This window comes from Micromonospora sp. MH33 (assembly GCF_003013775.1).
Taxonomy (GTDB): Bacteria; Actinomycetota; Actinomycetes; order Mycobacteriales; family Micromonosporaceae; genus Micromonospora; species Micromonospora fulviviridis.
Window position 1 is genome coordinate 1 of the sequence record NZ_MUYZ01000010.1, and the last position, 57,154, is coordinate 57,154.

The window sequence follows — 57,154 nt, forward strand, 5'->3', positions numbered from 1 at the left end:
GGCTCGGGGGCCGGTGGAGCCTGGTCGGTTGCGGTTCGTGGCGACCACCGATGGTGTGGGTGTCCCGCGTCCGCCGGCGGGGGTGGCGGACGCCGCGACCGTGAACGTCCCGGAAACAGCAGATCTGGCTGGGATGGACGAAGCTGCCCATGCGTCGCCGCATTCCCCCGGTCAGATGCCCTCGCCGGAGAGTTCCTCGTCCGAGGACCTCCCCGCGCAGGGCTCGACGATCGACTTCCGGCAGGCCGAGGAAGACTGGCGCAAGATCGAGTACCGCATGTCCCGCTACGACAAGCTGTGGAACAACCCCGAACTGAGAGCCGCCTACGAGGACTTCAAGAAACAGATGGAGCTCGAGCTCCGGATGAAGGCTAAGGGCCGGACCAACGACGAGATCAACGCCAAGGTCGACAAGCGGTTCGGCTCTGACCGGGTCGCCCCGTTCGCGCAGTTGATGGCGAACAATTACGCGTTCTCGGTCCCGGCCAAGTGGTGGTTCAACCACCAGCACGACAGCGACTTCGACGACCAGTTCCGGGAAGCCGCCCAGCAGTTCCGGTCGAAGCTCGCCCTCTGGGGCAAGATCGGCCCCGCCGTCGCCGAACGGATCACCGAGCAGAACGGCAACCGGATGCTCGAGGCGACGCCCGGTGGGCAGATCTTCGACAACATCATGCTCGGCACCGGTAGCTTCTTCAACTACCCGCCCGGCTTCAACCGGATGTGGGAACAGTTCTCCCACCAGCTCGTGGCAGTCACCGACGGGATGATCGACGCCCACGTGTACCGGGGGGTGATGGTACCGAGCGTCCTGCACAACACCGAGGCGAAGATCCTCTTCGAGAAGGTCGACCGGCGCGAGATCGAGGGCCTTCGGGTCGTCGCCTGGGAGTTTGTCGACGACAACACAATCGAGAAGGCGGGTGTGTACGTCGTCCGTTCCCAGGGGTCCTACGACGAGCGGGTTCCGAAGCTCGAGAAGGGCCAGACCTCGAAGACGTTCGACATGCGCCAGCAACAGCTCTACGAGCAGCTCACCTACCGCCGGGAGGAGTACAACCGGATCGGGCTACAGGACTCGCTTCCCGAGCTCCCGCCGATCGAACGGAAGGACAGCAAATACATCTTCGTGGTGTCGGACGCGAACCAACCCGATGTCGACGAGAGCCCGGAGAGCCTCACCAGAAAATTGTCGATGGCGCGGGAGAGCCAGACCGCCGACAACCCGTTGGCCCGACTGGACCAGATGCTGGCCGTACTCGAGTACGCGCAGAACAACCAGGCGACCTCGGATAGTGGATCTTCGTTCGTCGATCTCACCACCGGCCTCTCGCGGGCGAACACCGGCACGGCGGCTGGCAGCCTGTCCGGCTCGATCGCCAGCATTCTCGTGCCCCCGACCCGGCGCAACACCGCGCTGGACCAGACCGACGCCGAGCCCGGCCCGTTCCCGGAGGACCCGAATCCGAGCCCGCTCGGATCCGACTACTCGCCCAGGCTGGATGCCGTACCGGAGGAATGGCCCCCGCCGGCCGACCCCGGCAGTCCGGTCGACGCCGAGGGGCGGACGGCCACGATCGGAGGTGGCGGCGCCACGTCATCCGCGACGGCGGACGCGACGCCGACCGGAAGCACGCCGACGGTCGAACGGCCGCGGCTGACGAAAACACCCTTGCCGCACCCCCGGCCGAGGCCCAACACGACGAGCGTGTACCAGCTCGAGGCATCGTCCGGCGGCCCGAGCGCGGGTCAGGTCAGGGCTCCGTTGCGGTCGTACCAGCAGCTCAGAGTCGTCAGCACCAGCCCGGACAGCCGGCCCACCGAGGCGGACTTTCCCGCGCACGTTCCGGCACAACAGGTGGTCACCCACAGGCATCCACCGCTGCGGCTGTCCGACGACGGCACGCTCGCCATCAACGGCATCGCATCGGTCAGCGGCGCCCGCCCGGTGACCGAGGCGACGGAGTTCTACGCGACCGACGAGGTCATCGACGCGGCACGGCGCGGGCTGGCGAGGGCCGGGGCCAACGTCAGGCTGACGGTGGACAGTGCCGTCACCGTCACGGTCGACCACGGTGGCCGACCGGTGACGCTCCGCAAGGTGAGCGCGGACTTCGACAACCCCCCGCCGGACGTCTGCGTCGAGTTCGCGGGCGTCGTCCTCGGTGGCGTACCCGACGGGATGGTGTTCCGAGCCGAGGGCCAGACCCTCCTGGCGGAGACCGACGCCGGCAACGGGCGCGAGTTGCTGGGTGTGCATCATCTCGCCGAGGGGGTGGCTGCCGTCGCTGCCGGCGACCTCCCCCTCGCCGCCGTCGACCCGGCATGGGCGGCGGCCAGGATCGCGGCCGACCGACGGTTGACCGGCGGCGGCACACAACCCCCACTTCCTGGTGCCGCGTACGGTGCGGCGCTCCGGAACGATTGGGGGAGCCGCGCCGAGCACGCCAGACTCAGCCAGGTCGCGAGGCGGATCGGCATCAACGAACATGCCTGGCCCAGGATCGGCGAGGCCTACGCCACCAGCACCATCATGTCTCAGGGTGCCGACGGCGAAGCCTCGATGACGACTGACTTCGCCCGTGGCGGCACGGTCGCCAACGCCTACGGCTACCACTTCGCTGCGGTCGTCGCGCAGAGCGCCGACGGAAAGACCCAGATCACCTTGGAGAACTACGCCCGTGTCGGTGACCGCAGACGTGCCGTCGACGAGGCGATCGAACGAACACTGACCGCGTATCGCGGTCGGTTCGACACCGTCAAGGCGACGCTTGAGCAGGCGGTGGCGGATGCTGGCGGCGACCCCCGGGTCGTCGACGCGCTGCAACGCAGATTGGACCTGGCAGAGGCACTCGCCATCGTCGAGAAGTCGGGAACCGAGGCGGCCGGGTCTGATGCGGTGGCGTGGCAGTCCGCTCGCGCCGCGATGGCGAGGTTGATGGATCTGCCGCGGGCGAGCGACATGTGGCATTTCAAGATGTTCAGCCAGCGCCCCGGCGAGACCTTCCACGAGCAGACGGCGGTGCTCTACGACGCCGCCGCCGTGTCGGATCCGCTGACCAACCCACTCACCACCGTCGTCGTCGGCGGCTCCACCGTTCCCGAGCCGATGCGGATCAGCTTCGATGCAGGGTCCAAGACTCCGGGACCGGTCGAACTCAACAAGCTGCGCTCGGTCTCGCGGCAGACCAGCAAGATCGCGGTATGGCGGCACGACAACGGCCTTCCCATGCCCACTATCGGTGTCACCGGATACGGCAACGGCACCCGCCTGTGGCCTGGTAGCGCGGTGGCCACCGGGCGGGAACGGGCAAACAGCGTCAGCGACGTCCTCAGTCGGCACCTGGCCCAGGACCTGACCACGCTGCTCGACGGCGGGCAGGACGTGACGGCCGCCGACATCGTGCTCACCTCGGACTCTCAGGGTCGTGACCTGGGCGACACCGTCGCTGACCGGGTCACGGAGGCCGACGACCTCCGCCGGGCCGACGTCGTCGTCCATGTCCCGTCCCCGCATCCGGCGTCCGCCGGGTTGGCCGGCCGGGCGACGGGAGACGAGTTGCTGCCGGGTGGGTTGTCGCAGGCCGAGGCGTTGAGTCGGTTCCCGTGGCTGGGCGGGGTGAACCCGTACCGGGGCCGGGGGCAGCAGTTCGAGACGAACTGCGTGTTGGCGGCGATCGGCACCGACCTGTCGTTGGCTGCTGGGGTCGGGCACCAGGTGCCGCCGGAGAAGGCCAGCCCGGTGGCATGGCTGGAGCGGTACGCGGGCCGACCGCTGGTGGAGGCGGCCGACTACGCGGCGGTGATGGAGGTGATGGAAGCCGCGGCGCCGGGGGCCCGTGGTGTGATGGTGGTGACGGGTGAGGGCGACCGGATCTCACACGCGGTCAACGTGGTGCGGACCGACGACGGGAAGGTGGTGTTCCTCGACGGCCAGGAGGGTGGGCTGGCCCGAGGGCCCGCCCGACCGGGCCGGGTGCGGTTCGTGGCGACGACCGACGGGGTGGGTGTGCCGCGGGCGTCCTCGACGGCGGGAGACGACGCGACCGCGACGGTTCCGGCAGGGGAGGATCTGGCCGGTGCCGGCGCGGGAATCGCCCCAGCGCCTTCCACGGCGGCCGGCCCCGCCGATGGCGGCGACGTGGCGGCGACGCCGGCCGGCAGCACGCCAGAGGTCGACCGGCTGACCCGGGAACTGGCCGCCATCCGGGACAGGACCGCTGCCGTCGAGACCGACCTCGCCGCAGCCCGGAGCGAGCTGTCGTCGGCGCGGGAGGCCGTGGCGCGTCAGGTCGAGGCCCGCGCGGCCATGCCGCCGGCGCCCGCAGCACAGGCGCTGACTGACGGAAACGAGACGCAGGCGGCGGAGCGTGCGGCGTGGGAACGGCTCACCAGGGCACAGGACCGGGTGGCCGAGCTGGAACGGCAGCGCGGGACAGCGCAGAAGCTGCTGGAACGGGCGGTGCAGGCGGCGGACCGGACGCGGCAGGCGCTGGAGCAGGACGCCGCCAGCCGGGAGGCGGACTGGCGGACGGCGGCACAGCAGTGGACGGACGGCCTGCAGGCGTTGCAGGTCGGCCAGGCAGCGGCGGCGGACCGGGCAGCGGAGCGGAGCCGGCAGCGGAACGCGGCCCGGGTGGCTGCCGAGCAGCGCGCGGACCAGTGGGCCGGCGAACGGGAGGTGGCCCGGCAGGAGGCGGCCGCGCGGGCGGCCCAGCGCCTGGTGGCGGATCAGGAGGCACGCGAGCGGGCAGCGGCACGCGAACAGGCCCGGCGGGACGAGCAGGCCCGGTGGGACACGTGGCAGGGCGTACAGGGGGCACTGGCGGCCCGGAAGGCGGTCCGCGATGCCGCGCGGGCGGAGGCCGACCGGCAAGAGCAACGACGTCAGGAACAGGAGGCGCACGCCGCGGCGGAGGAGTCGCGTCGACAGGCGGCGGACCAGGACCCCGGGCAGCAGCACCTGGCGGCGGAGCGTGCGCAGCAACGGCAGGTGGCCGCCGCGGCAGCGCAGTGGCGCGCGCGGGAGCGCGAACTGGCCGAGGCCGCAGCGAGGACCTGGCAGGACCAGCAGCGCGCCGACGACCAGTTGGCCGAGCAGGCGCAGCGGCAGTGGGCGGAGGGCCGGCGGGAGGCCGAACTGGCGGAGACCGAACGGGTCCGGGCGGACGAGGACGCGCGGCGGCAGGAGGACGAGCGGCAGCGGGCCGACCTGCGTGCGGTCGAGGCGGAACGCGAGCGCGTCGAGGCGGAGCGGGAGCACGCCGACGACGCGGAGCGCCAGGCGGAGACGTGGCGTCAGGCCGAGCTGAGGGACGCGGTCGACGCGGCGGCGCGTACGGCGGAACGCGCCCGGTTGCAGCAGAACGTCGACCGCCACCAGGGGCAGGTCGACCGGGCCAGGAACGCGGCGTCCGCCGCGCGTACGGCCTGGGAGCGTGCGGTCGAGGAGCGGGACCGGGCCGACGCCGCTCGGACCGGGGCCACGGGGACGACCAGGGACGTCGAGCCGGCGACGCCGTGGTACTTCGCCGCCGGTGCCCTCGGTGAGCTGAGTGTCTCGGCGGTGCGGCACCTGACGCCGCAGCAGGTGGCGGAGACCGTCGCGCAGTTGATGGACGACCTGCCGTCCGGGTGGCCGACCAGGGCCGCCGACGACATCGAGTTGGGCCCGGACGACTGGCTGGACCTGGGTACCGCAGCCATCCATTCACGGGTGTCGGCGGCGCTGCACGCGCTGCTGACGGCACCGGATCCGGCGGACTCCCGCGCGGTCGAGGAACACCGGGAGCGCTGGGAGCAGGTGCTGTTCTCCGGGGTGACCCTCAGCGCCGGCGGGCGACTGGTGTGGATCCGTCCCGTGCCGTACGGTCCGCGACCGTCGCCCGCCGGGAGTTCCGGAGGCGCGCGGGTGTACGGGGTCTCGTTCGGCTCGACCAAGGTCGGCGACGGCACGTCCGTGTCCAGCGGACGGAAGACCGACGGTGGGCTGGAGGAGACCTTCGACCTCTCGACCGGGCACGCGTCCAGGTTGATCGCGAACCTCCCGTCTGTGTCGATCAAGAGCGAGCGCGAGCACGCGATGTCCCGGGAGACCCGGGTCATCTGGGGCCGGAAGATGTACGTGACCCAGTCGACGTCGTTCACCAGCGGAGTGTCCTTCCAGGTCTTCGTGAACGGCGTCGAGTGGGGACGGGCGTCGGTGCCGGCTGAGACCGGCCTCCTCGACATCTCCCTGCCCACCCTGTACGCCGACGGCAGCGCCGCGCCGAACCCGGCGGCCCCGCTCGCGCCGTCGCCACCCGAGCCACCGACACGGTCGACGTCGCAGGCCCGGGACGTGCTCAACGCGATCGACCTGACCCCACTCGTGACCGGCTGGCACCAGGCACTGACGGCTGCCCTGCCGGCCGACACCGCGGCGAGCATCGCCGCGAAGGTCACCCGCCAACTGCTCAACGAGCGCACGACGCGCAACCGTAGTCGCTGGGTGCTGTCGAACGGGGACATGACGGACACGATCGACGAGCGGCTCACGTTCCGCAGGTTCCGCGGCTACGTCGACACGAAGGCGGTCATGCGGGAGTTGCAGCTGGTGGGGATCACCGAGGGCGTCACGGTCCGGGACGACCTCGGGGTGATCGCGACCTCCGGCGAGGAGGTGTCGGACACCAGCGGCGCCGGCCTCGACGTGGACGCGGTGGTCCTCGGACTGACTAACGCGGCGGCCGACCCGGGTGGCCGGGAGGAGGCCGCCGACAAGACGGCCGGTGGCTTCTCGTTCGGCTTGGGCGGCGAGTCCGAACGCGAGTCCGCGCTGGAGGTGGGCGGCAAGGCACTGAACCACACGGTGCTGACCCGTAGGGAGGACCAGGCGCGTTACCGGGTGGTGTTCGACCTGACGTTGACCACGCACGGCGATGCTACGGTGGCGCCGGTGACCCGGCGGGTGGTGGCGGAGCTGGGCGTGCCGGTGAGCGAGGCGCAGCAGTTCGAGCGCAGCGTCTTCGGGACGGTCTTCACCCCGGAGTTCGGTGGGCCGGGCACGGGGCGGCCACGGGCGCTGATCACGCCGGCCGCCGCGACCCCGGCACCGGCTCCGACCCCGGCGGACGAGATCGCCGTCCGGTTGTCGCCGCCGGTGCTCTGGGCGCCGCAGGCGCGGCAGCCCTACGTGCCGCCCGCCGGCCCGGCGCCTCGCGAGCCGCTGGCGCTGGCGATGCGGCGCGGCCAGGGTCTGGGGATCGCGGCGAACATGCCCGGGTCGGAACAGGTCGCCGACCTGGTGGAGTCGGTGCTGCGACAGAAGTCGGGGCGCGCCGACATCGGCGCCGTGGCGCGCCGCACCGTCCTGGCGAAGGTGGGCCGGGCCGCGATGGAGGCCGATCCGACGCGGACGCAGGCCGGGAAGAAGTTCACCGTGCGGGTCGGCGGCGAGCGGTACCAGATCCTGGTGACCGAGCACCGGCGGGAACTGCTGGACAGTCCGGAATACCCGATGACGGTCAACGCCCGTGCGTTGACCGGAGCCACCACGTCGGCTTCCCGGTCGACCGAGGGCAGCGTCAGCGGCCGGTTGGGCGGTCGGGTGTCCAAGCCGGTGGGCACCGTCGAGCAGTCCGACCGGGACGGGCAGACGCCGGAGAGCGGGACGGAACTCCAGGGGAGGGTGTTCTTCCCACGACTCGGCGTGACGGCGGAGCACACCCGGTCGAAGGAGCACGAACTCAGCCAGGTGGTGCAGGAGTACCGCCGGACCGAGACCCTCGGAGACGTCGTCGACCATCGCTACCGTACGGCGTTCGAGGTGGTGATCCGTGCGCAGACGGAGAGCGGCTGGGGACCCCGCGAGACCTGGTTGGTCGGCGCCGGACACGGTGCCGAGGTGGCGACCCACATCGCGGTGCCGGTCGAGCACGTGCCGCGTGATCCGCGCACCGGCGAGGAGCGGACCGTCACGACGGCGCAGCTCGACGGCGCGGGCGTGACCCGCACGAGCCCGCGACCCGACTCCGCGTGGGCACCGGCCGGCCGGCCGCCGCACCTGCCGTTGGAGGTCCAGGGCAGCGCCGGCATGTTCGCGGCCTTCCGGTACGTGCCCGAGCTGCCCGCCACTGCGGCGCGGCTGTACCAGGAGGTGAACGGCCTGCCCGACGAGTGGTTCGACGAGCCGGTGAACTGGCCCGACGCGATCTTCGATCTCGGCGCCGGCTCGGAACTGGCCGCCGGGTTCCCGGAGGCGGTCGAGGAGCACGGGTGGGAGCTGCGACTGCCCGCCCACGACGGGTACCAGCAGACCGTCCGGATCCGGGAGCGGTTCTTCGCGGCGGGCCTGACGTACCAGTACAGCAGCGACGGCATCGACAGCGCGGACGGTGTCGAACTCGAGCAGTACCGGCAGTCGGCGATCAGCCATGCCGCCGGGACGAGCAACGCACTCAGCCTCGGCGGCAAGGCCGGAGTCGGGGGCCAGTATCTCAACCACGCGACCGCCGCGAAGAAGATCGGCCCGGACAGCGACAGCCCGGACAGCGACGGCCCGGACCGGGGCGGCTCGGACAAGGCCCACGAGCGCGGCCGTGTCGGGGGCGGCCTGTACGTCGAGGGCGGGGTGTCGTTCGGCGGCTCGGACGGTAGGGACTACGGCGCCATCGACATCACCCGGGCCACCTACAACGACGTCGTCCACGCCTATCACGGCCGGGTGGTCTTCGAGGTCACCGCCCTGCGTACCCGAGGCGGCGAGACCACGGCCACCGAACCCGTCTACCTGGACGCCGACGACGCGGTGGATCTCCTGTTGACCGATCGCGCGGCCGAGGATCTGGGGCTGTACCGTCCCCGGCCGCAGGCGGCCGGCCCGGCGCCGTCGCGGGAGATCATCGATCCTGAGCTGTTGCCCGCCGTGGGGCACCCCGAGCGGCTGCGGGCCAACGCGGTGCTGGACACGATCCTGCAACGGCTGCGGCAGCGTGGCCTGTTCGCCTCCGGCGAGGGTATCCCCGACCACCTACGACGCGCGCTGGTGAAGCGGTTCTCCTCCCGCCACCTGGAGACGCAGTACCTTCCCCTGTCCGGCGAGGGCGTGTACGGCTGGTTCCCGGTGCCCACGCCCTACCACACCACGCAGTACCTGTGGGTGCGGGTCAGCGCCACCCCGTCGGCCGCGCAGTCGAGCGACCGCCCCCGCGAGCAGGTCAGCCTCACCCTGCGGGGGGAGACGCACGACGCCCAGTCCAACACGGCAAGCTACGGAGCGTCGTGGGGCGGACTCGTCAACCTCTCCGGCCGGGCCGCGTTGAACGACGAGGGCAGCGTCCTCGGCGGGCACGGTGACTACGGGCAGGAGAGCGCGAAGTCCAGTGAACGCGGCACGCAGTCCGAGTCCAAGGACATCTTCCGGACCGGACCCAAGAAGTCGCACGAGGTCGAGTACCCGTTGGACTTCACCATCGACATGACGCTGACCACGGAGATGCCCCAGGCGGTCACGTACGTGCTCGACTCGGTGCGCAACGTGCTGTTCGGGGGCGCCTGGCTCGCCGGCCTCTGGCAGCCGAACCTGGAACGGTCGGTCCGCGACCTCTGGGACAACCTGCCCGGGATCGGCTGGCAGGAGCAGATCCAGGTCGCCGGGGACGTCCGGCTCGTCGTGCCGCGATACCTGACCCGGCCGACGGCCGAACAGCCGGGCAGTTGGCAGGCCTCGACCCCGCCCCCGACCCCGCCCCCGGCCTCGGCCGGTCGGCCGGTACCTCGGTGGGCGGAGCCCAGCGCCACCCGGCCCCGGTTGAACGACGTCCTGGTCGGTGACCGCAACGTCCATCCGTGGCGGCTGCACCGGGTGGCCCGGGAGTTCGAACGCTGGGCGGCGCTGACCACCCAGCCGCCACGGCTGCGGCAGGGCCTGGACCTGGGTGCCGACGGCGCCTGGCGGGTGCCGGGCGTGCCCGGGGGCAGCGACTTCGACCGCCTGATGGCGCACCACGCGTCCGAGATGATGCTGCGGTCGCGCCTCGAGCCGCTGCTCGAACACCGCTACCAGGTTCCGGGCACCGACGTCACCCTCGGGCTGGACCTCCGGCGGGCGGAGTTCTACGTCGACAAGGACGGCCGGCCGCTCGCCTTCGAGCAGAAGGCCCGGCGGTACCAGCAGAACGAGGCGGGCCCGATCAACAAGGGTGACTCCTCCTCGGGCTGGGAGTTCTCGTTCGGCCCGCAGACCGGCGAGCGTACCGGCGGCATCAAGAAGCTCGGCTGGAACGGGGACGGCTTCGGCGTCGGTCGCGAGGACGGCGAAGCCCACGCGGCCGAGATGAGCGAGGTGAACGAGCGCAACGTGGAGGCGAAGCGGGCGTTCCACCAGTACCGCTACGACGTCACGGCGGTCATCTACGGTCCGTACGGCACCCTGCTGGTCGACGTGGACAGGGGCCTCTACGTCATGCGCGAGCCGGCGCCGACGGTCCGTTGACCCGTCCCCGACCGACCCCGTCAGCAGGGCGGCCGACACGAGGAAGCCGGCCAGCGGGAACACCGCCAGCAGGACGACGGCGGTGAACATGAGACCTGAAGCGGTGCCGGCCGGCGACGCCGGCCGGCACCGCTTCAGGCCCTTCAGGACCGGGCGCGCAGGTCGATGTTCTGGTAGCCGTGGTGCAGCATGCTCGGGTTCAGCTGCAGGGTCGCCGTGTCGAGTTCGAACCGGTCCAGGTGCGGCAGCAGCTTGCCGACCGCCGAGCGGACCTCGGCGGTGGCCAGATGGGCACCCAGGCAGAAGTGGATGCCGTGGCCGAAGGAGAGGTTGCGTCCCTGCGGCCGATCGATCCTGAACTCGTCGGGATCGTCGAACTCGGCCGGATCGCGGTTGGCCGCCGCCATCTGCAGGACGACGATGGCACCCTTCGGGATGGTCGTCCCGGCGATCTCCACGTCCGCGAGCGCCTCACGGAACATGAACTGGATCGGGCTGGTCAGCCGGTTGGCCTCGTCGACGGCGCCGGGCAGCAGCGACGGGTCAGCCTTGAGCAGCGCGAGCTGGTCGGGGTTGTTGCACAGCTCCACGACGGTGCTGCCGATCAGGCTGGTGGTCGTCTCATTGCCCCCCACCATGACGGTGATCGCCATCATGAGCGCCTCGGCGGTGTTCAACGTCTCGTCGCTCATCAACTGCACCATCGCGCTGATGATGTCACCCTGCGGATCTTCCCGTCGCCGCTCGATGAGCGGCGCGACAAATAGACTGAACTCCTGGAAAACGCGCATTGCCATCGCAGCGCCCTCCGCCGTGCCGCGGGCATCCCCGATGGCCGCGTCGACGAAGTCGTCGGACCATTTCTTGACCTGGTCGCGCATCCCGTCACCGAGGCCCAGAAGGTCGACGATTATCTGTGTCGGAAGGGGGATCGCGAGCTGCCGCACGACATTGAACGAATCCGAATTGTCGATGCCCTCCAGGCATTCGTCGACGATGGCGTCGATTGCCGGGAACAATTGCGCGATCCGCGCCGGGGTGAACGCCCGGCTGACGATGCGGCGCATGCGGGAGTGGTCCGGCGGGTCGGCTCCGTTGATGGTGCGCGCCTGCGTCAGCTCCTGGACGTCGATCTCCGCTGGGAAGCCTGCCATGAGCGCCATGAGCTGCTGCAACTGCTCCGGGTTGTCGGCTGCCTCAACGGGGAACGCCGTGCCTTCACTGGCGTTTGGCCTCGAGGAGAAAAGGTGTGGACTCTTGATGATGTTTTTAACGTCCGCGTACCGGGAAACGACCCACATGTCTGACCCGGTGCGGTAGACCGGGGCTTCCTCGCGCAGTTTCGTGAGGACTGGAAGGAGCTGGTCCCGGGGCTGCATCTGAAATGGCTCGTAAGCGATTCGGTCCGGCGTGGAGATTGTCATGACCGGCGTCGCCCTCCCTGCTTCAGGCGGTTGAAGTTGTGCCCGAATCACGTTAATGCATGGTTTGCCGCATGGCAACCTGCGGGAATTCAAAACGCCGTTGCGGACGGTAAGCTGCGGCTTTACGCGACCTGCTCGTACTCGGTGAACAAGCCGCTGAACACCGGCCGACGGATATCCGGGAAACCTCACGGGCGACCGTGCGAATCCCGGCCCCTTCAGGCCGGGAGGGCGTCAAGGCTGGTCGGCGGGCAGGTCGGGCATGAGGTAGCCGACGCCGCGCAGGGTGCGCAGGTAGTTGGTGCCGCCCGGGATCGACGCGAGCCGGGACCGCAGCCGGTAGATCGCCGACTTGACCACGTCGCGCCCGCCGAGTAGGTCCGTCGTGCCCCAGACCGTGCGCAGCAGCTCCTGCCACGACTGCGGAACGCCCCGCCGGTTGGCGAGGTGGACCAGCAGCTTGAATTCGGTGAAGGGCAGGTCCAGCGGCCGCTGCGAGAGCGTCACCGTCTGGGCGCCCGGGTCGATGACCAGTTCGCCGATGCGGATGACGGCACCACGGTCGCGCCGTCGGCGTACCAGCGCCTGTGCCCTGAGTGCGACCTCTCGCGGGTGGAAGGGTTTGGTGACGTAGTCGTCGGCGCCGGTATTTCAACCCGGCGATCACGTCGTCGTGCTGGGCCAGCGCGGTCAACAGCATGATCGGTACCTCGGAACGGGCCCGGATCCGCTGGCACAGCGTCAGCCCGTCCATGCCGGGCATCATCACGTCGAGGATCACCAGGTCCACCTGGTGCTGTTTGAGCAGCTGCAGCGCGGTCGCCCCGTCATGCGCGGTCAGGACCTGGAAGTCCTGGGTCTGCAGGGCGAACTCGACGATGACCGCCATCTGCGGCTCGTCGTCGACCACCAGCGGGTCGGCCTGTCCGGACCGGTCACGACTGGGCAGGCCCAGCGCGTCGCCCTCGCCCGGGCCCTCGCGGTCGACCCGGTCCTGTTGCTGCTCGACGAGCCGCTGGCGGCGTTGGACGCCCGTACCCGCCTGGACACCCGCGCCGAACTGCACCGCCATCTCGCCGCGCACCCCGGCGCCACGCTGCTGGTCACCCACGACCCGCTCGACGCCCTGGTTCTGGCCGACCGGCTGGTCATCATCGAACACGGCCGCGTCGTGCAGGAGGGCGACGCCGCCACCATCACCGCCCGACCGCGCACGGACTACGTCGCCCGTCTCGTCGGGCTCAACCTCTACCGCGGCGCCGCCGACGGCCACACCGTCCACCTCGGCGGAGACTTCACGCTGACCGCCGCCGAGTCGCTGCACGGCGACGCGTTCGTCGCCTTCCCACCCTCGGCGGTCGCGCTGTACCCTCACCAGCCCGACGGCAGCCCGCGTAACACCTGGCCGGCCACCATCACCGGCCTGCAACGTCACGGCGACAACCTGCGCGTGCGACTCGCCGGCCCGATCGGGGTGGCCGCCGACGTCACCCCGGCCGCCGCCGCCCAGCTGAACCTGACCCCCGGACAGCCGGTGTGGGCGGCCGTGAAGGCCACCGAAACCCGTGCGTACCCCGCCGACGCGCCGCCGGCGCCGGCGCCGGCCGGGGAGGAGACCTGAGGGCCGTCGGCGGACGAGCCGCCGACGGCCAGCGACCCCGCGCGGGCCGTCTCAGAGCAGGGCGCTCAGCCGCCGCCTGCCCTCGACCGCGACCTCCTCGCTCGTGGCCAACGGCCGCCACGTGTGGGTACGTCGGGCCATCACCGGCAGGTCGACGGGGAAGAACTCGAAGACGCACAGGTCGTCGTAGCCGACCTCGCTGAGCGCCGTGAAGCAGTCCACCCAGGGAACCTGTCCGGTCCCCGGAATCCCTCGGTTGTTCTCCACGGCGTGGAAGTGCTTCAGCCGCGGCCCGGCGAGCCGGATCGCCTCCGCCATGTGCGACTCTTCGATGTTCATGTGGAAGGTGTCCAGCTGCACGCCGACGCTCGGCAGCCCGACCTCGTCGACCAGGGCGACGGCGTCAGCCGCCGTGTTGAGGAAGTAGCCGGAGTAGCGGCTGACCGGCTCGACGGTGAGCGTCACGCCCCGCTCGCCGGCGTACTCGCCCGCCTCCCGCAACGCCGAGACCGAGCGCTTCCACTCGTCGGCGGTGCGGCCGCGCCCGACGAAGTGGCCGTTGGCCGAGTGCAGCCCGCCGCAGATCTTGGGAGCCCCGACCCGGACCGCGATGTCGACGCAGCCGCGCAGGTGGCGTCGGCCCTTGGCCCGCACCTCGGCGTCGTCGCTCACCGTGGAGTTGTGAGCGTTCAGGGCCGTCCCCAGCACCACCGCGATTCCGTGCTCGGCGCTGGCTCGGCGCACGGCGTCGGCCGGGAACGTCTCCGGGTCCGCGACGTGCAGTTCCAGGGCGTCGAGTCCCCAGTCCCGGGCCCGCTCGAAGATCCACATTGCGTCGTCGTCGAGGTCGTGGACCAGCATCTGGCTGTGCGCGCCGAAACGCATACTTCTTCCTCTCGCTGTGGTGAAGGTGGGCGACCCGCTACCGGGCCGGCGTGGCGAGACCCGTCGTGTCCTCGCGTGGCGCGATCCGGCCGGCCGCGATCTCCTCGGCGAAGTGGCAGGCGACCGCATGCCCGCCGGTGACGACGCGCAGGTGCGGTGCCTCGGCGTCGCATCGGCCGGGTTGGGCGTACGGGCACCGGCTGCGGAACCGGCAACCGCTGGGCAGCCGGGTCAGCGACGGAGGATCGCTGCGCAGCAGGACGCGCTCGCGCGTGGGCGCGACCTCGGTTCGGCGTGCCTGCGGACTCGCGCTCAGCAGGGAGAGCGTGTACGGATGCAGCGGACGCGCGTACACGTCGTCCGCCGAGGCGAGCTCCACGATCTGCCCGAGGTACATCACCGCGACGCGGTCGGAGACGTACCTGACCACCGCCAGATCGTGTGAGATGAACACGTACGTCAGGCCGAGCTGGGCCTTCAGGTCCTGTAGCAGGTTGATGATCTTCGACTGGACGGAGACGTCGAGCGCGGACACGGACTCGTCGGCCACGATCAGCTTCGGCTCGACCACGAGAGCGCGGGCGATGCCGAGCCGCTGCCGCTGCCCGCCCGAGAACTCGTGCGGGTACTTCGTGGCGGCGCTCGCCGGCAGGCCCACCCGGTCGAGCACCTCCGCGACCCGGCGCTGCCGCTCACCGCGGCCGAGCCGGCTCTGCAGCGCGAGCCCCTCGGCGATGATGTCCTCGGCCCGCCAGCGGGGGTTCAGCGAGGCGTACGGGTCCTGGAAGATCATCTGCATGTCGGACCGGGCCTGCCGAAGCCTGCGTCCGCGCAGCCGGGCGATGTCCTCGCCGGCGAACCGCAACGACCCGCTGGTGGGCGGCTCGATCATGATGAGCGTCCGACCCAGGGTCGACTTTCCGCTGCCGGACTCACCGACCAGTCCCACGGTCTCCCCGCGCCGTACCTCGAGACTGATGCCGTCGACCGGGCGGATGCTCGCCCGCCCAGCGGCGGTCACCGCCCTGCCCACCCGGAACTCGCGGACGAGGTCCCGGGCCTCCAGCAGGAGTTCGCCGTCGACGCTCATGTCCTCGCCCCTTCCACGCTCTTCCTGCTCTCGGGCTCGGCCAGCCAGCAGGCGACCCGACCGGCGTCGACCAGCGGCGGCATCTCGGCGCACGCCTCGAAGGCGTGGGCGCAGCGCGGCCGGAACGGACAACCGTCGAGGTGCTCGCCGGCGGCGGGCAGCCCACCGGGGATCACCGGCAGCGGCTTCCCGCGCGTCGAGTCCAGCGACGGCGCGGAGGCCAGCAGTGCCTGGGAGTACGGGTGGCGCGGGCGCTCGAGGAGCTGCGCGGCGGGCCCCCGTTCGACGATGCGGCCCGCGTACATCACGCACACCTCGTCGGCCACCTCGCCGATCAGCCCCAGGTCGTGGGAGACCAGCACCAGCGCCATGTGGTGCTCCTGCTGCAGCCTGGCCAGCAGGTCGAGCACCTCCGCCTGGGTGGTCACGTCGAGCGCCGTCGTCGGCTCGTCGGCCAGCAGCACCGCCGGCTCGGCGGCGATCGCCATCGCGATCACCACCCGCTGCCGCATCCCGCCCGAGAGCTGGTGGGGGTAGCTGTCCGCCACCCGCTTCGGGTCCGGGAAGCCGACCGACCGCAGCGCCTCCAGGGTCCGCTCCCGCGCGGCCCGCCGGGACAGCCCGAAGTGCCGGCGTACGACCTGCCCGACCTGGTAGGAGACCCGGTAGACGGGATTCAGGGCGGTCATCGGATCCTGGAAGACGAAGCCGACGTGCCGGCCCCGCAGGTCCTCCAGCTCCCGCTCGGGCAGTTGGGTCACGGCCTGCCCGTTGATCCTGACGACGGACGACGCACCGATCGTCGCGCCGGGCGGCAGCAGCCGGACCAGGGACATCAGCGAGATGCTCTTCCCGCATCCGGACTCGCCGACGATCCCGAGCGTACGGCCGGCCGAGACGCTGAAGCTCACGTCGTGGACGAGTGTCAGGCCGTTCCGCATGCTGACGGACAGTCGCTCGACCTCCACGGCCGGCCGCGTACCTGCTTCCAGGGTCTCCGCCGTCACACCGCACCTCCCGCCGTACGCTCCGGGGCCGCCGTGGGCGCGGCCGCCCGCCCCGCGGCCCTGCGCCGCGGGTCGAGGTGCCGGTCCAGCGCGTCGCCGAGCAGGCTGAAGGCCAGTACGGTGACGATCACGACCAGGCAGCTGATGATCAGGAAACCGGGGTTGTCCAGGCCCAGGTTCTGTGCCTCGGCGATCATGCTTCCCCAGGACGGGGTGGGCGGGACCACCCCGAGGCCCAGATAGCTGAGCCCCGACTCGAGCAGCATCGCGGCGGCGAGGGTCAGGGACACCTGGACCAGGAGCGGGCCGATGACGTTCGGCAGGACTACCCGGAACAGCAGCCATCCCGGGCCCGCACCGAGCCCCCGGCTCGCGGTGACGAAGTCCCGCTGCCGTACGGACAGCACCTGCCCGTAGGTGATGCGGGCGAAGTTGGGCATGAACAGGATTCCCATGGTGAGGATAAGGGTCAGCATGCCCGGGCCGAAGAGCGCTACCACGAGCAGCGCCAGCACTATCGGCGGGAAGGCGAGCAGCACCTCCATCGACCGCATCGACAGCCCGCTGACGAACCCGCGGAAGAACCCCCCGACCAGGCCGACAGTGGTGCCGGCCACGGCGGCGGCGGCTGTCGCCCCGACCGAGACGACGAGGTCGGCCCGCGCGCCGTAGATGAGCCGGGACAGGATGTCCCGGCCGAACTGGTCGGTGCCGAGCAGGTGGCCGGACCCGAGCCCGGCGAGCTTGTCCGGCCCCTGCGCCAACGGGTCGTACGGGGCGATCCACGGGGACAGCAGGGCGACCAGGATCAGTGCGGCGAGGAAGACCGCGGGGGCGAGGATCCCGGCGGCCGCCCGGCGGTTGCCGCGGCGCAACAACGTCACTATCGCCGTCCTCTCGGGTCGAACAGGCCGTACGAGATGTCGACCAGGATGTTCAGGGCGATGAACATCGCCGCGATGACGATGACCACGCCCTGCACGACGGGATAGTCCCGGCTGGACACCCCGTCGATGAGCAGGCCGCTGAGCCCGGGCCAGCTGAACACCCGCTCGACGATGACGGTCCCACCGAGCAGGGCGCCGACCTGCAGCCCGGTGACGGTGAGCACCGGCGTCAGGGCGTTGCGTACCACGTGCCGCAGGAACACGGCCCGCCTGCGCAGGCCGACGGCCTCCGCGGTGCGCACCCAGTCCTGCCGGGCCGTCTCCAGCACCGACGACCGCGTCATCCGCATGACGATCGAGGTGAAGCCGATGGAGAGCGCGACGACCGGCAGCGCCAGCGCACGCAGGTACGGCCCGAACCCCTCGCCGAGGTCGACGTAGCCGCCCGAGGGCAGCCACTGCAACTGCACGCCGACGACGAAGATCAACAGGATCGCCGCGACGTACGCCGGGACGGCCACCCCCACGCTGCCCAGGAACAGCACGACCCGGTCGAGGAAGCCGCCGCGCCGGGCGGCCAGGGCGCCCAGCGTGACCCCGAGCACGATCGAGACGAGGGTGGTCGCACCGACCAGTTGCAGCGTCCTGGGCATCCGCTCGGCGACGTACTCGGTGACCGGCCGGCCGTCCTGCAGCGAGTGGCCCAGCGAACCGTGCGCCAGCTCCGACAGGTAGCGGGAGTACTGCTCCCAGATCGGCAGGTTGAGGCCCAGCTCGGTGCGGAGCTGGGCCACCGCGTCCTCCGTCGGGGTCGAGCCGGTACCCGTGAGGATGGTCCGGGCCGGATCACCGGGGACGAGGTGCACAGCTATGAAGATGAGCGTCACCACCACCAGGAGCAGCACGACACCCGCGGCCACCCGTTTGGCGACATAGATGAGCACCTGGCCCCTCCTTCTGAACTGTCGGGCCGGCGATCAGGCCTTCGCGGTGCCGGCGAGGGTGTAGCCGGACTCGAAGGTCAGGAAGCCGGGGATGTTCGAGAAACCGGTCACGGCCTTCTTGTATCCGTACGCCTGGGAGCGCCAGGCCAGGCCGACGATCGGGGCCTCGGTGAGCACCAGCTCGCCGAGCTGCCGGTACAGCTTCTTCCGCTCGGCCGGGTCGGCCGCCCGCTTGGCGCTGTCCAGCAGCTCCCTGACCTTCGGGTTGTCGTAGCCGTGCGAGGCGTTCTGCGCGCCGGCCGTGGTGAGGATCTGCTCCAGGAAGGCGGGGTCGTTGCAGACGCCGACCGTGCCGTAGACGGCGATGTCGTACTCGCCCTTCGCGCCGAGCTGCAGCCGCGTCGGCCAGTCCGGGAGGTTCATCTCCAGCTCGATGCCGATGGCCTTGAGGTCGGCCTGCACGCTGATCGCGGTGTTCTGGTGGAAGTCGTACTGCGAGGATGACAGCATCCGGGCCTTGAAACCGTTCGGGTATCCCGCCTCGGCCAGCAGCGCCTTGGCCTTGGCCTGGTCGAGCGTGTAGTAGTCGGCCTGGGCCGGCTCGTGGAACTGGCTGGACTGGGGAATCGGCATGCCGGCCAGCGGCTTGCCCCGGGAGGACAGGGCGCTGTCGACGACCTTCTGGCGGTTGACCGCCCAGGCGACCGCCTGCCGCACCCGGGCGTCCTTGAACGGGCCCGCGGTGGTGTTGAACACCAGGTACATGAAGGGGCCCTCGGTCTCGTCGAGCACCAGGTCGCTCTTCTGCCTGACCCGGTCGTAGTCGTTCCAGCCGACGAAGGAGATGGCGTCGACGGTGCCGGTGAGCAGGGCGTTGTCCCGGGCGGACTGGTCCGGCAGGATCTTGAACTGGATCTTGGCGAGCTTGGTCTGGTCCGCCGCGTGGAAGTCGGCGAACTTCTCGACCTCGAAGGCGACGCCCTTCTCGTACCTGACGAACTTGAACGGGCCGGCACCCACGTACGTCGGCGCCTGCTGGCCGAGCGTGTCCTTCGGCAGGATCGCGCCGCTGACGTCGGCGAGGTACGCGAGGAAGGACGCATCGGGTGCCTTGAGCTTGACGACGACCGTCTTGTCGCCCTGCGTCGTGACGCCCTCGATGCCCTTGGTCGCCGGGTAGAGCTTCGGCGTCTTCGCCTGCTGGGTCATGAATTCGAGCGACGCCTTGACGTCGTCGAGGGTGACCGGCTTGCCGTCGTGGAACTTCAGGTTGTCGCGCAGCGTGAAGGTGTACGTCTGCGAGTCGGTCGTCTCGAACTTCTCCGCCAGGGCCGGCGCGACCTCGCCCTTGGCGTCGTACTCGACCAGGCCGCGGTGCAGCACGGCGTTGAGGATCATCGACGCGCTGCCCTGGTTCTGCGGCGTCTGCAGGTTCGGCACGTCGCTGTCGAGGCCGAAGACCAGGGTGCCGCCCGAGCCGCCCGAGCCGCCGGATCCACCGCTGCCGCCGCAGGCGGTCAGCAGCGGCCCGCCGACCGCGAGCGCCGCGGCGACCGCGGCCGAGGAGCGCAGCAACGACCGCCGGGAGAGCCCGGCAGCGGCGGCGCCATCCGCACCGGCGCCCGCGGCGGGCGCAAATCTGTTCGTCATGTGTCGACTCCTTGCGAGAGGGGGGGTCAGAGGTCGAGCTGGTAGCTGGTCCGAGCGGTCTGCTCGGAGATGACGCCCTCGGCGACGTCGCGGCGGACGGCCTCCTCCGGGCGGCGTGCAGGCGGGCCGTAGCCGCCGGCGCCGGCGGTGATGATCGAGGCGCGGTCGCCGGGCTGCAGGATGGTGTGCCCGTGTTCCACGGGGCGCGCGCCGTCGGAGAGCTCCACCCGGGCGCTGGTCCCCGGCTCGCCGCCGAACAGGCCCCACGGAGCGGACTTCTGCCGAGAGGTGTCGAGCCAGAACTGCACGTCCCGCTCCTCCACGCGTACGGTGCGGCGGATGCCCATGCCGCCCCGGTGCTCGCCGGACCCGCCGGAGTCCTGAACCAGCTCATACGCCTCGATCACCAGGGGGTACTCGGTCTCCAGGCTCTCCACCGGCAGGTTGGACGTGTTCGTGACGTGCACCTGCACGCCGTCCAGACCGTCCTTCGTGGCGCGGGCGCCGGACCCGCCGCCGATGGTCTCGAGGTAGACGAAGTACCGACCGGTCCGCGAGTCCAGGCCGGAGAAGTGGACGCCGGTGTTCGCGCCGTTGCTGGCGGCGGTGACCCGGTCGGGAATCGCCGGGGCGAGCGCGCCGTGGATCAGGTCCACCACCCGCTGGCACGTCTCCGTGCGGCCGTTGACGGCCGCCGGCGCGACGCAGTTGACGATCGTCCCCTCGGTGGCCTGGATCCTGATCGGGCGGTGCAGACCCGCGTTGGACGGCACGTCGGGGTCGACCAGCGTCTTGATCGCGTAGTACACGGTGGCGTACAGCGCCGTCCAGACCATGTTGACGGAGGCCCGCACCTGCTTCGGGTTGTCCCGCAGGTCGAGGGTGATGTCGCTGCCGGCGACGGTGATCCGGACGGACAGTTCGAGTTCGTCGTCGAGTTCCGGGCAGTCGAACCAGTCGGAGAAGGTGTACTCCCCGTCCGGGATCGACTCGATCGCCGCCCGCGTACGCCGCTCGGTGTAGTCGAGCAGGGCGCCGGTCGTGCGAACCAGGCGGTCGCGGCCGTAGCGGCCGGCGAGCTCCAGGTACCGGGCGACCGCCAGGCGGTTCGCCGCGAGCTGGGCCCGGAAGTCGGCCCGGCGCTCGTGCGGCACCTGGCAGTTGGTGAGTACGAGTTGGAAGATGTCCTCGCTCATCTCGCCCCGGCTGATCAGCTTCACCGGCGGGATGCGCAGCCCCTCCTGGAAGATGTGCGCGTGGCCCCGGTCGCCGAAGTCGGCGTGGTGGGCGAGGTTCGCAGCCCAGGCGGTGATCTCGCCGTCGACGAAGATCGGCGTGACCAGCACCATGTCGGGCAGGTGGGAACCGCCGCCGGAGTAGGGGTCGTTGCTGAGGAAGGTGTCACCCTCCGCGATCGCCTCGAGCGGGTAGCGTTCCAGGACGGCCGAGACCACGCCGATCAGCGAGCCGAGGTGGACCGGCGAGGCCTGCTCGGCCTGCGCGGTCATGTGCCCGGCCGCGTCGAACAGGCCGGCGGTGCAGTCGCGCCGCTCCTTGATGTTGCTGGAGAAGGCGGCCTGTACCAGGGTCTCGCCCATCTCCTCGACGATCGAGGCGAGTGCCGCGCCGGTCACCTCGACCAGGATCGGGTCGACGCCGTTTTCTGTGCTCATCGCTGTGCTCCGGTGGCCGAGGAGGTGGGGGTGGGTACGGCTGACGACGCCTGCTCCGGTGCGACCCGGACGATCAGGTTGAGGTGCTCGTCAACGGCGACCTCGTCGCCCGGCAGCACCACGGTGGTGGTGTCCATCTGCTCGATCAGCGCCGGGCCGGTGATCCGGTGCCCCGGCTCGAGGCGGGACCGGTGGTAGACCGGAACGGTCGCCCGGCCGCCGACCTCGGCGATGCGCAGGTCGCGGTCGCCGATCCGGGCGTCCTCGACCGGGGCGCCGGCGGCGATGCGGGTCGCCAGCTTGGCGGTCGGCACCTGACCGATGCCCTGGGCTCGGTAGGTGACCGCCTCCACCGGGTCGCCGGGCGACGAGTAGCCGTAGAGGCGCTCGTGTTCGACGGCGAACCGGTCCAGCACCTCGGGCAGCAGGTCCTCGGTGAGCAGCCCGGCTGGCAGGGCCACCGGCAGCTCGTAGTTCTGCCCGACGTAGCGCAGTTCGATGGCGTACTCGAGCCGGCGGGCGTCGTCGGGCACCTGCTCCGCGGCGAACCAGTCGTCGACCTGCTCGGTCAGGTCGGCCTGGAGCTCCCGGATCCCGGCCAGGTGCGCGGCGTCCAGGGGACGGATCGAGGTACGGGAGAAGTCGGCCCGGATGTCGGTCATCAGCAGCCCCAGGGCCGACTGCGCGCCGGGGGTGGGCGGGACCAGGATGGTGGAGATCCCCAACTCCCGGGCGAGCCACGAGGCGTGCAGCGGCCCGGCCCCACCGAACGGGACCAGGGTGTAGTCCCGGGGGTCGTAGCCGCGCTGGACGGAGATGACCCGGATGGCCCGGGCCATGTTGGCCACGACGACGCGGATGATCCCCTGGGCGGCGGCCTCGACGGTGAGCCCGAGGCGACCGGCGAGGTCGGCGACGGCCTTCTCCGCGGCGGCCGAGTCGATCGCCATCTGGCCGTCGAGCAGGTAGTCGGGGTTGAGCGTGCGCAGCACGACGTTGGCGTCCGTCACCGTGGCCTCGGCGCCCTTGCCGTAGCAGGCGGGGCCGGGGTCGGAGCCGGCGCTGGCGGGCCCGACCTTCAGGTGGTTGCCCGCGTCGATCCAGGCGATGGATCCGCCACCGGCGCCGACGGTGTGGATGTCGAGCATCGGGCTGCGGATGGGCCGGCCGTCCAGTTCCATGCCGTTGGTGACCTTCGGCTGGCCATTGCGGACGAGCGAGACGTCGGAGGACGTGCCGCCCATGTCGAAGGTGATGATGTCCGGGTGACCGGCGGCCGTGGCGATGCCGGCGGCACCGACGACGCCCGTGCTCGGTCCGGACAGGACCATCCGGACGGGGAACTTCTCGGCGGCCTCGAACGGGATGATGCCGCCGTTGCTCTGGGTCACGTGCGGTGTGACGCCCAACCGGATCTCGCCGAGCCGCCCGCGCAGTGCGGCCAGGTAGTCGGCGACCACGGGCCCGACGTACGCGTTCACCACGGTGGTGGAGAGCCGCTCGAACTCGCGGAACTCCGGCAGTACCTCGCAGGAGAGGGTGACGAAGACGTCCGGGCCGAGTTCGGCGTGCAGGATCTCCCGGATGCGGCGCTCGTGCTCGGGGCGCAGGAAGCTGTAGAGCAGGCACACGGCGACCGAGCGGATGCCCAGGTCCCGGATGGCGGCGGCGGCGCGCCGCACGTCGTCCTCGTCCAGCGGTGTCTCGACCCGTCCGTCGTGGCGGACCCGCTCGGTCACCTCGAACCGGGCCGCCCGGCGGGCGAGGGCCTCCGGTTTGTCGGCCTGCAGGTCGTACAGCCGGGGGCGCCGGCCCCGGCCGAGTTCGAGCAGGTCCCGGAAGCCCCGGGTGGTGATCACCGCGGTCGGCACCCCCCGGTAGGTGAGTAGCGCGTTGGTGCCGACGGTGGTGCCGTGGGCGAAGTAGCTGACCTCTTCCGGGGTGCGTCCACCGATCTGTTCGAGGATCTCGAGTACGCCCGTCACGATCGCCCGGCCCGGGTCGTCGGGGGTGCTCGAGACCTTGCGGACGTGCACGTCGCCGCTGGTTTCGTCGTAGGCACAGATGTCGGTGAAGGTGCCGCCGGTATCGACACCGATGCGCAGGGTCATGAACGCTCTCCTTGCGGATGCGGGAGAAGAGGTGCGGGAATGGGGGCCGGGTGGCCGAACGCGCCCGAGACGGCGCACGCGCCGGCCGCGGTACGGGCGGCGCGGGTCAGCGCCGCGGTGGGGGAGTCCCCGGTCAGTAGCCCGGTGAGCAGCCCGGCGATGAACGCGTCTCCGGCGCCCATCGTGTCCACCACGTCGGTCGCGACGCTCGGCTGCCGGAACTCTCCGGCCGCGGTGGCGAGGCGGGCGCCGGCGCCGCCGCGCGTCACCAGGACGTGCCGCGCGCCGCGCCGCAGGCCGTCGGCGAGCAGCGCCCCGACCTGCTCGTCGTCGAGGTCCGAGCCGGAGTGCGCGGCGAGGTAGAGGTGCGGCAGCAGCCGCGCGACGTACGGCTCGTCGTACCGGTTGGAGAAGTCGAACGAGACCCGGGTGTGCCCCGCCATCCGCGGCACCGCCTCGATCAGCGACCCGCTGTAGGCGGTGTGCACCACGTCGAAGTCGCCGAGCCGGGTGTAGTCGGCGTCGGACAGCTCGAAGTCGGAAACGCCGTCGTCGGAGTCCTTGAAGATCCGGTCACCGTCCACGACGACCACGTCGGCGTGGGCGTTGGCGCCGGTCACCCGGCGGACGCCGGATACGTCGACCTGTTCGGCGCGCAGCGCGGTCAGCACCACGTCGCCGGCGCGATCGGTGCCGACCCGCCCCCAGTACGACGACTCGGCGCCGCACCGGCGGGCGTACACGGCCACGTTGACCGCGTTTCCGCCCGGGTACATCACGCCGGTGTCGAGGTAGCGGTCCACCACGTTGTCGCCGGCTCCGAGCAGGCGCATCAGTAGTCGACCCTGTACATGTACCGCCGGGCGGCCGTGTTGTGGCCCCGCTCCGCCGCCACGAAGTCCAGCAGCCGCCGGCTCAGGCTGGCCACGATGAGCGGGCTGATCAGCCCGCGCTGCGCGTCCGGCACGCCGGGCAGCTCGAAGTCGCGGGAGTCGAGTACGTCGACGTCCTCGTAGTAGCGGTTGGCGAAGGTGACGGCGCGCTCGGCGATCGGCCGCGTCTGGTCCTCGCCGGCGAGCACGAGCACCGGGCGCTGTCCCAGCATCTCGAACGGTCCGTGGAAGAAGTCCCCGGCGTGCACGGCCGAGGCGTGCAGCCAGTTCATCTCCTGGAGGTAGCAGGCCGCGAGCGCGTTGGCGGCGCCGAAGTTCGGGCCGGCGCCGAGGACGTACACCAGATCGGCGTCGCTCCAGCGCCGGGCGACCGACCGACCGAGATCGGCGACGGCTGCCTTCGCGGCCGGGATCGCGGACGGGATGGCCGAGATCGCCTGCCAGCGCTCGTCGGCGTCGGCCACGTCGCCGACCGCCTCGAGCAGGGCGAGCGCGATCTGCGTGAAGTGGATCGCCTTCGGCTCGGTGACCGTGACGTTGCTCGGGTAGTCGAAGAGCACCTCGGCGACCTCGGCGAGTGGGCTGTCCCCGGCGCGGGCGATGCCGGCCACCCGAGCGCCCGCCTTGCGGGCGATCTGCGCCGCCTGGAGCGTCTCCGGCGTCGCTCCGGAGTGCGACGACGCGACCACGAGGGAGGTGGAGTCCAGCCCGGCGAGCCGGCGGTGGATCAGCTCCGCGCTGGTCATCTTGGCCGCGACGAGCTCCACGGTCGAGGTCTCGATCAGGTCGAGCGCCGGGAACGTCGAGTAGAAGGAGCCACCACAGCCGATGAAGAAGATCTTGGTGACGCCCTCGGCGACGACCTCGCGGGCGAATGCCCGCGCCTTCTCGGCCTGGGCGACCGTCTGCTCGAGGGTCGACACGAGGTCTGCTGCGAGCGGGATCGGCTCGACCGCGGTGAACGGCATGGGACGCGCTCCTTAACGTGTTTCGTCTGCACCCCGGCCTGAGAACCTTCTCTGGCGGGCTGCCGAGAAGGTTCTCAGGCCGGCTTGACGCCGTCAAGACCCACCGGGAAGATTCCTTCGAGCCACCTCCCGCGGGCTGAGACGGCGGGTCGACCGGCCCGAAACAGCCGAGCGGGACTTTGTCCGGCACCCGAAGACGGGGATGGGAATGCGCGAGCGCGAGCACCAGACACGGGGACCGAGCCTCATCGAGGTCGCCGCCGAGGCGGGCGTGTCCACGGCTACCGCCGGCCGTGCCCTCGGCGGATACGGCCAGGTCAGCCAGGCGACGGCCGAACGCGTCCGCGCCGCGGCGGCGCGGCTCGGCTACCGGCCCAACGGCCTGGCGCGCAGCCTCATCAACGGATCGACGCAGGCCATCGCGGTCGTGGTGACCGACGTCGGCAACCCGTTCTTCGCCCAGGCGCTGCGCGGCGTCGTCGACAAGGTCCGGACGGCCGGCTACGAGGTCCTGCTGTTCAACACGGACTCCAATCTGGACGCCGAGCGCAACGCGGTACGGGTGCTGTCGGAGAAGCGGGTGGACGGCGCGATCATCGCCACCGGCTCACCGGCCGACACCGAACACCTGGACTCGCTGCGCGACGCCCGGCTACCCTTCGTCCTGCTGGACCGCCCGGTCCCCGACCGGCCGGACGTGGACAGCGTGATGATCGCCAATGCCGCCAGCGCCCGAACGGCTGTCCGGCACCTGATCAGCCAGGGGCACCGGCGGATCGCCGTCCTGACCGAGGCCGGCCGTGAACTGCCGTACGTCGTGGACCGGCTCGGCGACTGCCGCACAATGCGGCCCAGCGCCGCCCGGCTCGCCGGCTATGTGCTCGCGATGCGGTCGGCCCGGCTGGAGCCCGACCCGGCGCTCGTCGTGCACGCCCCCTACCAACGCGAGATCGCGGCACGTGCCATGAAGAAGCTGCTCGACGCCGATCCGAGCGTGACGGCCGTCTTCGCCACGGACAACGTCCTGTCCATCGGCGCCTATCAGGCCATCCAGGCCAGTGGGCGGCGGTTCCCGGAGGAGATCTCGATGGTCGGCTTCGACGACCAGGAATGGACGACGATCGTCCGACCCCAACTGACCGTCGTGCGGCAGCCCAGCTACGAGCTCGGCGCCCGGGCCGCGGGCCTGCTGCTGCGCCGCATCGCCAACGGTCCGGCCTGGGACAGGGGCACCGACGGCAGGCTCGATCTGGAGCATGTGGAGCTTCCCGCCAAGCTGATCAGACGGTCCTCCACCGCCCCCGTGCCCTCCTCCTGACGTGGAGGGCTCCTGAAGCGCCACGGCCGGCGGTAGTCGCCGGGCCGGCCCGTCACGCCCCGTGGGCTCAGCCCGGTTCCCGCGCCTGGCAGACCCGCGGCGGCGGCTCGTCGACCCAGCGCAGTTCCGGGCAGTAGCGGAGCGTGGGGGTGGGGGAGGGGGTCCACTCGTACCTGGCGGCCAGGTAGCCCATGTACGTGATGCGCCCGCAGCAGCGGAAGTATCCGCCCGACTCGTCGCGCAGCTCGCGGACCTGCGTCACCCCGTCGACCTCCAGGTCGACGCGCAGGTAGTAGTCCCACATGCGGCCCGGGAACGGGAGGCCGGCCGGCTCGGGGGCGTCCAGGTCGACCCGCAGCCGGACCGTCTGCCCGGGTACGAGCACGTGTGGCCGGCCGTCCCACCGGGCGTCGGGCGGGACCGTGGCGGTGGGATCGGCCTCGCGGCAGGCCAACTCGACCCACGGGCCCCGCTCCTGCTCCCGCGAGACCTCGGCGACCGGCACCGCAACGACGCTGTGGACCACCACGTCCACGCTGCGTCCGGCGCGCACGGTCAGCACGTGTGCGGGTTCGCCGCCGACCGGGACGGCCTCGTTCCGGCGCGCCCACGACGCGATCTGCCGGCAGTCCCGCACCTGCGGCGGTGGGGCCGTCCGGGCCTGCCGCTCCGGGACCTCGAACGTCAGCTCGTCGCTGTACCGGGTGCCCTCGAGCATGGCGGCCAGCTCGACCGCGTCGGCGCCGCCCGCTGCCGTACCGGCGGGAGCCGGACCGCCCGCCCCGGGCGGCGCGGCCGGGCGGTCAGATGGTCGCCGCCGGGCCGGCCGGGGCTGTCACGGCGGCGGGTGTGCTGACAGAACCGGCCGTGACCCGCGCTGTGAGCCGGTGTGGGTGGTGTGGTGGGGCGGTCAGGCGGCGCGGCTGGCCTGGGTGGCGTGGGCGATCACGCGGCGTAGCGCGGACAGGGACACGGGCCGGTCGTTCTCCAGTTCGGTCAGCCCGAGTTCGATCCACTCGCGGATGAGGGTGAAGGGCTTCACGCCGGCGCCCGCTTCGAACGCGGCAAACTCGTCGAACGGCCCCCCGCCGAACCCGTCACGAACGCGGCCGCAGCCGCCTAATCAAGGTTTCTCATCCACAAGTCCGGTCAGGAGCCTGCCCGCGCACGTCGCGGACGCTTGTTGACGAGTGGTTGCTAGTCCCGGATTGCGTTGATGGAGGTCAGGGCCGTGCGTCGGCCCGCGCCGACTTCGTTTGTTCATCCATCACGGTAGCTATTGCGAAGCCCGGGCACTCAGCCCATCATCGCATCGAGTAATAGCAACAGTACCTTCCGCTGCTATGGGATCTATCGAAGGGACCAGCATGACTCGACCGGAACGGGTCCGGCGGCTGCCGCGACGTTCGCAGACAGGTGGACGGGTTGCGAAGGCCCTGCGCCGCCTCGGGGCGGTCGCGGTGGCCGCCATCACCCTCGGGATCATCTCGGCGGTGGCGGTCGCGACGCCAGCCAGCGCGGCGACAACGACCATCTGCAAGAGTTCCCCCATACCCGCCGGGTACGTCATCATCGCCGAGGGCTCGTCGATATCCTGCCCGGGCAGCTTCCCCAACACCTGGACGATCACCACTCCGTCCACCACGGGAACCACCGTGATGTGCAAGGTCTCCGCCGTCCCGAGCGGGTTCGTCATCATCGCCGAGGGCTCGTCGATATCCTGCCCGGGCAGCTTCCCCAACACCTGGACGATCACCACTCCGTCCACCACGGGAACCACCGTGATGTGCAAGGTCTCGGCCCTGCCGAGCGGGTTCGTCATCATCGCCGAGGGCTCGTCGATATCCTGCCCCGGCAGCTTCCCCAACACCTGGACCATCCGCACTCCGGCGGCCTCTGGCACGACGGTCATCTGCTCGGTTTCGCCGATCCCACCGGGATACGTCGTGGTCGGCACGGGCTCGTCGATATCCTGCCCCGGCAGCTTCCCCAACACCAGGACCATCCGGCTGCCCTGATGCCGGCACGAGTGGTCCCGCCGAACCTCCGGCGGGACCACTCGACACGACCCGGACGCCCGTTACCTTTTTGATCGTCCCCAGCCGGGACTGCTCGGTCGCCCGGCCCGGTATGACTTACTGCCCCTGTCGTACGGATGATCCGGGGGGTGTTGTCGCCGGGCCGGGTGGCGTCGACGGACCGCTGATAGGGACACGGCCACCCGCTGTGTTCGGGTAGGTCTCTTCGTAACGTGACCTGTGCTCGTGATCGTCGACCAGCCGCGCGGTTTCCTTCGCCGCACGGACCAGCTCGGCGGCGGCCTTCGCCTCTGCCGACGGCTCGGGCCGCTTCCTGCGTCCGGTCTGGTCGTTCAGTGTCGCGGTCATCACGGCACCCTCCTCACCAGGCACAACGCCCGATGGGTCAGGCCGGAAACACCGTTAGATCCACACTCCCTCGTTGCAGTGTGCTGGTGGGAGGTCAGGCCGCCAGCCGGTAGCCCCGCTTCATCACGGTCTGGATCAGGTCGACGCCGTCCAGTGGAGTGTCGTCGAAGGCTCGCCGCAGCCGCGACACCGCCATCTCGACGGCGTGGTCATCGACGTCGGCCCAGCTCGGCGCGGCGGCCCGGATCTCGGCCGGGGACAGCACCCGGCCGGGGCGGCGGGCCAGCGCCCGTAACACCGAGATCGGGCCGGGCTGGACCGGAATCACCTGGTGGCCGATCACCATGGCCTGGCTGCGGATCTCCATCCGGTGACCCTGCACGTGGAGCTGGAGCGACCGTTCCGGGAGCTGGTTCGCCAGGACCTCGACCAGGTCAGGCAGGGCGGGACTGTTCGCCACGTACGCGCTGAGGCCGAACGCCCGGAGCGGCTCCGCCGCCAGCTGACCCAGGCAGGCCGGGACGATGTCGGTGGTCAGCGCGTTGAGCACCTCGCCGAGCACGCCGTCGGCCTCGGCCTGGCGCAACAGGTTCTCGGTGGCGGTCGCCGCGGTCAGCGCGACGGCGTCGACCTGGCGCCGGATGATGACTCCGCACAGCCGGCGCAGGACGTCGCTCCGCAGCGGCGGGAGAAACCGGTTGGTGACGACCTCGACCACGGTCGCCCCGTTGCGGCGTAGGGCCTCGCAGTACTCCCGATGTGGCTCCGACTCGATCTGCGCCACCACCCGGCGGCCGGTCATCGGCTGGGCGAGGAGATAGCGGAACAGATCTTCGGTGGTCGCGGAGGCGGTTGCCCAGATCTGGCTCAGGCCGAGATCCCGCAGCGTGTCGGCGGCGTGCCCGTCGCGGGCCAGCAGGCGCGCGTGCGTCAGCCGGTCGATGAGCGCGTCGAGATGGCCGGTCTGCTGGACCACGCGCAGCCAGGCCCGCAGGCCCAGGCCCGAGGACACGATGACCTCGTGTACCGGTCTCGTGACGCAGGCGCGGGTGGCGTCGGCAACGGCCTCCGCCACCGGTTGGGCCACCGAGCGGACCGCCTGGACGTTGATCGTCCGTGCCGAGGTGGCCTCCAGCAGGGTGGCGAGATCGTGTCTACGGCGCTCTGACAGGACGGCGACCGTGTACCCCGCCAGGCCTTCCACACTGACCTCCCGTCAAGCCGGCCTACCTCAACAGTGTTTTGAACGGTTCCGGACGGCGCTTGGGTCAAATTTGCTGGGTCTTTTTCTTGGAAGAAGTGTCGCCGTAACGGCGTAGACACCGCAGCGATGGCCAATCTCAACACCGTGACGGTTCGTTCACCGACCCGGCGCTACCGAAGCGTGGGACGGCGCCCCGATCTGGACGGCGTTTTTCCAGTTCAGAATGGATCGCCGAATAGTTACCGACGGGTCGGGGCCGGATCCGGGCAAGTGGATCTTGTGAGGTTTTCGTCGGTCCCGTCACGTAGCACCCGGTTGACTTCCGGGAAACGCGGTGGTGTTGAAGACTCGGCGCAATCACCCATCGGTTAACGGGATGTGACCGATGAGCACCGGCCCAGATGGGGATGGATGAGGGCGGGCCGACCGCCAGTCCGGAACCGGGTTGGCGTCGTCGACCGCGGTTGAGCCGCCACTCAACCGCGGCCGACTCCCAACGCAGGGCGGGCGGCGGGTCACCTGCCGCCCCGGTCCAGTCCCGATCCGCACACCAGATTCAGGAGGGTCCATGGTGCGACGATGGGCGCCGCTCGCCGTGACGGCGGCGATCCTCGCCACCGCCGCAGGGTGCGGTGGCGATGCCGGTCCGCCGTCCGGCTCGCCGGACGCATACCTTGCCGGCAGGACGGTCGAGGTGGCGGCCACGTGGTCCGGTACCGAGCAGGCGAACTTCCAGGCGGTGCTGGATGCCTTCGCCGGGAAGACCGGCGCGACGGTGAAGTACACCTCTGGTGGCAACGATCTGCCGGTGCTGCTCAACAGCCGGATCGCTGGGGGCTCGCCGCCGGATGTCGCGTTGATCTCGCAGCCCGGGGTGGTGGCCGAGTTCGTGAAGCGGGGCGCGGTCAAGCCGCTGACCGGTGACGCGGCCGCCGCGATCAAGGACAACTACAGCTCTGCCTGGCAGGAAATGGGCACCGTGAGCGCGCAGCTCTATGGCGTCTACTTCAAGGTGGCCAACAAGTCGGTGATCTGGTACCGGGTCGACAGCTTCACCGACGCCGGGGTGCAGCCGCCGAAGACCTGGGACGAGCTCAGAACGGTCTCCACCGCGCTCGCCGACTCCGGGGTGACGCCCATGGTCGCCGCCGGCGGCGACGGGTGGGTGCTGACCGACTGGTTCGAGAACATCTACCTCCGGATCGCCGGCCCGGAAATGTACGACAAGCTGGCCAAGCACGAGATCCCCTGGACCCACCCCAGCGTGGTCAGGACGCTGACCCTGCTGGCCGACTACTGGCGTACGCCGCGGTTCCTGGCCCGCAGTCCGACGCAGACCCCCTTCACCCAGGCGATCGCCGACGTCTTCGGCAAGTCGCCGAAGGGAGCGATGCTGTTCGAAGGCGACTTCGTCGCCTCAGAGATCAACAAGCTGGGTGAGTTGAAGGTCGGCGAGTCCGCGAAGTTCTTCAACTGGCCGTCGGTCGACGGCTCGAAGCCGGCGGTGGTGACGGCGGGCGACCAGGCCGTCGCCTTCAAGGACACGCCGGAGGCGAACGCGCTGATGGCCTTCCTCGCCTCGCCCGAGGCGGCGAAGATCATGGCGGCCAAGGGCGGGTTCATCTCGGCGAACTCGGGACTGGACATCGAGACGTACCCGGACGACACCACCCGGGAACTCGCCGAAGCGGTGGTGAAGGCCGAATCGCTGCGCTTCGACCTGTCAGACCTCACGCCGCAGACGTTCGGCGGTGCAACCAGCGCCCACCTCTGGGTGCTGCTGCAGGACTTTCTCGCCAAGCCGCTCGCCCCCGAGGCGTTGGCCCAGCAGCTCGAGGCCGCCGCGAAGAAGGACTTCGGAGGCAACTGATGAGCATCACGCCCGACCCGGCCCAGGGCATCCGTCCGTACCCTGCCCAGACAACGATCGGCCGGGCGAGCGTGGCCGACCGCCCCGGCGGCTCACGGCACGCCGCCGGTGGCGCGGGCCACCGGGGCGCCCCCGGCGGCCCGCGGCCGACCGCCGGGACCGCGGCCCGTTGGCGGTCGCGGGAAACCCGCCTGATGGTCGCGCTCTTCCTCGGCCCCGCCCTGGTGCTGCTGCTGGTGCTGGTCTGCTATCCCATCGTCTACACGGTGTGGCTCAGCTTCCGCAGCGGTGACGGATCGAGGTTCGTCGGCTTCGACAACTACGTCGAGATGTTCACCTCGTCGAACACCCGGCGAGCCATCCTGAACAACCTCGTCTGGGTGATCGTGGCACCTAGCGTGGTCACCACCCTTGGGCTGATCTTCGCGGTGTTGACCGAGCGGCTGCGCCGGTCGGCCGTGCTCAAGGCCGTCCTGTTCATGCCGATGGCCATCTCGTTCCTGGCCGCCGGCGTTACCTTCCGGCTGGTCTACGACGAGAGCCCGGACCGCGGCGTGCTCAACGCGGCCGTCGTGTCGGTGCACGACGCCTTTGTGTCCCCGTCGCGTTACCACGGGATGGATGCTCGGGAGCAGGGCGAGCTGGTGCCGATGAACGGCGGCTTCCAGTCCAGAGGGCCGGTGAACCCGGGCGAACCCGTCCGCCTGGCCCTCGTGGGTCTGCCGCCGGACCGGATCCCGACCGACGCCAAGCCGGCCACGGCACCCGCCGGCCGCCCCGGACTGCAGGGGGTGGTGTGGCTCGACTTCACCCGCGGTGGCGGCGGCCGGGCGGGGACCGTCGACCCCGGCGAGGTGGGGTTGCCCCAGATGACCGTCGAGGCGGTGATCGACGGGGGCAGGGTGGTCGCTACCACCCGGACCGACGCCGCCGGGCGGTTCGCGTTCCCCGACCTCACCTCCGGCCCATACGTCATCCGGCTCCCCGCCGACAACTTCACCGAGCCGTTCAACGGCGTCAGCTGGCTCGGGCCTTCCCTGGTCACTCCCGCGGTCATCGGGGCGTACATCTGGATCTGGGCCGGCTTCGCGATGGTGCTGGTGTCGGCCGGTCTGACCGCGCTGCCTCGGGAAGCGCTCGAAGCGGCCCGGATGGACGGCGCGAGCGAGTGGCAGACCTTCCGGCACGTGACCGTGCCGCTGGTCCGGCCCGTGCTCGTCGTGGTGCTGGTCACCCTGACCATCAACGTCTTGAAGATCTTCGACCTGATCTACGTGCTCGCACCCGAGTCGTCTCAGGACGACGCGACCGTGGTCGCCCTGGAGATGTACCGGGTGTCCTTCGGCGGCGGCCTGGACTACGGGCTCGGCAGCGCCCTCGCGGTCCTGCTGTTCGCCCTGGTGCTCCCGGCGATGCTGTTCAACATCCGGCGCCTGAGGAGGGATAGCTGATGAGCCACCCCACCATCGGCGCGGTACCGGAACTGATGCCCGCCGGTACCGCGCGGGGCGGCCGGCCGCGACCGGGACCGTGGATCCGGTTCATGATGCGGTTTGGCAAGGCTCTGCTGCGGCTGCTGGCGGTCCTGATCGGCGTCTTCTGGCTGCTGCCGACCTTCGGTCTGGCGGTGGCGAGCCTGCGTAGCAGCGCTGACAACAGCGCCACCGGCTGGTGGACGGTCTTCACCGCACCGGCCCAACTGACCCTCGACAACTACGCCCAGGTGCTGCAGAACGAGCGGATCGTCGAATCGCTGTGGAACACGGTACTGATCACCGTGCCGTCGACCCTGCTCGTGGTGCTACTCGGAGCATTCGGCGCGTACGCCCTGGCCTGGCTGGACTTCCCCGGCCGGGACTGGCTGTTCGTGCTGGTCGTCGCGCTGATCGTGGTGCCGATCCAGGTGGCGATCGTGCCGGACGCCCGGCTCTTCCGCGCCCTCGGCATCTACGGCGAGATCTCGGCGGTGGTCGCGTTCCACGTGGCCTTCGGGTTGCCGTTCGCGATCTTCCTGTTGCGGAACTTCTTCCTGAACATCCCCCGCGATCTGCTCGAGGCGGCCCGGATTGACGGCGCCCGGGAAGCGGTCGTCTTCGCCCGCGTGGTGCTGCCGATCGGCTGGCCGGCCATTGCTTCGCTGGGCATCTTCCAGTTCCTGTGGGTCTGGAACGACCTGTTGGTCGCGCTTGTCTTCGCCACCTCCGACAATGCCCCGATCACCTACGCCCTGCGGGAGCAGATGCGGTCGTTCTCGTCCAACCTCGACACGATCGGTCCCGGCGCGTTCCTGTCCATGCTCGTGCCGCTGGTGGTCTTTTTCGCCTTCCAGCGCTACTTCGTGCAGGGCGTCCTCGCCGGGTCAGGCAAGTAGCGGGAGATGGATCCCGCGGTGCGCGTCACGCACGACGCAAGGGCGCATCCCAGCGCCCGGGGCCCGGGGCCGGGCCCGGAACGTGACCGGGGTGGGGTCGGGCCCCGCCGACCCCACCCCGGGCGCCGCCGTTCGGCCCGCCCCGCATCTCGTGCGTGCGGCTTCGGCGGTGGTGCGCCCTGTGCCGGAATTGCCTCGCGGGCGTGGCTGGTGCAGGGCCGGGATCACCGTCGCCAACGGGTGTGGCACATCCTCCACCTGGCAGGCGGGTTCGAAACCGCGGTCCGGTGAACCGCACCGGGCTCGGTATGTCGTAAGGCCCAAACATTCGGGCGTGGGCGGAAGGCGAGGCGAAAATGGAACGATACTCGCTATCGGATCATCCGGCTGGTTGGCGCGGGGCCGACGGTGCGGCGGGCAGCGCAGCGGCAGTCGCCGACCGGCCCAGAGCAGGCGGCGAGAGGGTTGGTCGGTTTCGTAGCGGTGTGCGGGTATCCGAACGTGACCGGCTGAAGCCGACGCGCATCCTGGCCTATGGCGGGGTGGAGCTGAACACATCGACGGGCATGGTGCGGCTGTATCCAGAGATGCGCGCGGTGCTACTCAGCGGCCAGCAGGCCGAGGTGCTGGCCGTTTTGATCGGCCGGGCCGGCGAACCATGCCGCCGCGAGGAGGTTGCGGCAGCAATGCCAAGAGGCTCCCGTCCGCCTACCATCGCGCAGGTCGGTGTGATCATTGCCAACATTCGCAACAAGCTCGGCACCCACCGAGTTCTCACGGGGGCCGGTGGTTGGTGGCTTGACGCCTCGGATGCTTCCCGTCCTCCGGCCTGGCCCGACGCGATCTCTTTCGGCGGGCTCTATCTCGACCTACCGCGTCGACGGGTGTGGGTGACTGGGCGAGGATCCACGATCCGGCTCGGGTGGCAGGAGTACCTTGTGCTGCGTGCGCTGATCGAGGCACAGGGGATGCCGCGAGGCCGCAACGAGATCTGGCTCTCCATGCCGGCAAAGGCCCGTCCCGCAAGACCCTCCCAAGTTGGGGTGATCGTATACCGCCTCCGACAGCGACTGGGTCGGGAATTCATCGTCACGGGTGGCGGTGGCTGGTGGCTGGCTGGCCGAACTGAAGACACCGCTCTGTCCGCAAACGCCTCCAACGCGATGCTGCTGGACCCTGCGACCCGACGGGTAGCGCTAGCGCTACCGAGCAGGATCGCCTTGGTCCCGCTCAGTCCCCAGGAGGCCGCTACGTTGCGGGTGCTCATCGAGGCGCGAGGAATACCCCTGAACGGGAGGGATGTCTTCGCCCACACACCCACCATCATGCGACCGAAGAGCCCATTGGCGGTCAGCACAGTCGTCTCCCGATTGCGGCGCAAGTTGGGCTCTGACCACATTCGGACCGGCCGGCGGGGCTGGTGGCTGGGCACCCCTGCCCGCGTCGTGGGTCCTATTTACTGACCACACTCAGGCATTGAAGGACACCACCACGGGCGCTGCCGCCCACATTCTCCCTCGCTGTATCAGCACAGTATCTGGAGGCGATGCCATTGTTCGTGTTCCTGGTCACCAGACGTCTGCGTCGAGCTTTCGCAGCGCTGTCCCGAGCCGACGCCGGACCAGCATCGCACCTCCTCGCACGCCGTTGCCATTTCAGCGCGATCGGCGTCGCCGGATTCGCAGCGCCCGTCAACAGTTCCGCTGCCATGCGGCGCCGCCTGCGTGCGATGCTGACCAAATTCCCTTCGGCCAGGTTCATTTGCGACCAGGTTGCTGTTGAGGGACCGGCCTGGGCGGCGGTTGTCGCCTGTCAGCTGATCATGATTCCGTGCCCAAACCAGAGAGCGGCAGCCCGTCGATTCACGTTGTTGCTGGCATGGCGATGGACCAGAGCCTCCAGCGTCCTGCTTCTTTCCGAACGTACAGATGTCGCCACCGTGGTCCGGATGCTGGCTGATGAATCGGCGCTTGCAGGCGCCGGTGCCGAACCAGATTCGGGGTAGGCAGTTGAACGGGTACGGAGCCCTCTCGCGTCAGCGGCGCCCAGAGTCATTGCGTTGTCGGGTAACTGCGGGTAACCGCGGTGATGAGGTTGGGTGGGTGGCGGTTGGCGCCTCGGGTTGCGCGGGCGATGTCGGTGGTGCGGTGGTAGCCGATCGCGGTGTTACGCCAGCATGTCGTGCTGCCTCGGCTGGGCCGGCTCACGTTGTACGAGTCCGCCCGCAAACTCGCCAGCCGCCTGGAGGCGAGAACGGCCCGGATCAGAACATCGATTCGTACCCGGGTCGGTGGGACGTCCCCGATGGCTGAGTGCAGGCGCTGGTTGTGTTACCTGGGCAATCCCGCGGCCGACGATCAGCGAACGGCCGGAGGCCGCCGTTACGTACCGCGGTCGGCCGAGGTTCATCAGGTGCCTGATCCGGTCGTCGGGTGAAAAACCTGGTGGCCGACGTGGGCGCAGCCAGCAGTGTGACCGTATTAGCTGGTGTCCGACCAACGGGCGGCCGACCGACCGGAGGACGCTCTTCGTCGGACCTGTGGACCACTCGGCGAGCGAGGAGATTGCCCCATGAACCCGTCGATCACGGCCAGTATCCGGGCCGAGGCCCTGTTCGTATCCGACCTCCAGGCGTCGGAGGACCCGGCGCCCGCCCAGATCCGGGCCGTCATCCTGCGCAGCCTCGGTCAGCACCGGACCGCTGGCTGTGCCGCCCTCGTGGCACAGGAATACGGTGACCATCCGTCTGAGGCGGTGGAGCGGATGCGATGGGCGGTTGCGGCCGTACGGACGGCCTATGCCCGGCCGGAGCATGCCGGCTCCACGTTCCTGCGGCGCGAGCGGCGCGAGCGGCGCCGGTCGGCCGGGGCGGCGCGGGCGACCGTACGTCTGGGCTGAGCGGCTGACCGGTTGGCACCGAGAGAACCCTCGGTACGGGCACGCCTTCGCCCGGATCAACCGGTTCGCGCCCACGTACCAGACGTGCTCGGCGTGCGGCTGCCTCGACGGACCGAAGCCGCTGGACGTCCGGTCGGGGACCGACCGCAGTGGGACGGTCCACGACCGAGACGTCAAGCGGCGATCAACGTGGTGGCTCAGGGACGCTGGGACAACTCAAACCTGTGGAGCGCAGGTAAGACCGGCACCTGTGCCGGCGCAGCACCGCGAAGCAGGAATCCACCCGAGCGCCGCGCGCTGTTCCACGTGCAGCGCGGAGGGAATCTCCGCCCGCCAGGGCGGAGAGAACGTCAACATCTGCTCCCGGCACCCCGTCTGGTCCTGCTCGGAGATGGGGGTGGCGGACACAAGCGAAGCGAGTGGATCGGGTTAAGCGTTCGGTGTGGCGCCAGATACGAGGGGCCGGTTTATCGAGAAGCGTGACAGGTCAGGGATTTCCGCGCCGAGGCAGAGGTCGCGAACGATGCGGCCGGCGGCCGGCGCCTGGCAGAGCCCTCGCCCCGAGAATCCGGCCGCGTACAGGAAGCGACCCTCAGCACCGATGTAGGCCGTGCGTCCGTTGGCGACGTCAAGCGTCCCCGTCCAGGCTGTACGCAGGCCGAGACCCGCCAGCCGGGGATACCGCGCGGCGAACTCGGTGGCGACGGCGCGGTGCCACTTCGGACGATCGCTGCCCTGCTTCGGAACCCCTTCCAGGCCGATGAGGAACGACTCCTGGAGCCGACGTACCCGCAGCGCGGATTCAAGGTGCAGGGTGAACGGGATGACGGTTCGATCGGGAACCGGATCCGTGATCATCAGTTCGGATTCTCTGGGTGCGACCGGCAGCCCTATGCCGGCGAGGTTCGCGACGTCACCGCTCCAAGGACCGGCGGCGCAAACGATGAAGTCGGTGTGGAGCGGGCCGGCGGTGGTGTCGACCCGACCGGCCGGCAGGTCGATGCCTGTCACCGCCGTGCGGAGTAGGAACCTCGCGCCGCGTTGCCGGGCCGCTGTTGCATAGCCCTTCACGATGGCCTCGGGGCTGCACGAGAAGGCTTGTGGTGACCAGATCGCCGCGAGGAGTCCGTTCGTGTCAAGCCATGGGTTGCGGCGACCAGCCTCGGCGGCGGTAATGATGTTTGCCACCACGCCGACCGCCCGCTGAGCGTCGAGTTCCTGCTCCAGCCGGTCGACGTCGGCCTCCTTGGTCACGGCCACCATGAAGCCGGTTGCCGCCAGGTCCGGAGCAACACCGGAGACGACGTCCAGGCGGAGGTACTCATCGAGGCTGGCTGCGGCGAGCCGCGAATCCTCGACCCGACCCGGAAAGTAAGCCCGCACCACGCGGGCCGTCTGTCCTGTCGTCGCAGCCCCCAGTTCGCCGCGCTCCACCACAGTGACGTCAAAACCGGCTTCGGCGCAGTGGAACGCGACGGAAAGCCCGATGACGCCGCCACCGATCACCAGTACGCGTCGGGAACCCTGGTCAGACATGGGCCGGCGCCTCGCGCATCGAGCGGTACGTCCACTGCTGCGGTGCCAGCTCCCACGGGAACAACTGGAGATTCCAGGCGCCCAGAGCGTTTACATACAATGCCATCTGTTCCATCAGGGCCACGAAGTCCGGCCGCTCGATATCCCGGCTCAGGATGTCGACGACCTCCTCGGTGGCCGCCCAGAGGGGCGACAAGCCGCAGTAACCGAGGAATTCGGACGGCTTGACCAAGAGCATCCTGGCCATCTCGCACAGCGAATCCAGCGAGATGTCGGTCTGTTTCGCGGCCCGCGCTAGCGCGGTATAGGTCATGTAGCCGAGTGGTCGGGTCTCACCGTTCACGAAAACGAGGGTGGTCAGCACGGAACCCCGACTGCCCGCGTCCGACATCCGGTGGCCCTGATGCAGGCGCACAAGTTCGTCGGGCGGTTCGACCAGAACGCTCTTCGACATCTCCGCAATGGTGGCCACCAGGCTGGCGGCCCGCTCGGAGATGCAGGGGTGCTGGTAGACATCGTGCCCTGCCGGCTGATCCAGCCGGCAGACTTCCGCGATGATTGGTTCGCCGCGTCCGTGCAGGCTGTCCCAGACGGCCTGTCCGACCTGCCTCAACACAGGCAGGTCCGAATCCCAGACACGGCCGATAGGCGCAGCGGGCATCGGCTCGGTCAAGGCGCCGTATTTGATGGTCAAATGCTGCACCGCCGAACAGAAAACCGTGCCGTTGGGTGCAGCTTGGCGGTCGACACGCCGGTCCGGAACAGCTTGGACCAGCCCGTGGGCCGGCGGCACGTGATATAGGCAGTCACCGGCAACAAGCGCGTGCCCTTGCAGCGTGCGGTAGGGCAACGATCGCCACAAGGGTTCCACCAGATCGGCGTTGTTCACCTCGTCGAGGTCCACTCTGACCCTGGTGCCATCCAGGACAGGCCACCTGATTTCAATCTGCCGCATCGACGGATTCCCTACCTTTCCAATTGCGGTCTGATGATGGCGTTGAATGGGTGTTACGTCCGTTTGAACGTTCGCCGGTGGCCCCCAGTTCAGTTGCGGTCGGTGCCTTGGGTTCGGCCCACTCAAAACCGCAGCGTAAAACGTGTGTGACGACAGTCACATGAGGGGCGTATTGCTAACTTCCTCAGCGAGGCACGCCTATCGCTCGGCCTCGACATTGAGGTGTTCTGGGACGCCGGCACCGCGCGGCTGTGGCCGGACCAGCGGCTACTGGCCGGTCCGGGGTCGGCGACGCGATCCACCCGGATCTGGCTTGCGACTTCCCTATCGGGGCGCCCCTGCCGATCGCGGGTCTGGTCGCCTTCCACCACGAGAAAGTCGATCTGATTGTGGGCGGAAAGCGATTCGCCCCGGCCCCGAACGCACTTCTCCTGAGACAGCGGCGAGCCTGCCGGGCAGCGGCAGGCCGGCCGTCAGGTGGCCGCGGCGTACTCGGCGACGGCCCGGCGAACAGCCGAATCGGCCCGACCGCCAGGTTGGCGGAAGGCGCGTCGCATGGCCAGGTCGCGCCGGCTCAGCTTGGGCTGCCGCAGGCATGCCCCGGTGGCCGTGGTGCTGGCCCGACGGGACCGTGCCTGCGGCCGGGACCGCCGCGCCGTGGTTGCGGGGTTGACCGCCGGCAAGCGGTCGGCACGACCGGGACGGGCGACCCGGACTGCGCCGGCGCCATCGCGGCGACGCTGGCCGCCCTGCCGTTGGCGAAGATCGGAGCCTTCACCAACCTGCTCGGCGCCGCCGCAGTCGAGAAACCGCAGGCCGGACGGTCGCTGCCGATCCTCGTCAGGACAGGAGACCCACCGCGCCCGTCACCGCGAGGTGGCGGGCGGTCTCGGCTCGGATGCCCTCGGCGGCGAGCACTTCCCGCTGCTCTCGCGTGTAGCCGATGCAGTCGAGAAAGACCGCGTCGGCTCCGTCTGCGGTGATACTTCGTCCGGCGGCCGCCACCTCGTCGAGTCCAGCCGTGTAGGGGTCTACGGCGGCCGCGACGACCGAGCGGCCCAGGCGCCCTTCCCACCGTTCCCGGATGTCCGTCAACTGTTCCGGTACGGGGCACAGGACACCCAAGCGACCCTCACCGACGAGCCCCACCATGAGCTCGTGGGCGAGGTCCTCCGCGTGGAGCACCGGCACCGACGCCGGGCCGTGCTCGACGCGGCCGGTGCACAGCACGAGGACCGCCCCGCAGCGATCGGCCACGCAACGTCGGAGAGCGTCGTCGAGGGCCGGGGCGATGCTCGTCGCGCCGAGGCGGACGCGCGAACCGTCCCGCAGCCGGGAAACGAGGGTACGCTCCCCGCCACGTGGTCCGAGCCGGGCGATGCCGTCGGCGTCGAGGAGATCCAGCGCGCCGTGTTCGACCCAGTCGACGCCGGAGAGGGCAGTCTCGACATCGGGGATGAGGTCGGTGCGGGGCGCCTGGCCGATCGTGACGAGGCCGAGCCTCGGCCGCCGGTGGCTCGCCCCGTCCACAGCCGGCACGTGCATCACGCCACCGCCTTCTCGGGCAGGTCCGCAGCCGCCACGCCACGCTCGACGATGCGGCGTCGCACGGCCCGGTCGACCCGCGCGGTGGGGTCGGCGATCGGGATCGCCGCGAGGAGCGCCTTGGTGTAGGGGTGCCGAGGCGCCCTGAAGATCTGCTCGACGCTGCCCTGCTCGACGACGCGGCCCTGGCTCATGACGACGATCTCGTCGGCCATCATCTCGACCACCGACAGATCGTGCGAGATGAAGACGTAGGTGAGTCCGAGGTCTCGCTGCAGCTGCTTCATGAGGTCGAGCACCTGGGCCTGCACCGACACGTCGAGCGCCGACACGGGCTCGTCGCAGACGACGAGGCTCGGGTTGAGGATGAGGGCCCGCGCGATGCCGATCCGCTGGCGCTGACCTCCGGAGAACTCGTGTGGGAAGCGGTCGATGTGTTCCTTCCCCAGGCCGACCGTCTGCAGGATCTCCACGATGCGGGCGCGGATCGCCGCGTCGTCGAGGTCCGTGTGCAACCGCAGCGGCTCGGCGAGGGCCCGGTGGATCGTCCACCGCGGGTCGAGCGAGGCGTACGTGTCCTGAAAGACGATCTGCATCTGGGAGCGGAGGCGACGCAACTCATCGTCACTCGCCGCGAGCAGGTCGGCCCCGTTGAAGGTCACCGTCCCCGACGTCGGCTCGTGCAGACGCAGCAGGGCCCGACCGGTCGTCGACTTGCCCGAACCGGACTCGCCCACAATGGCGAGCGTGCGGCCACGGCGGACCCGGAAGGACACTCCGTCGACCGCCTTGACGGCATCGGCCGGACGTCCCAGACGGCGCCGCCGCCCGGTGAAGACCTTCGTCAGGTCGGTGACCTCGAGCAGCACCGGCGCGTCGTCGTCGGGTGCCGCCGTGCGAGCGTCCGGGCGTGCCTCGACGCGAACCGGCCCAGCGCCGTCGCCCGTTGGGCTTGCCTCGGCGAGCGCCTCGACCGCCTCCACGACGTGCTTGTTGGCGGAGGGGATGAAGCTGAGCAGCCGCTTTGTGTAGTCGGCCCGCGGCGCGGCGAACAGCTGCTTCGTCGGCGCCGTCTCCTGCAGCTCACCGCCGTACATCACGGCGACCCGCTGGCAGGTCTGGGCGACGACACCGAGGTCGTGCGTGATGAGCAGGACCGCCGTCCCGTGCTGCTCCTGCAGGTCCATGATGAGGTCGAGGATCTGCAGCTGGGTCGTCACGTCGAGGGCCGTCGTCGGCTCGTCGGCGATGAGCAGCTTGGGCTCGCACGCCATGGCCATGGCGATCATGACGCGTTGGCGCATCCCGCCGGACAGCTCGTGCGGGTAGCCTGCGAGGACGCGTGCGGTGTTGCGAATGCCCACCATGTCGAGCAGTTGGCCGGCTCGGTCCGCCGCCTGCCGGCGGCCCAGACGCAGGTGCTGGCGCAGCGGTTCGGTGAGCTGCTCGCGGATCGTGAAGACCGGGTTGAGCGCGGTCATCGGCTCCTGGAAGATCGTCGCGATGTCCTTGCCGCGGATCTCGCGCAGCTGCCGGTCCGACAGCGCGGCGAGGTCGCGCCCGTCGAAGCGGATGTGCCCGCCGGTGATGTGCGCCTGCCGCGCCGGCAGCAGCCCCGTGATCGACATGGCGGTGACGCTCTTGCCCGAGCCCGACTCGCCGACCAGCCCGACCATCTCGCCGCGCGCGATGGTCAGGTCGAGGCCCCGGACCGGATGGATCGGGCCGCGGGACGTGTCGATCCGGATCGAGAGTTTCTCGATCGACAGCAGGGTCTCAGCCATGTCCGTGCTCCTTGGTTCCGTGTGCCGCTGGGCTCGGTCTCGCGCGGCCGCTCAGGCGTGCGCGGGGGCCCTTCCAGTCGTCTGCAGGTGGGTGGCCGGGCCGTAGAGGCTCTCGAGGAGCGCCGCCTGGGCCTCGTCGTGGAAGGACACCGCACCGGCCGTGAAGCCCTTGGCGACCTCGACGGCGAAGCGCGCGGCCAGCGCGATGTCGACCTCGTGGCTCGCGCCGGTCGCGCAGCCCGCCACGGGCGTCACGGTCGTGATGGCGACACCGACCACGGGCGCGGCCGTCGCGACGGCCGGCTGGAGGATCGAGTTGAGGTGGTAGAGGCCGTTGCCGTAGGGCGTGATGTCCTGCGTGGACAGCGGGAACACGACGGCGGGCTCGCCCGACACGGTCTCCAGGACGCTGACCAGGTCGGCGCTCGCGGGCAGGATGTAGCCGGCGCGGACGGTCGGGGAGATGGCGATGCCGCGGTGGTTGACGAGGCGGTTGCCCTTGGTGGTGTCGATGGACAGGACGGCGTCCATCTCCGACGTGACCTCGTGCTCGTTCATCGCGGTGATGTCGACGGGGGAGTCCATGAAGGGCACCGGGTCGTGTGGACGGGTCGGCGCGTCGGGGCAGATGTGCGTCGAGATGACGACGTCGCCGGGCAGGACATCGCCGCGGGCGTGCATCGCGAGGAGCTTGGCGGCCGCGGCGACGGCGGCGGTCGCCCCGTCACCGTCGGACACGTAGCCGATGAGCTCCGGCCGGGCGCCGATGCCGCCGAGGCGCCCGACGACACCGAGCGTCGGGGCGCCGCCGCCGACGGTCTTGCCGCGGCTGCCCGGGACGGTGACGCGGATGAAGTCGGTCGAACCACGCTCGCCCGCCACCGTCTCGACGGTGATCGAGCAGGCGTCGCCGCCGAGGGTGCGCAGGTGCTCGGCGACGAGATCACCCGATGCGTCGGGGCGGTCGAGGAGGTCGAGGGCCGTGAGGACGTGGTTCAGCACGATCATTCGCTTTCAGTAGCGGTCTCGGCGACGCCGAGGTACCGGAGGGTGGTCAGGGCATAGGTCTTCGCGGCGAGGACGACGTCGGCGGCGGGCGCCCTCTCGTCGAAGCCGTGGATGGTGGCCAGCTCGGCCGGCCCGTACTGGAGCACGGGGATGCCGTGGCTGCGGAAGGTGCGGGCGTCGGAGGACGCCCACTGGAGCACACCCTCGGCGGTGGGGTCCCCGGTCAGTTCGCGCAGGGCCGCGACAAGCTCGGTGACGATGGGGTCGCTCGGCAGCGTCCAGTTCGGTTCGCTGCAGAAGCCGGTCGGCTCGATCGTCGCCTCGACGCCCGCCTCGGCGAGCAACTCGTCGACCCGGGCGAGGACCTCGGCGCGGGACAACCCGATCGGCACGCGGGTGTCGACCTCGACGACGCACCGGTCCGCGACCACGTTGGAGGACGTACCGCCCTGAATCGTGCCGATGTTGACGGTGACGTGCTCGAAGACGGCACCGATGCCGGGAGCGTAGCCCTCGCGCTCCTCGGCGAACGTCTTCGACCTCTCGATGAGGTCGAGCACGTCCTCGGGCGCCGACGGCTTCATGTCCCAGAGCTGCTGCAGCGCGACAACGGCCCTGGCCGCGAGGAGGTTCGCGTTGACGCCGTGCAGCGGCTGGAGGCTGCCGTGCCCCGGCTTGCCGTCGATCGTCATGCGGAACCAGTTGCTGCCCTTCTGGCCGATCGTCGGGTGCGTACGTTCGGCGGGCTCGGCGATGATCGCGCCGGTCGCACCCTCGAGGACCCCCTGGTCGAGCAGCCAGTCCGCGCCGCGCGAACCGCCCTGCTCCTCGTCGGGAACCGCCGCGAGCGACAGCTTCCCCGCCAGCGGGACACCGAGGCGGTGCAGGACGACGAGCGTGTGGATGACGCCGGCGAGACCGGCCTTCATGTCGCTCGCGCCCCGACCGCGGAGGTAGCCGTCGACGACGTCACCCGCGAAGGGCGGGAACGTCCAACGGCTGAGGTCACCGACGGGGACGACGTCGGTGTGACCGGCGAGCACGAGGTGGCGCGCCGACGTGGGGTCGCCGTCCACCGCGGCGTTGCTCGCGGCACGGTGGACGACGATGCTGAGGCGACCATCGCCCGCGTCGTGGACCTCGGGGTCGAGGCCCTCGGCGCGCAGGTGGTCGGCGATGAAGGTGCCGACGTCCGTGCAGTCTCCCGGGGGGTTCTCGCTCGGGATCCGGATGAGGTCTCCGGCGAGCGTCAGCAGTTCGTCCCGCGTGCGCTCAATCTCGTCGAGGACCCGGGTCTCCCAGTCGGGGGATGTCGTGGTCACGTCAGGCTCCAGGTGTCGTATTCGCTTGCGGGGCGTCGGATTCGTGCTGGTGCCGAGGAGGCGGCCGCTGGGCGCACGTCGGGATGGCAGCGGGCCCAGCGGCCGCCTCTCCTTACCGGTGTCAGCCCTTGTTGCTCAGTTGGAAGAAGCGGATGATCCCGTCGGGGTACGACGTGTACCCCTGCACGCCCGCGCGCTCCGCGACGACGATGTTGTACTCGTAGAGGTACGCCCACGGCGCCTGGGTGTTGATGATCTCCTGCGCCTTGCCGTACAGGTCGTTCCGGACGTTCTGGTCCGGCTCGGTCGAGGCCTGCTTCCAGAGGCTGTCGACCTCCGGGTTGTGGAAGTTGACGTAGTTGCTCGTGCCGTCGCTGGTCAGCAGGAGGCCGAGGTGGTAGCCCGGGTCGTTGACGAAGGAGGTCCAGCGGCTGATGTAGCTCTGCACCTTCTTCGTCGCGAGCGCCTCGAGGAACTGCGGACGCGCCATCTTGTGGATGTTCATCGTCACGCCGATCTTCGCCAGCTCGGCCTGGATGAGCACGGCGTCGTCCGACCAGTCGTCGAAGCCGCTGCCGAGGGTGAAGTCGAAGCTGAAGCCGTTGGGGTAGCCGGCCTCCGCGAGGAGTGCCTTGGCCTTGTCGAGGTCGTGGGAGTAGACATTGCCGGCGTCGCTGAAGCCCGGGGTCGAGCTGGCCACGGACGAGCGCATCGGCGACGCCTGGCCCTTCATGACGTCGCTGAGGAGCTTGTCGTACGGGATCGCGTACGAGACGGCCTGGCGGACCTTCGGGTTGTCGAACGGCTTGATGGCGTTGTTCATCCCGAAGAAGAGAATCTTGTTGCTGGCCCGGGAGTCGATGACGACGCCGGGCTGCTTCGACAGGGTGTCGACGTCCTTCGCCGGCACCTCGAGCGCGATGTCGACCTCGCCCTTGGTGAGGAGTTGGACGCGGTTGCTCGCCTCACCGATGAACTTGGTGTTGATCTTGCGCAGGGCCGGCTTCTCGCCCCAGTACGTGTCGTTGCGCTCGAGCACGGCCTCCGTCGCCGTGTCCCACTTCGTCACCCGGTACGGGCCGGAGCCCGCGGTGTGCGTGTCGAGCCACTTGCTGCCACCCTCGGCGTTGACCTTGTCGATGTTGATGATCGAGAACGAGTACATCGGCAGGATCTGGAGGAAGAGGTGGTTCGGCGCCGTGAGGTCGATCTTCACCGTGCGCGGGTCCGACGCGGTCACGGTGTCGATGCCGGCCATGCCGTAGAGGAAGCTCGCCGACTTGGACTTCTTGATGAAGTCGAACGTCTTGACGACGTCGTCGGAGTCGAGCGCCGAGCCGTCCTCGAACTTCACGCCCTGCCGCAGGGTGAAGGTGTAGCTCTTCGAGTCGCTGCTCACCTGCCACGACTCCGCGAGCATCGGCACGATCTTGTCCGTCTTGGCGGTCGGCTTGCCGTCCGTCGTCGTGCGGTCGTACGTGACGAGCTGGTCGTAGGCCGCCACGACGAACGTGTCGGAGGTGACGTCGTTGGCCTCGGCCGGGTTGAGGGTCTTGCCGCCCTCCGAGTAGGCGGCAACGAGGGTGTCCTTGGCGGCCGTACCGGCATTCGAGGAGCCGCCCTGGTTGGCGTTGGCTCCACAGCCGGCTGCGGTGAAGATGACGGCGACCGCGGCGGCCAGGGTGGCTCTGCGCTTCACGCTGTTCTCCTTCAGTTGGGGGATGCGAGGGAGTGGGTGGAGGGGCTGGTGGCGGTGGCAGCTGCGGACCGGAGTCATCGGCTCGTCCGCAGCCGCGGGTCGAGGACGTCGCGTAGGCCGTCGCCGATGAGGTTGAAGCCGAGAATCGAGGTGGCGATGGCGATGCCGGGGAAGACCGTCATCCACCACTCGCCGCTGATGATGTAGCCACGGCCGTCCGAGATCATGACGCCCCACTCCGGCGTCGGCGGCTGCGCGCCGAGGCCGATGAAGCTGAGCGAGGCGGCCGTGAGGATCGCGTAGCCCATGCCGAGAGTCGCCCGGACGAGGATCGGGGCAATGGTGTTCGGGACGATGTGGCGGATGAGGATGGTCCGGTCCCGCAGACCGATGGCGCGTCCCGCCTCGACGAAGTCACGCTCCCGCAGCGAGCGGGTCTGGCTGTAGACGATGCGGGCGAACTCGGGGATGCCCACGACACCCACGGCGATCATCGCGCTGGCCAGGCCCGGGCCGAGGGCGGCGGCGATCGCCATGGCCAGCACGAGCGACGGGAAGGCGAGGAGCACATCCATCACCCGCATGAGCACCGTGCTCACCGCGCCGCCGACGAAGCCGGAGATGGCGCCGATCGGGACACCGACGAGCAGCGAGATCCCGACGGCGATGAGCCCGGTCCAGAGGGAGATGCGCCCGCCGGCGAGGACCCGGACGAGGATGTCGCGGCCGAAGTTGTCCGTGCCGAAGAGGTGCGCGGCGGAGGGCGGCTCGAGGTTCCCGCCAGCGCCGGTCGCGGTGGGCGAGTACGGCAGCAGGCCGGCCACGAGAGCGCCGATCGTCCAGATCACGATGAAGGCGAGACCGACCATCGCCAGGCGGTTGCGGACCAGGAGGCGCCACGCCGTCGTGGGCCTCGACCCCGCCTGGTCGGGCGATGCGGCCCGGTGGCCGCTCGCAGCGGTCGACACGGTGGTGTCAGGCATTCTCGATCCTCGGGTCCAATCGGGCGTTGAGCAGATCGACGCAGAGGTTGACCGTCAGGTAGATGGCCGCGGCGAGCAGGGTGAAGGCCTGGACCGGCGCGTAGTCGGTGGCGAGCACGGACTGGACGACATAGAAGCCGATGCCGGGCCAGCTGAAGACGGTCTCGGTGATGACCGCGCCGCCGAGGAGCTGGCCGAACTGGAGGCCGATGACGGTCACGACGACGGGGGCGGCGTTCTTCAGCGCGTGCTTGAGGATGACCTTGGCCGGCGGCAGACCCTTGGAGCGAGCGGTGCGCACGTAGTCCTGGTTGATCACCTCGAGCATCTCGGACCGGGTCATCCGGGCGATGATCGCGGTGCTCCCGGTGGCGAGACACAGGGCCGGCCAGATGATGTGGGCCAGCGCCGACTTGAGCGCGATGACGTCACCGGTCAGGAGCGAGTCGAGGACGTAGAACCCCGTGATCGACGTCGGCGGGTTCACGTCCTGGGCGATGCGGCCCAGCGGGGCCGGCTCCCACCCGAGCCTGTTGTAGAAGACGAAGATCACGATGAGGGCGAGCCAGAACAGCGGCATCGACGCCCCGATCAGCGAGAAGATGCGGCTGGCGTGGTCGATCGGCCGGTCGCGACGCGTCGCGCTGATGACCCCGATCGGGACCCCCAGGAGCAGCGAGATGAGGATCGCCACGATGGCGAGCTCGACCGTCGCCGGCAGCCGGGAGGCGAAGTCCGTCAGGACGGGCTGCCCGGTGTGCCACGCGAATCCGAAGTCTCCGGCGAAGAGGCCCCGCACGTAGGAGACGAACTGAGCGACCAGTGGCTGGTCGAGGCCCATCTCGGCACGGATCTTCTCGACGGTCGCCGGGTCAGCCTGCTCTCCGGCGAGAGTCCGGGCCGGGTCACCGGGCAGGACGCGGGTGAGCAGGAAGATGCAGAGCACGACACCGAGGAGCGCCGGGATCATCGCGAGGACTCGTCGCACCACGTGGTTCACGGCCACCTCCAATCTGCGCTTCGTTGGGTCTGACCTGGTCTCGGCGCCCAGGATTCGCTCGCCCGTCACCCCTGAGCAATACTTTCTCTGTATTTGAGAGGGCGTCCCTGATTGGATCTGGGTGCGGTAGGTTCTGACGCGTCCCGCCCATTCCGGAGGACCCATGCCAGACAAAGGCGATCACCCCCGCTCGCCGCTCCAGACCGTGGACCGCGCCCTGGAGGTCCTCCTGTCGTTCACCGAACGGCGCCGCGACTGGGGCGTCATGGAGCTTGCCGAGGCCTTCGCCATCGACAAGTCGAGCGCGCAGCGAATCCTCGCCGCGCTCGCCGCGCGCGGCTTCCTCAGCGCCGATCCGGTAACCCGGCGCTACAGCCTCGGCCCAACGATGTGGCGGATGGCCGCCGTCTGGGAGCGCACGGGAGGGCTGGCCGCCCTGGCGCACCGGGTGCTCGAGCCGCTCGCCTTCCAGACCGATCGCACGGCCATCTTCGCCGTCCCGGACGGGCTGCACGTCCGGTGCGTCGCGGCCGTCGACGGCGGCGGGCCGCTACGCAGTCATCCGCTCGTCGGCGAGCTGTACCCGGCCAACGCGGGAGCCACCTCCCGCGGCTACTTCGCCTTCCTCGACGGCAACGAGCGGCGCGCCCTCATCTCCGGTCGGGTCTTCGCCACATTCACCGAACTGACGAGGATCGACGAGCACGAGCTCGAACGGCTCTTCGTCGAGACCGCTGCGCAGGGCTACGCCTACTCGGAGGGCGAATACGACTACGCCACGAGGGCGCTCGCCGTTCCCATCATGCTCAGAGGGCGGCCCGTCGGCTCGCTCAGCCTCGGCGAGAGCAAGTATCCGGCGCGTTCCGACGACATCCGGGACCACCTGCCCGCACTGCAGGCCGCGGCGGAGCAGTTGTCCGCCTTGCTCGACAACCGGGTGAACTCGGCCGTCGCAGTCCGGCAGACCAAGCCGGCCCGAGCCCACTGAGCGCTGCGCCAACGAGCCAGACCGACCACCGCGAGGAGACAACCATGACCCAGGGCCACCAGAACCTCCTGCTCCTGTCCAACTCAACGGCCCCGGGCCGGGCCTACCTGGAGCATGCGCGCGACGCGATTCTCGAGGCACTCGACGGCCTGCGCTCCATCGTGTTCGTCCCCTTCGCGCTGGCGGACCACGACGCCTACACCAAAACGGTCCGTGGGGTCATCGAGCCGCTCGGCATCACCGTCCGCGGAGCACACGAGGGCACGCCGCGCGACATGGTGGCCGGTGCTGAGGCGGTCTTCGTCGGCGGCGGCAACACGTTCCGCCTCGTCAAGGCGATCCACGAACTCGGCCTGATCGACGTCGTTCGCGCCCGGGTGTCCGAGGGGATGCCCTACCTCGGGTCGAGCGCCGGCACCAACGTCGCGACGCCGAGCCTGCGTACGACGAACGACATGCCCATCGTCCAACCGCCGTCCTTCGAGACCTTCGGCCTCGTGCCCTTCCAGATCAACCCCCACTACCTGGACCCGGACCCGGCCTCGATCCACCAGGGTGAGACCCGGGAGGAGCGGCTCACACAGTTCCTCGAGGAGAACGACGTCCCGGTGCTCGCCATGCGCGAGGGCACCTGGCTGCGGGTGAGCGACGGTTCGATGCGGCTCGACGGCGTGGCCACGGGCGCGCGAGTCTTCTGCCGAGGATCCGAGCCGGCCGAGGTTCCGAGCGGTGCCGATGTGACCTGGCTCGTCGAGCAGGTGGGTTCGTTCGATATCGGCCGCTGAGTTCGACAGTCGGGCGGCCTGGGATGAACGGGACGCGCGTTCAGGTCAGCGCCGAGCGCGACCGGCATGGGGAAGTGTTCCCGGACAGCTGATGCCCGCATAGACGCCACGCTGCACCAGCCACCGCAGCTTGGACCTGTGGTGGACGGGCGACAGTGCTGACCGTGTCGGCCTGAGCCTGGGCGGCCAACGGCGGGATGGGCGCGCTGATCACCAGGCGCAGGGCGCGTAATCCTTCAGGAAGCAGCCGTACAGGTCTTCGCCCTGTTCGCCACGGACGATCGGGTCGTAGACCCGGGCCGCGCCGTCGACCAGGTCCAGCGGGGCGTGGAAGCCCGCGTCCGCCAGCCGCATCTTCGTCGGGTGGGGCCGCTCGTCGGTGATCCAGCCGGTGTCGACGCTGGTCATCAGGATGCCGTCGGCCAGCATCTCCTGGGCGCTGGTCCGGGTCAGCATGTTCAGCGCGGCCTTGGCCATGTTGGTGTGCGGGTGCCCCGGCCCCTTGTAGCCGCGTGCGAACTGGCCCTCCATCGCCGACACGTTCACCACGTACTTGCGGCGGGCGGTCGCTGCGGCCATCGCCGGTCGCAGCCGGCTGACCAGCACGAACGGCGCGGTCACGTTGCACAGCTGCACTTCGAGCAGCTCGACCGGGTCCACCTCGTGCACCCGCTGCACCCAGCTGTTGACCGGATCGAGGTCCGGGACCAGACCGCCGGCGTCGATGGCGGTGGCTGCCGCGATCCGTTCCGGCGAGGCAGAGCCGCTGGTCAGCGCCAGCGCGGTGAGCGCCTCCGGGGTGACCGGGGTCGACTGCGGCGAGGCGATCAGGCCCGCCAGGTCGCCCCTGCCGGCAGGTTTGGCGAACGTGATCAGCTCCGGCAAGGGGCCGTCCGGCAGGGCTGCCGCCTCCGCGGCGACGAGCTGCGCGTATGCCCCGGGCGTGCGGCGGACGGTCTGCGCCGCATTGTTGATCAGGATGTCGAGTGGTCCCTGGGCGCTGACCGAGTCAGCGAGGGCGATCACCTGGGCGGGGTCGCGCAGGTCGATCCCGACGATCCGCAGGCGGTGCAGCCAGTCCCCGCTGTCCGGCATCGCGGCGAATCGGCGGACCGCGTCGTGCGGGAACCGGGTGGTTACCGTGGTGTGCGCGCCGTCGCGCAGCAGCCGCAGCGCGATGTACATGCCGATCTTGGCTCGGCCGCCGGTCAGCAGGGCGCGCCGGCCAGTCAGGTCGGTGCGGGCGTTTCGACGCTCCCGGTTGAGCGCGGCGCAGGCCGGGCAGAGCTGATGGTAGAAGGCGTCCACCTCGCGGTAACGCTGCTTGCAGACGTAGCAGCCGCGCGGATTGTGCAGGAAGCCGGCCGTGCCACCCGCGGTGGGGGAGGCGAGCGGGATGCCCTGGGTCTCGTCGTCGATCCGGCCCGGGGAGCCGGTGGCGGTGGCCGCCGTCACCGCGCGGTCGGCCGCCGCGATGGCATCCCGCCGTTCCTCGCGTCGCCGCTGCTTGATCACCTTGTAGAGCTTCGCGGTGGCCCGTTGCACCCGCACCACGTCGGGGTGATCGGGAGGCAGGTCCTCCAACGCCTCGAAGACGCTGAGACAGGTCTCCAGCCGTCCGCGGTCAATGCCGTGTTGACCGGTTTCGGTAATGTTGTCCGCCGTCATACCGTCGCTGTCTCGTCCCATTCCCTGCGCCGGATGTATCCGGCCCACCCCAAGTCCGACCCGAAACTGTACGCACCGCACCGCCTCCGACGCATCCCGCGTCTGTTCAACAGGCCAAAGAGCGTGGAGGCCAACCTCGCCCGGTGTACGGAAACGGTGCATATCCAGCCGCACGAAGCTCGGTGCAGCCATCGGCAGGCCGGCCGCGCCACCACCGGAGTCGATTCCCGTATGACGGCCACCACGGCCTGCTCCTGTGCCGGCTACTTGCCGACCAGCGCCATTCCGGGAGGTGTGCGCGCTTCAAGGTCGTGCCGATCGTCATCGGTGGTGGGGTGATCGTTCGTCCGCCCCTCGGACACAAACCCAACCCCAGCGGTGCGTGGCAGAATTGACATCTGCCCGCACCGTTTGTGTATCCGGGCCACAGCTGAGGCGCAGTCCGAGGGCGCGGCTGATCTCTGGCTTGTCGTTGGGCTCGGTATCTCGCGGTGATGACCTCCTCGTCTGTGAGGCAGCCGGAGGCGTCCGGCCTTCGGCGGTTGGTATGGGGCCACTCGCGCTGTCCCGCGCGTTGCGGTTCGGCCGGGTTTCGGCGATCCGTCCGGCGACGGCTGGCCCGCTCCGCCTTGGAGGGCGGAAAGTCGCCGGTCCTGGGCCTGCTGCTCGTAGAGGGAGGAATGGGTACGTGAGTGCGGAGAGCCTGTTGTTGTTCGTCCTGGCGGCCGTCGCGGTCATCATCTTCGCGCGGTGGCTGGCCTCGCGGACCGGTCTGCCCTCGGCTGCGCTTCTGACGCTGATCGGCATCCTCTACGCGCTCCTACCCGGACCGAACATCACGCTGGATCCGCACATCGTGCTCACTATTCTCCTGCCGCCGTTGCTGTACAGCGCGGCGCTCGATTCCTCACTGCTGGCGATCCGCAAGAACATGCGTATCGTGGTGAGCCTGTCCGTGGTCCTGGTGCTCGTGACCGCGTTGGCGATCGGGTTGGGGTTCCACCTGTTCGTCGCCGGGGCGACCTTGGCCGCGGGCGTCGCGGTCGGCGCGGCCGTCGCGCCTCCCGACCCGGTAGCGGCGCTGGCGGTGGGCCGGCGGGTGAATCTTCCACCGAAGCTGGTCACCATTATTCAGGGTGAGGGGCTGCTCAACGACGCCACTGCATTGACGATCCTCAGCGTGGCGGCGACCGCTGCCGTCAGTGGCACGTTCTCCTTCCCCGCGGCCGCCGGACAGTTCGCTCTCGCGGCGGCCGGCGGGATCGTGGTGGGCGCCGCAATCGCGTGGGGTGTTCGTCTGGCGCGGCCGTTGACCAGGGATCCGCTGCTGTCCAACGCGATGTCGCTCGCCACCCCGTTCGTCGCGTTTCTGCTCGGCGAGGAGTTGCACGTCTCGGGAGTACTCGCGGTGGTGGTCGCCGGGCTGATCGTCGGGCACCACACGCCCCGGCTCGGCTCCGGCGCCAGCCGACTCCAGACGAGCGCGGTGTGGCGGCTGGTCGACTTCCTACTCGAGGGGTTCGTCTTCCTCCTGATCGGCCAGCAGTTTCCCAAGATCGTTCGTGGACTGCAGCAGTACGACACCTCCACGATCATCATCGCGGTGGCGATCTCGGTCGGCGTGGTGCTGCTCCTGCGCCCGTTGTGGCTGGTCTTGAACCAGTTGCTACCTCGCTGGATGCACACCCGCCTCGGCGGTGCCTCCGAGTACGACGACGATGCTTCCGGCTCTGCCCGCCGCGACGCCCGGGAAGCACGCAACGCCCGACGGCTGACCGGTCGCGAGGTTGTCGCGCTCAGTTGGTCCGGTACCCGCGGCGTCATCAGCCTCGCCGCGATCTTCACCCTGCCGCTGGTAACTGACAGTGGGGCGCCGTTCCCGGACCGGGATCTGCTGTTGTTCTGCGCCTTCGTCGTCGTGCTCGTGACGCTTGTTGGTCAGGGGCTCACGTTCGCGCCGCTGGTGAGGGCGTTGGGTCTGCGTGCCGACGAGGCGGATCAGGCCCGTGTCCGAAACGAAGCAAGGTCGGCGTCCGTCGAGGCGGCGTTGGCCCGGCTGTCGGAACTCGTCGCCGAGGAACCGGAGAACATCGACGCCGTCGAGTCGATGCGTGCGCAACTGCACGGTCAACTGACCCGCTACCGCGGGCGCCTCGACCATCTCCAGGCCGCCGACTCGTCCCGGTTGCCGGTTTCAGCGCAGTACGAAGCGGCGTTGCGCATCCGCCGGACCGTCATCGATGCCCAGCGCGAAGAGTTGTTGCGATGGCGGGACGCCGGCCAACTGCCGGACGAAGGGCTGCGAGTCCTTGAGCGCGAACTGGATCACGAGGAGCTACGACTGCCCGCCCGGATACCGTAAGAGCAACCACGTGGGCCCGACCTGGTGTGGCGGGCCGGTCGCCAACGAGGTTCCAATCGATTCCCAACCGTCGTGCCAGGGTCAAGCCGAAAACGACGGAAGGAACGGCATGCGCAACATTCTTGTCACCGGCTCGGTGGACGGCATAGGCCTGCGAACCGCGGCCCAACTCGTCGCCGGGGGGCATCAGGTGGTCCTGCACGCCCGCAACGAGGAGCGGGCGGCGGTCGCCAAGACGGCGCTCCCGGCGGCGGCCGGGATTGCGGTCGGCGATCTGCGCTCGATCGAGGAAACCGTCGCGCTCGCCAGGTCACTGGCCGCGCACGGACGCTTCGACACCATCGTGCACAACGCTGGGATCGCCCGGCTGGACGCCTTGGAGCGGGAGCTGACCGGGGATGGGCTGGAGTCGACCTTTCAGGTCAACGTTCTCGCGCCGTACCTGCTGACGGCGTTGCTTCCCCAGCCGGAGCGTCTCGTGTTCGTGTCGTCGGCGATGGCCGCGGACGGTGTGGTTGACCTCGCCGACCTGCAGTACGACACCCGCCCGTGGAATGGGGTCGAGGTGTACTCCAGTTCGAAGCTGCTGGACCTGATGCTCGCGTTCGCCGTCGCCCGTCGATGGCCCGGAACCTTGAGCAACGCGGTCGACCCCGGCTGGGTGCGCACCAAGATGGGCGGCGACGCTGCGCCGACGAGCCCCGACGACGCCGCGCGGGCCCAGGTGCGCCTTGCCGTAGGCACCGAAGCCGACGTCCTGGTCAGTGGGCACTATTTCAGTCAACGCGACTGGCGGCCGTCCCTCTCCAGCATGGACCCGAGACTGCTGGACGAGCTGCTCACGCGCTGCGGTGAGCTCACCGGCGTCCAACTGCCTGAGGAGGCGTCCGCTTCGCGTTCGCGCCAGCACCTTGACCGTTGATCTTCGCTGCTGGCCGCGGAGTCAGCGTCTGGTCCAGGATGTCGCGGTGCAGCTCGGCGAGCTCCGGTCCGGGCTCGACGCCGAGTTCGTCTATCAGGCGGTTCCGCGCCTCGCGCAGCATTGCCAGCGCGTCCCCCCGGCGGCCAGCCCGGTACAACGCCTGCGCTAACAGCGCCCAACCCCGCTCCCGCAGCGGGTGTTCGATGAGGAACGCCCGGAGCTGCGCAATGGCCGTATCGTTGGCGCCCAACTCGACCAGGGCGGCCAGGCGGTGTTCCAGCGCACCGGTCCGCAGCTCCTGGAGCCGATGCGACTCCGCGACTACGAACTCGTGGTCCGCGCAGTCGGCGTACGCCCGTCCCCGCCAGAGTGCGAGCGCCACGTCGAACCGGACCAGCGCGGATCGGGCTGCACCGGTGGTCAGCAGGTCCCGGCCCTGGGCCGCCGCCCTGCTGAACTGGTCGACGTCGAGCGTGCGTGACCCCAACCGCAACGCGTACCCGGCGCCATCCCGAACGAGCACCCGCCCGGGCTGCCGTGGCGCCCGGTCGGGCTCAAGCGTCCGACGCAGCACGGACAAGTAGCCCTGCGCGGTGATCCGGGCACTCGGTGGCGGGTCGTGCGGCCACAGGCAATCGACCAGTGCATCGATCGACACGAACCGGCCGTTGGCGATGACCAATCGGCACAACACCGTACGCGGCGACGGGCCGCCGACGGCGACGGCCCGGCCGTAGTGCCGCACGACGGTCGGCCCGAGCACCCCAACTGTCAGGCCCGCCGGGACAACGGAGTCACCGAGAACGCTCACGACAGCGGCCCGTCGTGCCTGCTTTTCATAGATGGTCCTTAAGTTCGAAGGGTCAGTAGGTTGTGCTGACGACCCGAGCGGGTCGGGTGTGGCTGTTGGGTTGGTTGCCGG

The 57,154-nt window shown here is 70.0% G+C and carries 40 protein-coding genes; 13 read left to right on the forward strand and 27 right to left on the reverse strand.

The features are described from left to right. Positions 1 to 175: 175 nt before the first annotated feature. Positions 176 to 10,474 (forward strand): toxin glutamine deamidase domain-containing protein, encoded by a 10,299-nt coding sequence (locus tag B0E53_RS03620; RefSeq protein ID WP_107074649.1) that lies wholly within the window; start codon positions 176 to 178, stop codon positions 10,472 to 10,474. Positions 10,475 to 10,617: 143 nt separating this feature from the next. On the opposite strand, the gene B0E53_RS03625 is transcribed toward B0E53_RS03620, so the two are convergent. Then, a complete protein-coding gene (locus tag B0E53_RS03625; RefSeq protein WP_107074650.1) occupies positions 10,618 to 11,898 on the reverse strand; it encodes a cytochrome P450 in 1,281 nt (426 codons plus the stop codon). Between the two features lie 234 nt (positions 11,899 to 12,132). Then, on the reverse strand, positions 12,133 to 12,405 hold the full coding sequence (locus B0E53_RS38465) for a winged helix-turn-helix domain-containing protein (RefSeq protein ID WP_210405906.1): 273 nt from the start codon (positions 12,403 to 12,405) through the stop codon (positions 12,133 to 12,135). Between the two features lie 286 nt (positions 12,406 to 12,691). Here B0E53_RS38465 and B0E53_RS03635 point away from each other — a divergent pair, with 286 nt between their 5' ends. Beyond that, on the forward strand, positions 12,692 to 13,519 hold the full coding sequence (locus B0E53_RS03635) for a TOBE domain-containing protein (protein WP_246835205.1): 828 nt from the start codon (positions 12,692 to 12,694) through the stop codon (positions 13,517 to 13,519). 51 nt (positions 13,520 to 13,570) lie between these two features. Here the strand turns inward: B0E53_RS03635 and B0E53_RS03640 are convergent, their stop codons facing one another. Genes B0E53_RS03640 through B0E53_RS03685 form a run of 10 tightly spaced genes read right to left on the reverse strand, consistent with a single transcriptional unit; the run spans position 13,571 to position 25,627 of the window. Then, the gene (locus B0E53_RS03640; RefSeq protein ID WP_168215205.1) at positions 13,571 to 14,404 is read right to left on the reverse strand and encodes a sugar phosphate isomerase/epimerase family protein; all 834 of its coding nucleotides are present in this window, start codon (positions 14,402 to 14,404) and stop codon (positions 13,571 to 13,573) included. 37 nt (positions 14,405 to 14,441) lie between these two features. After that, complete coding sequence (locus B0E53_RS03645) at positions 14,442 to 15,494, reverse strand: oligopeptide/dipeptide ABC transporter ATP-binding protein (RefSeq protein WP_107074652.1); 1,053 nt, start codon at positions 15,492 to 15,494, stop codon at positions 14,442 to 14,444. Beyond that, positions 15,491 to 16,501: an ABC transporter ATP-binding protein gene (locus B0E53_RS03650; RefSeq protein WP_246835206.1), complete on the reverse strand. Its 1,011-nt coding sequence runs from the start codon at positions 16,499 to 16,501 to the stop codon at positions 15,491 to 15,493. The genes B0E53_RS03645 and B0E53_RS03650 overlap by 4 nt, the downstream gene beginning before the upstream one ends. Then, positions 16,498 to 17,385 carry an ABC transporter permease gene (locus B0E53_RS03655; RefSeq protein WP_168215206.1) on the reverse strand — a complete coding sequence of 296 codons (888 nt, stop codon included), beginning with the start codon at positions 17,383 to 17,385 and terminating at the stop codon, positions 16,498 to 16,500. Before B0E53_RS03655 ends, B0E53_RS03650 begins: the two co-directional genes overlap by 4 nt. After that, positions 17,385 to 18,332 carry an ABC transporter permease gene (locus tag B0E53_RS03660; protein ID WP_107074653.1) on the reverse strand — a complete coding sequence of 316 codons (948 nt, stop codon included), beginning with the start codon at positions 18,330 to 18,332 and terminating at the stop codon, positions 17,385 to 17,387. Before B0E53_RS03660 ends, B0E53_RS03655 begins: the two co-directional genes overlap by 1 nt. 33 nt (positions 18,333 to 18,365) lie before the next feature. Next, the gene (locus B0E53_RS03665) at positions 18,366 to 19,982 is read right to left on the reverse strand and encodes an ABC transporter substrate-binding protein (RefSeq protein WP_146167577.1); all 1,617 of its coding nucleotides are present in this window, start codon (positions 19,980 to 19,982) and stop codon (positions 18,366 to 18,368) included. 26 nt (positions 19,983 to 20,008) lie between these two features. Further along, on the reverse strand, positions 20,009 to 21,655 hold the full coding sequence (locus B0E53_RS03670) for a hydantoinase B/oxoprolinase family protein (protein ID WP_107074655.1): 1,647 nt from the start codon (positions 21,653 to 21,655) through the stop codon (positions 20,009 to 20,011). After that, positions 21,652 to 23,766, reverse strand: a complete 2,115-nt coding sequence (locus B0E53_RS03675; protein ID WP_107074656.1) for a hydantoinase/oxoprolinase family protein — start codon at positions 23,764 to 23,766, stop codon at positions 21,652 to 21,654. Before B0E53_RS03675 ends, B0E53_RS03670 begins: the two co-directional genes overlap by 4 nt. Then, positions 23,763 to 24,599: a PfkB family carbohydrate kinase gene (locus tag B0E53_RS03680; RefSeq protein ID WP_107074657.1), complete on the reverse strand. Its 837-nt coding sequence runs from the start codon at positions 24,597 to 24,599 to the stop codon at positions 23,763 to 23,765. The genes B0E53_RS03675 and B0E53_RS03680 overlap by 4 nt, the downstream gene beginning before the upstream one ends. Next, positions 24,599 to 25,627 (reverse strand): SIS domain-containing protein, encoded by a 1,029-nt coding sequence (locus tag B0E53_RS03685; protein ID WP_107074658.1) that lies wholly within the window; start codon positions 25,625 to 25,627, stop codon positions 24,599 to 24,601. The genes B0E53_RS03680 and B0E53_RS03685 overlap by 1 nt, the downstream gene beginning before the upstream one ends. Before the next feature lie 208 nt (positions 25,628 to 25,835). Between B0E53_RS03685 and B0E53_RS03690 the strand changes: the two genes are divergently transcribed. Next, positions 25,836 to 26,945: a LacI family DNA-binding transcriptional regulator gene (locus tag B0E53_RS03690; protein ID WP_107074659.1), complete on the forward strand. Its 1,110-nt coding sequence runs from the start codon at positions 25,836 to 25,838 to the stop codon at positions 26,943 to 26,945. Between the two features lie 67 nt (positions 26,946 to 27,012). On the opposite strand, the gene B0E53_RS03695 is transcribed toward B0E53_RS03690, so the two are convergent. From B0E53_RS03695 to B0E53_RS03705, 4 genes are all read right to left on the reverse strand, one after another. Further along, positions 27,013 to 27,663, reverse strand: coding sequence for a hypothetical protein (locus B0E53_RS03695; protein ID WP_107074660.1), 651 nt, complete (start codon positions 27,661 to 27,663; stop codon positions 27,013 to 27,015). Between the two features lie 192 nt (positions 27,664 to 27,855). Further along, entirely contained in the window at positions 27,856 to 27,987 is a 132-nt protein-coding gene (locus tag B0E53_RS40020) for a hypothetical protein (RefSeq protein ID WP_281492829.1), read from the reverse strand. A 234-nt stretch (positions 27,988 to 28,221) separates the two neighbouring features. Continuing rightward, positions 28,222 to 28,950: a hypothetical protein gene (locus B0E53_RS03700; protein ID WP_146167578.1), complete on the reverse strand. Its 729-nt coding sequence runs from the start codon at positions 28,948 to 28,950 to the stop codon at positions 28,222 to 28,224. 476 nt (positions 28,951 to 29,426) lie between these two features. Beyond that, positions 29,427 to 30,536: a uroporphyrinogen-III synthase gene (locus B0E53_RS03705; protein ID WP_107074662.1), complete on the reverse strand. Its 1,110-nt coding sequence runs from the start codon at positions 30,534 to 30,536 to the stop codon at positions 29,427 to 29,429. Between the two features lie 568 nt (positions 30,537 to 31,104). Here B0E53_RS03705 and B0E53_RS03710 point away from each other — a divergent pair. From B0E53_RS03710 to B0E53_RS38475, 6 genes are all read left to right on the forward strand, one after another. Further along, positions 31,105 to 32,406: an ABC transporter substrate-binding protein gene (locus B0E53_RS03710; RefSeq protein ID WP_107074663.1), complete on the forward strand. Its 1,302-nt coding sequence runs from the start codon at positions 31,105 to 31,107 to the stop codon at positions 32,404 to 32,406. Continuing rightward, positions 32,406 to 33,857: an ABC transporter permease subunit gene (locus tag B0E53_RS03715; protein WP_107074664.1), complete on the forward strand. Its 1,452-nt coding sequence runs from the start codon at positions 32,406 to 32,408 to the stop codon at positions 33,855 to 33,857. Before B0E53_RS03710 ends, B0E53_RS03715 begins: the two co-directional genes overlap by 1 nt. After that, on the forward strand, positions 33,857 to 34,777 hold the full coding sequence (locus B0E53_RS03720; protein ID WP_246835207.1) for a carbohydrate ABC transporter permease: 921 nt from the start codon (positions 33,857 to 33,859) through the stop codon (positions 34,775 to 34,777). Before B0E53_RS03715 ends, B0E53_RS03720 begins: the two co-directional genes overlap by 1 nt. 485 nt (positions 34,778 to 35,262) lie before the next feature. Continuing rightward, complete coding sequence (locus B0E53_RS03725; protein WP_168215207.1) at positions 35,263 to 36,240, forward strand: hypothetical protein; 978 nt, start codon at positions 35,263 to 35,265, stop codon at positions 36,238 to 36,240. An 83-nt stretch (positions 36,241 to 36,323) separates the two neighbouring features. Then, a complete protein-coding gene (locus B0E53_RS36885; RefSeq protein WP_146167579.1) occupies positions 36,324 to 36,782 on the forward strand; it encodes a hypothetical protein in 459 nt (152 codons plus the stop codon). A 566-nt stretch (positions 36,783 to 37,348) separates the two neighbouring features. Beyond that, complete coding sequence (locus B0E53_RS38475) at positions 37,349 to 37,675, forward strand: hypothetical protein (protein WP_210405907.1); 327 nt, start codon at positions 37,349 to 37,351, stop codon at positions 37,673 to 37,675. A 429-nt stretch (positions 37,676 to 38,104) separates the two neighbouring features. Here the strand turns inward: B0E53_RS38475 and B0E53_RS03740 are convergent, their stop codons facing one another. From B0E53_RS03740 to B0E53_RS03780, 9 genes are all read right to left on the reverse strand, one after another. Beyond that, the gene (locus B0E53_RS03740) at positions 38,105 to 39,211 is read right to left on the reverse strand and encodes an FAD-dependent oxidoreductase (protein ID WP_107074667.1); all 1,107 of its coding nucleotides are present in this window, start codon (positions 39,209 to 39,211) and stop codon (positions 38,105 to 38,107) included. Beyond that, positions 39,204 to 40,115, reverse strand: a complete 912-nt coding sequence (locus B0E53_RS03745) for a hypothetical protein (protein ID WP_146167580.1) — start codon at positions 40,113 to 40,115, stop codon at positions 39,204 to 39,206. The genes B0E53_RS03740 and B0E53_RS03745 overlap by 8 nt, the downstream gene beginning before the upstream one ends. Before the next feature lie 891 nt (positions 40,116 to 41,006). Then, positions 41,007 to 41,711: an AroM family protein gene (locus B0E53_RS03750; protein ID WP_246835210.1), complete on the reverse strand. Its 705-nt coding sequence runs from the start codon at positions 41,709 to 41,711 to the stop codon at positions 41,007 to 41,009. After that, positions 41,711 to 43,495 carry an ABC transporter ATP-binding protein gene (locus B0E53_RS03755; RefSeq protein ID WP_107074670.1) on the reverse strand — a complete coding sequence of 595 codons (1,785 nt, stop codon included), beginning with the start codon at positions 43,493 to 43,495 and terminating at the stop codon, positions 41,711 to 41,713. Before B0E53_RS03755 ends, B0E53_RS03750 begins: the two co-directional genes overlap by 1 nt. Before the next feature lie 51 nt (positions 43,496 to 43,546). Further along, on the reverse strand, positions 43,547 to 44,503 hold the full coding sequence (locus B0E53_RS03760) for a DUF1177 domain-containing protein (protein WP_246835208.1): 957 nt from the start codon (positions 44,501 to 44,503) through the stop codon (positions 43,547 to 43,549). Further along, complete coding sequence (locus B0E53_RS03765) at positions 44,500 to 45,825, reverse strand: M20 family metallopeptidase (protein WP_107074671.1); 1,326 nt, start codon at positions 45,823 to 45,825, stop codon at positions 44,500 to 44,502. Before B0E53_RS03765 ends, B0E53_RS03760 begins: the two co-directional genes overlap by 4 nt. Positions 45,826 to 45,946: 121 nt before the next feature. After that, positions 45,947 to 47,524, reverse strand: a complete 1,578-nt coding sequence (locus tag B0E53_RS03770) for an ABC transporter substrate-binding protein (RefSeq protein WP_210405908.1) — start codon at positions 47,522 to 47,524, stop codon at positions 45,947 to 45,949. Between the two features lie 74 nt (positions 47,525 to 47,598). Continuing rightward, positions 47,599 to 48,507 carry an ABC transporter permease gene (locus tag B0E53_RS03775; RefSeq protein WP_107074673.1) on the reverse strand — a complete coding sequence of 303 codons (909 nt, stop codon included), beginning with the start codon at positions 48,505 to 48,507 and terminating at the stop codon, positions 47,599 to 47,601. Then, entirely contained in the window at positions 48,500 to 49,507 is a 1,008-nt protein-coding gene (locus B0E53_RS03780; protein ID WP_210405909.1) for an ABC transporter permease, read from the reverse strand. The genes B0E53_RS03775 and B0E53_RS03780 overlap by 8 nt, the downstream gene beginning before the upstream one ends. Before the next feature lie 163 nt (positions 49,508 to 49,670). Here B0E53_RS03780 and B0E53_RS03785 point away from each other — a divergent pair, with 163 nt between their 5' ends. Together B0E53_RS03785 and pepE are read left to right on the forward strand one after the other, a co-directional pair. After that, positions 49,671 to 50,495, forward strand: coding sequence for an IclR family transcriptional regulator (locus B0E53_RS03785; RefSeq protein ID WP_107074674.1), 825 nt, complete (start codon positions 49,671 to 49,673; stop codon positions 50,493 to 50,495). Between the two features lie 44 nt (positions 50,496 to 50,539). After that, on the forward strand, positions 50,540 to 51,280 hold the full coding sequence (gene pepE, locus B0E53_RS03790) for a dipeptidase PepE (protein WP_107074675.1): 741 nt from the start codon (positions 50,540 to 50,542) through the stop codon (positions 51,278 to 51,280). A gap of 210 nt (positions 51,281 to 51,490) precedes the next feature. Here the strand turns inward: pepE and B0E53_RS03795 are convergent, their stop codons facing one another. Next, positions 51,491 to 52,948, reverse strand: coding sequence for an SDR family oxidoreductase (locus B0E53_RS03795; protein ID WP_107074676.1), 1,458 nt, complete (start codon positions 52,946 to 52,948; stop codon positions 51,491 to 51,493). Positions 52,949 to 53,636: 688 nt separating this feature from the next. Between B0E53_RS03795 and B0E53_RS03800 the strand changes: the two genes are divergently transcribed. Both B0E53_RS03800 and B0E53_RS03805 read left to right on the forward strand, forming a co-directional pair. Beyond that, complete coding sequence (locus B0E53_RS03800; RefSeq protein WP_246835209.1) at positions 53,637 to 55,310, forward strand: Na+/H+ antiporter; 1,674 nt, start codon at positions 53,637 to 53,639, stop codon at positions 55,308 to 55,310. A 109-nt stretch (positions 55,311 to 55,419) separates the two neighbouring features. Continuing rightward, a complete protein-coding gene (locus B0E53_RS03805) occupies positions 55,420 to 56,232 on the forward strand; it encodes an SDR family NAD(P)-dependent oxidoreductase (RefSeq protein WP_168215208.1) in 813 nt (270 codons plus the stop codon). Here the strand turns inward: B0E53_RS03805 and B0E53_RS03810 are convergent. Then, the coding region (locus tag B0E53_RS03810; protein WP_146167581.1) for an AfsR/SARP family transcriptional regulator at positions 56,168 to 57,154 on the reverse strand (987 nt) is incomplete at its 5' end. The two genes, B0E53_RS03805 and B0E53_RS03810, sit on opposite strands and share 65 nt — an antisense overlap.

What these genes read in the sequence shown, in the direction of transcription:
- B0E53_RS03710 (WP_107074663.1), top strand. Translation starts at nt 31,105, where the DNA reads ATGGTGCGACGATGGGCGCCGCTCGCCGTGACGGCGGCGATCCTCGCC.
- B0E53_RS03775 (WP_107074673.1), bottom strand. Translation starts at nt 48,507, where the DNA reads ATGCCTGACACCACCGTGTCGACCGCTGCGAGCGGCCACCGGGCCGCA.
- B0E53_RS03665 (WP_146167577.1), bottom strand. Translation starts at nt 19,982, where the DNA reads ATGACGAACAGATTTGCGCCCGCCGCGGGCGCCGGTGCGGATGGCGCC.
- pepE (WP_107074675.1), top strand. Translation starts at nt 50,540, where the DNA reads ATGACCCAGGGCCACCAGAACCTCCTGCTCCTGTCCAACTCAACGGCC.
- B0E53_RS03670 (WP_107074655.1), bottom strand. Translation starts at nt 21,655, where the DNA reads ATGAGCACAGAAAACGGCGTCGACCCGATCCTGGTCGAGGTGACCGGC.
- B0E53_RS03795 (WP_107074676.1), bottom strand. Translation starts at nt 52,948, where the DNA reads ATGACGGCGGACAACATTACCGAAACCGGTCAACACGGCATTGACCGC.
- B0E53_RS03755 (WP_107074670.1), bottom strand. Translation starts at nt 43,495, where the DNA reads ATGGCTGAGACCCTGCTGTCGATCGAGAAACTCTCGATCCGGATCGAC.
- B0E53_RS36885 (WP_146167579.1), top strand. Translation starts at nt 36,324, where the DNA reads ATGCCATTGTTCGTGTTCCTGGTCACCAGACGTCTGCGTCGAGCTTTC.
- B0E53_RS38475 (WP_210405907.1), top strand. Translation starts at nt 37,349, where the DNA reads ATGAACCCGTCGATCACGGCCAGTATCCGGGCCGAGGCCCTGTTCGTA.
- B0E53_RS03750 (WP_246835210.1), bottom strand. Translation starts at nt 41,711, where the DNA reads ATGCACGTGCCGGCTGTGGACGGGGCGAGCCACCGGCGGCCGAGGCTC.
- B0E53_RS03785 (WP_107074674.1), top strand. Translation starts at nt 49,671, where the DNA reads ATGCCAGACAAAGGCGATCACCCCCGCTCGCCGCTCCAGACCGTGGAC.
- B0E53_RS03685 (WP_107074658.1), bottom strand. Translation starts at nt 25,627, where the DNA reads ATGCCGTTCACCGCGGTCGAGCCGATCCCGCTCGCAGCAGACCTCGTG.
- B0E53_RS03640 (WP_168215205.1), bottom strand. Translation starts at nt 14,404, where the DNA reads ATGCGTTTCGGCGCGCACAGCCAGATGCTGGTCCACGACCTCGACGAC.
- B0E53_RS03645 (WP_107074652.1), bottom strand. Translation starts at nt 15,494, where the DNA reads ATGAGCGTCGACGGCGAACTCCTGCTGGAGGCCCGGGACCTCGTCCGC.
- B0E53_RS03620 (WP_107074649.1), top strand. Translation starts at nt 176, where the DNA reads ATGCCCTCGCCGGAGAGTTCCTCGTCCGAGGACCTCCCCGCGCAGGGC.
- B0E53_RS03680 (WP_107074657.1), bottom strand. Translation starts at nt 24,599, where the DNA reads ATGCGCCTGCTCGGAGCCGGCGACAACGTGGTGGACCGCTACCTCGAC.
- B0E53_RS03720 (WP_246835207.1), top strand. Translation starts at nt 33,857, where the DNA reads ATGAGCCACCCCACCATCGGCGCGGTACCGGAACTGATGCCCGCCGGT.
- B0E53_RS03805 (WP_168215208.1), top strand. Translation starts at nt 55,420, where the DNA reads ATGCGCAACATTCTTGTCACCGGCTCGGTGGACGGCATAGGCCTGCGA.
- B0E53_RS03760 (WP_246835208.1), bottom strand. Translation starts at nt 44,503, where the DNA reads ATGATCGTGCTGAACCACGTCCTCACGGCCCTCGACCTCCTCGACCGC.
- B0E53_RS03715 (WP_107074664.1), top strand. Translation starts at nt 32,406, where the DNA reads ATGAGCATCACGCCCGACCCGGCCCAGGGCATCCGTCCGTACCCTGCC.
- B0E53_RS03675 (WP_107074656.1), bottom strand. Translation starts at nt 23,766, where the DNA reads ATGACCCTGCGCATCGGTGTCGATACCGGCGGCACCTTCACCGACATC.
- B0E53_RS03625 (WP_107074650.1), bottom strand. Translation starts at nt 11,898, where the DNA reads ATGACAATCTCCACGCCGGACCGAATCGCTTACGAGCCATTTCAGATG.
- B0E53_RS03740 (WP_107074667.1), bottom strand. Translation starts at nt 39,211, where the DNA reads ATGTCTGACCAGGGTTCCCGACGCGTACTGGTGATCGGTGGCGGCGTC.
- B0E53_RS03690 (WP_107074659.1), top strand. Translation starts at nt 25,836, where the DNA reads ATGCGCGAGCGCGAGCACCAGACACGGGGACCGAGCCTCATCGAGGTC.
- B0E53_RS03695 (WP_107074660.1), bottom strand. Translation starts at nt 27,663, where the DNA reads ATGCTCGAGGGCACCCGGTACAGCGACGAGCTGACGTTCGAGGTCCCG.
- B0E53_RS03700 (WP_146167578.1), bottom strand. Translation starts at nt 28,950, where the DNA reads ATGGTCCTGGTGTTGGGGAAGCTGCCGGGGCAGGATATCGACGAGCCC.